Here is a 56,962-nt window from a genome sequence, read left to right as displayed (position 1 = left end):
TTTAGGCGATGAAGTTAAAATTCAGGTTGCTGGTGTCAATCTGGAAGAACGTAAAATTGACTTTCAGCTCATTAAGCAAGTTACCCATGCAGGCCGAGTAGTTCGTAGCCGTGCGCCGCGTACGACTAAAACTACTACGCAGGCGACTGAAGAAGTTTTCAGTAAACCAACTGTCAGTAGTGATGGTGAGCGACCTGTTCACAAAAAGAAAGAAAAAAGTAAGCCAAGTTCTTACACCAAAAAATCTGGTAAGAAAACCTCAGCAAAAGCCGAGACTAAATCAGAAAAGGTGAAGAAAAAATCAAAGCCTAAAAAGAAAAAGTCGAATGCAAAATCAAAGGCTGAATAGTGAGTAAATAATTATCACACTTCAGAAATAAGTCTCCAATAGGAGGCTTATTTCTTTTTAAAAAGGGTTATTTTACACATTAAGCTTGATTTCCAGCCTGAGAGGACCTACATCTAATACCATGTTTAAAAAATAATGTGGCTATTAGCAATGACTTTACAGCAAGCGACTTTACCAACTCCGCGTTTTGACCAAATTGAATTAGAAAATTTAAAACAAGACATCCAGCAAGCGATCCAAGCAGGTCAGGAATTTTTAAATACTCTTACGGCTGCACCTACAGATGTAACTCAGCAACTTGCCGTACTTGAGCAAGTCGATACACTTGAAAATAATCTAAGTGAATCATGGGGCGTTTTATCGCATTTAAACGCGGTAATGAGCAATGCAGAAACGAGAGAAGTCTATCAATCTTTATTACCAGCATTAAGTGAATATTACACTCAGCTTGGTCAACACACGGCGCTTTATCAAACCTATCAACACATCCATGATGGTCAAGGTTATACCTCTCTTAGCCCTGCACAGCAAAGTGCTATCCGTCTAGCTTTACGTGACTTTAAACTTTCAGGTGTAGCCTTAGAGGGTGAAGAGAAAAAACGTTATGCAGAGATTTCTGCGCGTCTTTCACAGCTTTCTTCTGATTTTTCAAACCATGTACTTGATGCAACACAAGCTTACTTTAAACCACTTATCGAAGATCAGCTAAAAGGTCTTCCAGAAAGTAATATTGAGTTATTAAAACAGTACGGCAAACAACGTGAACTTGACCAAGCTGTAGCAACCCTAGATTTCCCAGCATATTTTGCAATCATGACTTATGCAGATGACCGTGTATTACGTGAAGAGCTTTATAGAGCTTATGTGACTCGTGCATCTGATCAGTCTGAACAAACTGAGTTTGATAACAGCAAAATTATGGAAGAAATTTTGAGTCTTCGTCAGGAAATGGCGAAACTACTTGGTTTCAATAACTATGCTGAATATTCTCTGGCAAGTAAAATGGCACCAGACGTAAAAACAGTACATGAGTTTTTGGTTGACCTAGCAGAGCATGCGCGTGCTCCTGCGCTTCAAGAAGTTGCCGAACTTCAAGATATTGCTAAACAAGATGGTGTTGATGAGCTTAAACCTTGGGATACAACTTACTATTCTGAAAAGCTGAAACAGCAACAATTCAACCTATCTCAAGAAGCTTTAAAACCTTATTTCCCTGCACCTAAAGTTGTTCAGGGATTATTCCAGATTGTGCAGCGTCTATACGGCATTAACATTATTGAAAGACAAGCACCTGTCTGGCATCCAGATGCACGTTATTTTGAATTAGAAGACCAAGGTCAAGTGATTGGTGGCTTCTTCTTTGACATCTATGCACGTACAGGCAAACGTGGTGGCGCATGGATGAACGGCTTCCGCTCGCGCATGCAAACACTTCATGGCTTACAAAAACCAATTTGCTATATGGTGTGTAACTTTACTCCTCCAGTAGGTGACCAACCTGCTTTATTGACTCATGACGAAGTGATTACTTTGTTCCATGAGTTCGGACATGGTTTACATCATATGTTGACCGAAGTAGATAATATCTCGGTTGCAGGAACTCATGGTGTTGCTTGGGATGCAGTAGAATTACCAAGCCAGTTTATGGAATTCTGGTCATGGGATAAAGAAAGCCTAGATGTATTAAGTGAACACATCGATAGTAAACAGACTTTGCCACAAGAATTACTAGATGCTTTATTAAATGCTCGATTCTTCCAATCTGGTATGCAAACTTTACGTCAGCTTGAATTTGCATTATTTGACTTGACCATTCACACCAAAACGCCAGCCCTTAACAGTGAGCAAATTCAGCAAACCTTAGACGATATTCGTAAGCAATATGCGGTCGTTCCTACTGTCGACTACAACCGTTTCCAAAATAGTTTTAGTCATATTTTTGCTGGCGGTTATGCCGCAGGTTATTACTCTTACAAATGGGCAGAAGTCTTAGCGAGCGATGCATTTGATCGTTTTGAAAATGAAGGCATTTTTAACACTCAAACGGGTAAAGAATTCCGTCAGGCAATTCTAGCTGTGGGTGGAAAAGACACTGCGCTTGAGGCATTTGTGAATTTCCGTGGACGCGAGCCTAAAATTGACGCATTGTTACGTCATCAAGGTTGGACGAATGACAACAAAACCGCTTAAACTATGGGCCTAAATTGATCGTGTGGTTAGGGTAATAAAGATGAAAAAACGTTTCATTGCTGGGGCAAAATGTCCAAAATGTGAAGCCATGGATCGGATTATCATGCTAACCACCGCAGAAGACGAATGGATTGAATGTATCGAATGCGGTTATAGCGAAAATCGTCCGACTCATGTTGATGAGCCTGAAACACCTGCTGAACCGGATGAAATTGGGGTAATACAGTTCAAGCCACGTCGTCCCGACTAAAGGTCTTAAACATGCCACTACAAAGAAAACAAAACTCAAAATTATTATGGATTTTAATTGGGGGCTTAAGCATTCTCGTAGTGCTTTTTTTTGCAGCGCAATGGTTTTTTAAAAAAACCGAGTCGTCAGCACCACTGGTTGATCCACAACCTGTCTCGACTCCTGCTCCTGCTAAACCGAAACCAGCTGAGCCATTACCAAGTTCTGAACCCTTAGCTGAAAATGCAAGCTCTCAGCAACTTGTCAGTGAAAATGTGCTTAAAGAGCCTGTCCCAGCACAAGAGTCTTTAGCAAAAGAAGAAGTATCTAAACTTGAAGATATTCATCGCCAGCTAAAAGATCAGGAAGCCACCTTAAAAGCTCAGCATGCAGATGCGGATCAACTAACTAAACTCAAAGAAGAACAAGTTAAATTGCTTGAAGCTCAGCTTAAACAGCAATAGTTTTTCAATGAACTCTTAAAAAAAGCTAAAGCTGTACATCTTTAGCTTTTTTAGCCGGATTTAAATAATTCTAATCATCTTTTTTTAAATTTACTTAGTCCACTGATTAAAAAAGCCCTCCATTTAGGAAGGCTTTTTTGTATAACCAATACTTTGATTTAAGTTATTTATACCAATCGAATAACTTAAATACATATGGCACATAAGTCACTAATACCAATGATGAGAACAAGACAATAATTGGTAGCAACCAGCGCTCATAACGGAAGTAGAAGCTTGTATATTTCTCTTTCGCTTCAGCATCAGCAGCATTCACTTCATCATCTCCGACGGACAACCGCGTAAGTAGATGGTTCAAGGCAACTGGTGGTGTTACGTAACCAAATTCGAATGCAACCAACACAATCATCCAGAAATGAATTGGATGGATACCATTTTCGTATGCTACAGGTGCAATAGTTGCAGCAACTAAAATTACAGCACCAAATGGATCTGTACACATACCAATAATGGCAAGTAATAGCGCAATACATGCAAGTGAAATGTAAATACTGCCCAAATGAGTCGGTAATAATTCGACCACTTCAGAGCGTTCAATTAAACCACCTACACTTGCAGACAATGCCATCAAGATAATTAAAGCACCGATATGACCTACAGTTTCTGAGGTCGCAAATCGAAGTGCTCCACCAAAACCAAGACGGTATTGAGAGCTATGCGGATCATGTGCACGCAAGAATGGTGATTTTTGTTCGTGTTCACGAACAATCGCTTCATGAATATTGATTGCAGGCGCTTCTTTGGTCGCAACCAATTTGTCGTACAAGATCATTGCGATCAGAACTAATGGCAAAATTACTGGTGCAGTAAACTCGTTCATTCCTGTATCTAATGCATATTTATAGATCGCAAGAACAACAGCAGTGATCAGAATGTATGGAATTACAGGTACAAAGGCACGCATCATGCCCGGAATCGCAACTTTTGGTGAATTCACACGGAATTTTTCTTCAGCTAAAAGTAGTGAAACACCCAAGAAAATAAATGCAGTTAACCAAAATACATAAATACCATGCCCAAATAGCTCATCCGACGTAACATGACGGCTATCAAGCATTGCAATTAAAACGACTAATAGACATGGACGTACAACTACCCCTAAAGAACCTGACATTGCAGACACAGCCAAAGCATATTGACGGCGAGCACCCGCATTCCAGACTTCTTTATAAATAATTGCACCTGCTGCGATAACGAAAATACCTGATGCACCTGTATAGGCTGTGGGTACAGCAGCAGCAATTAGAATTAACCAAGTTAAGGTTTCTGGCGCCAAGTTCCATGGACGAAGCACATTAAGGAACAAGTCCATAACGCGTGTTTGAGTTAAAAGCATACCTGCCCAAATAAACAAGGCAAGGTTTAAGAAAATACCCGAGAACTCAACCAATAAACCAAGGTAAATACCTTGCCCCATTGGGTAATCCATAAAGAATGTAAATACAATGCCTGTAATTAGGGCCATGTAAGCGTATAAAGGCACCGATAATAAGGCTAAGCCTATATTCCCACCTTCACGCTTTGGTAGAGGTGAAACAAATAATTGATAAAGACTAATTAAAGTCAGAACAACAAATAGAATCATCCAGATCCAGTAAATCGTTACTGTTTCATAGGTAGGTGTTACCCCAGAATTTATGACTGAACGATACTGACTAATGACAGAACAGCTAAGTAGTGCATTACCAATCAACATAAACAGAGAATACACTTTGTAATCTATTTTTGTTGCCGGATTACGCAAACCAATATGGTGATATTTCAACGATGCAGTAATCGCAGAAATCAGAACCATAAAGACTAGTAAAATGGCACGGTTTTCTGTACCAAATTTAAAAATACCAAAGAAACCTGTCTCGATAGCACGGTAAGTACGTACCCCTGGGTTAGCTTCGATATATTTAATAGTTTTATCATACGCCTGATATTTTTCATCACATTGTTGCTGCGCTGCGAGTAGTGATGCACGGACATCACTTTCCGATGCTGCACCAAAGAAACTCGCGAAATCATCAGACGCGTTCGCTTTCATTTGTTCTTTTACTTGAGCCTCGATATTTGGATGTCGATCACAAGTTGGCTTTTCAGGCTCAGCACGCAAAAAAGAATATTGCATACCTGTAGCAGGGTCGCCATATAGACGTTCCCCGATACGTAATAATTGTCCGTGGATCATTTCCCCGGTACCAATAATTAGCGTCATTAATAGCAGAATGAGGATGACGAATGTTGAGATCCATTCGTTCCAGATATAACCCAGCAGACCTAATCCAGATCTTTTTTCTTGATGTTCTTGCATAAATATTCCAATTTTGTTCTCTCAAGTCCCTAAAAATTAAAGAATTGAGTCATGCAATTTTTCTTGGTCAGGGGTTAAATCCATCCCCCTTCTACCAATCCCTTTATTCAACGATCAAATTTGCATCAAACTTTGTTAATAAAGAATGACTAAAATCTCTTTTTTAACAGTTTGTATTGTCAATGTTTCTTTTTTAATCTTTGAAAAAACCAATAGCATCCTCCAAAGATTGCGCCACCAATTGCTCCATATAGGTGAGCTTCAGTTAAAACTGGACTCCCTATTAACTGAGCGGTCCCTGTTTGCCCAAAAGTGTTTTCCCATATAAGTTTGGCAATAATTAACCCTAAAACCAGCAAAGCGAAATTTCGCTCTTTACGATATTGCAGATAGACCAAAGCAACCGCTGTATATAGCCCATGTAAGACACCAGATAGGCCCGCATAAGCTTCGATATAAGGTAAATAAAAGTAGAACACCAAACTAATAAAAGGTGGCAATAGCAAAAGTAGACTTAGAAGATGCCATGCTTTTGTATGCGGAAAGATAAAGGGTAAACAGGCAAATGCCATCATATTTAAAAGGAAATGAACCCATCCAACGTGTACCCAATGTGCAGTCCATAAACGCCAGAATTCGCCAAGTAAACTTTCGCGCCAATAAATAAAAGTATCGGGAAACACCTGTAGACAAGCAGATATGGAAATGCACACTGCGACCAAAAGCACTTTACTATTCAGTACATGATCCTTCATGGCACACTCCTTGAAATTAAACTTCTTACGATTATTGTAGAACTTAACAATAGACTCGCAAGAAGTTAGGCTTTCAAATATTCTTTACTGCGCTGCTGGTGGAGCAGATGAATCAGCAGGAACTTCAGAAGCGGCTCCCCCATCAAACAACTCATCTAGCTCTGCTGCACCTTCATTCTTATCATCCCAGAAATGAGACATACCATCATCTCCGGTACGTACACCAGTATGTTCAGTCCAGTAACGGTCAGAGATACCACGTACAATAAGGCCAGCCATACTATCGATTAACTTAAAGTTAGGATTAACAGGTTTGTCATCAGCTTGAGACGCAGCATAAGATCTTAATGCATCACGGATTTTTGCATCATCACCGCTTGCTTGCGCAGCTACGGCATATAAGGCATGAGATAGGCGAACACCTTTTTTCTCACCAATCTGAATTGACTGTTTTAAAGTTTGGTATGGATCAGGCTTCCCTTCATCAGCACCTGGCAATAAAGTCCAGATAACGGCACGCGTTGCGTTAGGTGCGCCCCAGAATTTTTCATTATCTAGACAAACCATGCCACGCTCTACAATAGCAGCGATATCTTTAGGAACATTGACTGCGCCGCCTGAGTTAATATCGTTGGTCACAGCCTGAAGACCACTGATCATGCCAAGTAAATAAACGGTTTGATCAGTATCATTACGCATTGTTGGGCAAGAGTCACCTAAGTGATATTTATATTTAGATTCCCAACGATCAGCAAATAATTTATAGCCTGTATACTGACGTTCAGCTGCAATTGCTGCCCAACGCTTCTGTGCAATACGTGCATCTTGGGCTTCTGTCACTTGACCTGCTTTTGAAGCACGTAAATAACGCAGTTCTTGTTCTAAAGCTTGATTTTCCGCACATACACCTGATGCTGCATACATTAATACTGCAACACGTGTCGGATCTGCACCCATCCCTTTAGTAGACATGATTGCAGGTGTTAACGCACTACCGGTATTACATACCATTTCAGCATCTTGCATTGCCAAAATAGGTGGAACGACGTGCTTTTCCGTAAAACCTAGAGCAACATTTGCTCCGGTTTTCACAACGTATGAACAACCTGATAAAACTGAAGCTGCAAGAAAACTCACCGCCAAACCTTGGCTTATTTTTTGGACTTTAGACATCTTCCTGTCCTCTATGTAATTTGTTTTTTCCTTTTCAGATGTACATTAGCAGATGCATATCTTGAATAAAAGAGTAATTACTCTAATTGTAGCGCTTATACTTTGACACACTTCACAGCAGATAAAATTGACAGTTTTTCGAGGAAACAGAAATTTTAGGCAAAAAAAAGTAGCATTGCGACGGTTCAGCACATGCTACTTATTAACTGGGATAAGCTTTTAACGGCTTATATTATTTTTGTTCTATATAATCCTTAAGTAAAGTTCCTGCTCTTCCTACTACTACAGCCATAACGACTGCAATTAACAGAAACATCCACATTGAAATCTCCATGAGAGACCTCCTTACTACAATCGCACCCAGTTATAAACTGGACACTTGATGAAATTAATCGATTAACCAATTTTAATAATTGACTGATCGACGACCTTGCATCCTCTGTCTCTTAACCTTGTTAAAACTAACTTTGTTAAGATGTTCCCTGAGTAAAGTTCCTGCTCTTCCTATCACCACTGCCAGAATTATGGCAATGACCAAGAACGACCATGTTGGCATCTCCATTTTGAGACCTCCGACACACTTTACGTTGGTGTTTGTACTTTAACCGATCAAATAGTTACCCATAGGTGAAATTGTCAGACAATTGTCTTTCCTTGGCTTTTTTCTATATTTTAATTAGACAATCCGAAGTTTAATGAAGAAAATAATTATTAAACTTTTGTTTTTTATAATTTTTAAATAAATATACAATTGTAGAATTGTCTAACAATTAATAAAGCTTTTCTAAAACTTTTAATCTTTTCCACTGCTGAATAGGAAGCTGATCGAACCAAACAATAGCTATGTTCGTAGGAGTTTTTTCAAGATAAATAACTACAAATAACTGATAATCAATTATTTTAGTAATTTCCGCGCGGTAAATTTCTTTTTCCGAAAAATATGCAACCGACCATAATTTTTGATCTAAATATTCAATTTGAGATATTTGTGCTTGCTTTAAAAAGAAAATAGAACCAATAAATAGAAGAACGGCAGCATATAGCCACCATATCGGTGTTAATAACTGATAAAGCAGGATGGCTAAACCCAAACCAACAAAAAGCTGAAATATTACCGAGACACGGCTATATTTCAGCTCAAAATTTAATTCTTTTATCAAAACAGTTTAGCCATGCACATACTGTTTTAGTTTATAAATAAATTCACGTAACTCAGTACGTGGAGGTTCAGAAACTTCCATGAACCAATCTAATAAATCCGGATCTTCTTGATCGACTAACTCTGCAAATAATGCTTTTTCTGCTGGATCAGCTTTTAAATAATAGTTTTTTACATACGGGTCAAAATAGACGTCAATTTCTTTTAAGCCGCGGCGTGCTCGATAAATTACTTTACGTTCTTCCAAGGTCATTTCGTCAGACATTTACGTCCCCATCTGTGTTGATAGTGCGCCTAGTTTACCTGATCACATCCTAAAGATCGCTAAAAATATCAAATTGACCAAATTTATCATCTTATCCGCATAATTGAGCATTCATCACATTGTTAGGCATGAAATGCTTACGTATGTTTAGGGCATAACATCACACCTGAACCAAGGAAGAAATACAAATGCAATCTGGTGCCATCCGTCCTATTCCAAATATGTTACCAAGACAATTATTCAATGAAGAACACGAAGCCTTCCGTGAGACAGTGCGTAAATTCTATGAAAAGGAAGTCGTTCCCAATATAGAGAAATATGAAAAACAGCAACATGTTGACCGAGATCTTTGGAATAAAGCTGGAGAACTAGGTCTTCTTTGCACCACAATGCCAGAGGAATATGGTGGCTCTGGGGTAGATCGCCTATACAGTATGATTCTTATTGAAGAACAAGCGTATGCGATGGACTCAAGTACAGGTTTTTCTCTACATTCCGATATTGTTGCTAATTACGTTAATAATTTTGGTAATGAAGAGCAAAAACAAAAATGGTTACCCAAAATGGCAACTGGAGAAGTTGTTACTGCTATTGCAATGACGGAACCAGGCACTGGCTCAGATTTACAAGCGGTAAGAACCACCGCCGTACTTGATGGTGATGAATATGTCATTAATGGTTCTAAAATTTTTATTACAAATGGCTACTTATGCGACATGGCCGTAGTTGTTTGTAAGACTGGTAATAGTGAGAAAGGTTCGGCGAACTTATCCTTAATTATTGTAGAAGCAGACAGAGCTGGTTTTAGTAAAGGTAAACCACTAAACAAAATTGGTATGAAAGGCCAAGATACCTGCGAATTATTCTTTGATAACGTTCGCGTTCCTAAAGAAAACCTTTTAGGCATGGAAGGTATGGGCTTTATCATGCTCATGAAAGAATTAGCATGGGAACGAATGTTAGTTGCTATTATTTGTCAGGCAGGTGCTGAAGCAGCATTTGCACATACCGTCCAATATACAAAAGATCGTAAGGCATTTGGTAAACCTATTGGTGCATTTCAAAATACGCGCTTTAAACTTGCTGAACTCAGAACTGAAATCGATTTCTGCCGTACTTATTTAGATCGTTGTATGGAATTACAACTTGAAGAAAAATTGAGTGTCGAAGCTGCAGCTGCTGCTAAATATAGAATTTCTGATATGTTCTCGAAGATTGTAGATGAATGTCTTCAGTTACATGGTGGTTATGGCTATATGCTTGAATATCCAATTGCACGTGCATACATTGATCATCGAGCAAATCGAATTTATGCAGGTACAAATGAAATCATGAAAGAATTAATTTCAAGAACACTTTAATACCTTCACAAGAAAAGGGGCATTACGCCCCTTTTTTTATTTAACAGGACTTAAGATACTAATTTTGGTTTACGCTCATTCGCTTCAGAACGCTTATGAAAATGAAGAATGCCATCTTCAAATTTTGCATTTTTCAAAGACTTTCTATCTTCTAAATAGTTATTAGTCACCTGCCATGGAGCACGTTTACCTTGTTTAGGAAGTTCATGTGCTGCACGATTAATATAACCTGAAGATAGTTTACCCATTACGGTGTCTTCTTCCATCACAGTCTTATCACCCGATGGAATCACTTCATCATAACTATTTTTGTCCATATAGTTTAATAAGCGACAAATATATTCGGCAGCGATATCTACTTTGAGTGTCCATGAGGCATTCACATAGCCAATAATCATCGCCATATTCGGCACATCACTTAGCATTATGCCGTTATAAAGCATATGTTCAGATGAGTTGATTGGTTTCCCATCAAGAGTAGCCTGAACTCCACCCATAATCTGAACCTGTAATCCTGTTGCAGAAACAACGATATCAGCATCAAGATGTTTGCCAGATTTAAGTAAAATACCTTTTTCAGTAAATTTCTCGATCTGATCAGTTTCTACACTCGCTTTGCCTTCACGTAAAATCTTAAATAAGTCCCCATCTGGCACTACACATAAACGCTGATCCCAAGGATTGTATGAAGGTGTAAAATGCTTCATATCAACCTTACCTTTAAGCTGCACTTCAATTGCTTTTAAAAGTAAACGACGTACAGTTTTAGGATGTTTCTGAGACAGCGCATAAATAGCGCGCTGCATACCAATGTTGCGAGCGCGAGTAAATTTATAAGCTGCCTCTTCAGACATAAATTTACGTGTTTTTTCATAGATAAAATCGATAGAAGGAACGCTAGCAATATACGTTGGTGAACGCTGCAACATGGTCACATGACCTGCCCCACCTTTAGCCATTGCTGGTACTAAAGTAATCGCTGTTGCACCACTGCCAATAATAACCACCTTTTTACCTGCATAATCTAAGTTTTCAGGCCAATGCTGTGGGTGAATGAGTTGCCCTTTAAATGCTTCTTGATTTGAGAAAGAAGGCGCATAGCCCTGATCATAATTATAGTAACCTGTACAACCTACAACAAAGTTGGCAATCCAAGTCTGCTGTTTTTTATTGCTATCTTCGACTACAACCTGCCATTTTTTTGAAGCCGAATCATAATTAGCAGAAAGTACACGATGACCAAAATGAATTTTTTCTTTTAATTTAAATTCATTAATTACTTCACCTAAATATCCTTTAATAGAAGCACCATCAGCTAATACATTCGCTTTACACCAAGGTTTAAAGTTAAAACCAAAGGTAGACATATCTGAATCTGAACGGATACCAGGATAACGGAAAAGATCCCATGTTCCACCAAAAGACTCACGACGTTCTAAAATCTCGAATTGTCGTTGTGGTGAATTTTTTGACAAATGGGCAGCGATTCCGATTCCTGAAATACCTGCGCCAATGATTAAAATATCAACTTGCTTTTCCATTTTATTTTTATACCCATTGTTGAGAATATAAGTTTATTAAAACACAATTTTGACAATACACAATGTCAAGTTTGACCGTTTATCTACTTTTTTATGTCACTTGAGGACATTTTTATAATTTATTTTGTGGCTAGGAATAAAAAAGACCGGTATAAAACCGGTCTTTTTTGAATAAAATCAATTATTCAGCTGAAGTGTTTACTTCACGATCTACAAGCTCAACGTAAGCCATCGGTGCTGCATCACCAGCACGGAAGCCCGCTTTAAGAACACGTAGATAACCGCCGTTACGTTCTTTGTAACGAGGGCCGAGTACGGTAAATAATTTACCAACAGTTGCAGCATTACGAGTACGAGCAAATGCTAAACGACGATTTGCTACAGTATCGTTTTTTGCTAGAGTGATTAAAGGCTCAGCAACACGACGTAATTCTTTAGCTTTAGGCACAGTTGTTTTGATCAACTCGTGTTCAAATAAAGAATTAGCCAAGTTTTGGAACATCGCTTTACGATGGCTGCTTGTACGGCCTAATTTCACACCACTATTACGATGACGCATGGTGATAGTCCTACTTAATTAACGGCTACGATAGGCAAAACGGTCGTCCATACGAAGACTAGCTGGTGGCCAGTTTTCAAGACGCATACCGAGTTGTAAGCCTTTCGATGCCAAAACATCTTTGATCTCTGTTAACGATTTTTTACCAAGGTTAGGAGTTTTTAATAACTCAACTTCAGTACGTTGAACAAGATCACCAATGTAGTAAATATTTTCTGCTTTCAAACAGTTAGCAGAACGAACAGTAAGCTCTAGATCATCTACTGGGCGAAGCAAGATTGGGTCAACTTCTTCACGAGGCTCTTGAGCAACTGGAGTTTGGTCTTTCTGAAGATCAACAAAAATTGCAATTTGTTGTTGCAAGATTGTTGCCGCTTTGCGGATTGCTTCTTCAGGATCAACCGTTCCATTTGTTTCAAGGTCGATTACCAGTTTATCTAAATCGGTACGTTGTTCTACACGCGCATTTTCAACGGTGTAAGAAACACGCTTAATCGGGCTATAAGAAGCATCTAATTGCAAACGGCCAACAGGACGTGTTTCACCTTCAGGGAAACGAGAATCAGATGTTTCATAACCACGACCTTGAGCAACTTTCAAGCGCATTTTTAATGAGCCTGAAGCACTTAAAGTACCGATTAAATGTTCTGGGTTAACCACTTCAACATTATGAGGTAAACGAAGATCAGCAGCAGTAATATCGCCAGGACCTTGTTTCTCTAATGTTAAATATGCTTCATTTTGATCGAACAGCTTAATAGACAATCCTTTTAGGTTCAGCAAGAGCTCGACGATGTCCTGCTGCAAGCCTTCTAAAGTACTGTACTCGTGCTCGACACCTTCTATTTCTACTTCAACCACAGCAGCGCCAGGTAAAGAAGACAATAGAATGCGACGTAAAGCATTACCTAGAGTGTGGCCAAAACCACGCTCTAAAGGTTCTAGAATCACTTTTGCCGAGGTCCCGCTTACCGCTTCGACCTTGATCGCTTGCGGAGTTAGAAACTCGTTTGCAGTACGCGTCATTATTGCTACCTCAAGGATTATTTAGAATACAATTCTACAATCAAGCTTTCGTTGATTTCAGCAGGTAAATCAGAACGATCTGGTGCAGCTTTAAACGTACCTTCAAGCTTAGAATGATCAACTTCGATCCAAGCTGGAATACCACGTTGTGCAGCTAACTCAATCGCGTTTTTAATACGCAATTGTTGTTTAGCACCTTCGTGAACCGCAATTACATCACCAGCTTTAACTTGAATAGATGCGATGTTTACACGACGACCATTCAAAGTAATGCTACGGTGACTTACTAACTGACGAGCTTCTGCACGTGTAGAACCAAAACCCATGCGATAAACAACGTTATCAAGACGGCTTTCAAGCAATTTCAACAAGTTCTCACCTGTTGCGCCTTTAACACGAGCTGCTTCTTTATAGTAGTTACTAAATTGACGTTCTAACACACCGTAAATACGACGGACTTTTTGTTTTTCACGTAATTGTAGTGAATACTCAGATTGCTTACCACCGCGTGCCTGACCATGTTGACCAGGTGCTTTGTTAGCTTTTTTAGTTTTGACGTCAAATGGTTTAACGCCAGATTTAAGTTGCAGGTCTGTCCCTTCGCGGCGAGAGAGTTTGCATTTTGGACCAATATAACGAGCCATGAATGTTTCTCCTTACACGCGACGTTTTTTAGGTGGACGGCAACCGTTGTGAGGAATTGGAGTCACATCGGTAATGCTGTTAATCTTATAACCCACTGCGCCTAATGCACGAACCGCAGACTCACGACCTGGACCAGGACCTTTTACAAGGACATCCAGATTTTTCAAACCATAATCTAAAGCTGCTTTACCAGCAACTTCAGCAGCTACCTGAGCAGCAAACGGAGTTGATTTACGTGAACCACGGAAGCCTTGTCCACCTGAGGTGGCCCAAGCCAATGCATTACCTTGACGATCAGTAATCGTAACAATGGTGTTATTAAAAGACGCGTGAATGTGTGCAACACCTTCAGAGACGGTACGAGTGACCTTCTTGCGTGTGCGAGTATCTTTAGCCATCTTTTAGCTTCCAGAAATCTTACTTTTTAATCGGTTTGCGCGGACCTTTACGGGTACGTGCGTTAGTTTTGGTGCGTTGACCACGGACAGGCAAGCTGCGACGATGGCGAAGGCCGCGGTAGCAACCCAAATCCATTAAACGTTTAATGTTCATGGAAATTTCGCGACGTAAGTCACCTTCGGTAGGAACCTTAGCAACTTCTGCACGAATCGCATCAAGCTGAGCATCGTCCAACTCACGGATCTTAGTAGTTTCAGTAATACCAACTGCAGCTAAGATATTCTTAGCAGTGTGGCGACCGATACCAAAGATGTAAGTGAGGGAGATAACAGCATGCTTGTTATCCGGAATGTTTACACCGGCAATACGAGCCATTCACTTTCTCCAAAAAGGCAGTAGAGATAATCAACCGCCCCACAAAAATCTTGAGGGGCGGATATTAACCCAATTCGCCTACTGAAATCAACAGGTCTTGATTAGATTAACCTTGACGCTGCTTATGACGAGGTTCTGCGCTACAAATTACGCGAATAACCCCATTACGACGGATAACTTTACAGCTACCACAAATTTTCTTTACAGAAGCTTGTACTTTCATGATGAAACCTCTAAGTGCGCTTATCCCTTAGGATGAGCAGTCGTTTTTCTCATTAATGTTTGATTATCATATTGATGAGATGTTAAATGCGCTTGTAGCTGAGCCATAAAGTCCATAACCACGACAACTACGATCAATAATGAGGTACCACCCAAATAGAATGGAATCCCAAAAGAGCTTTGTAGAATCATTGGCATTAAACAAATGACCGTAATATAAATCGCACCAATAAACGTCAAACGATTAAGAATATGATCTAAGTAACGAGCAGTTTGCTCACCTGGGCGAATACCAGGCACATAAGCTCCGCTGCGTTTTAGATTTTCTGATACTTCCTTAGGGCTAAATACTAAAGCCGTATAAAAGTAACAGAAAAAGATAATTAACGCACCAAAGAGCACCAAATACAAAGGCTGTCCAGGCGACAATACTAAAGCTAAATCTTGTAAGCTGCTTTTAATAAAACCAGCATTTGGATCTGCACTTCCCACCCATTGACCAAGACTTGCTGGGAACAAGAGTAAAGAACTTGCAAAAATCGCAGGAATAACACCAGCCATATTAATTTTTAATGGCAAATGCGTCTGCTGTGCTGTAAATATACGACGCCCTTGTTGCTTTTGCGCATAGTTTACTGGAATGCGACGTTGTGCTTTTTCAATAAACACAATAGCTGCCAATACACCTAAAGACAAAAGACCAAAAATTACAAGACCAATTAAACTTGTCTGACCATTATCTACAGAAGAAACTGATTGCATAATTAGTTTAGGCAAACCAGCAACAATACCTGCAAAAATAATCATTGAGATACCGTTACCAATACCTCTTTCAGTGATTTGCTCACCTAGCCACATTAAGAACATAGTTCCAGCGACAAGTGAAGTTACTGCTGGGATATAAAACGCAAGACCAACTGACAGAGTAATACCCTGACCAATCAAACCTGCGCACATACCAACTGCTTGAACCACTGCAAGCAACAATGTGCCCTGACGCGTATACTGATTAATTTTACGCTTACCTTGCTCACCTTCCTTTTTCAAGGCTTCAAGTGATGGAATTACAGTAGACATTAACTGCACAATAATTGACGCAGAAATGTACGGCATAATCCCTAAAGCAAGAATAGACATTCGCTCTAAAGCACCGCCAGAAAACATATTGAATAGCCCAAGAATAGTTCCTTGGTTCGCATGAAATAAATTTTCTAACGCAGCATTATTAATGCCTGGTACTGGAATATGCGCTCCTAGTCGAAAGACCAGCAATGCACCGATTAGAAAACTCATCCGGCGAATAATTTCACGGTATTTCACATGAAATGGCTGACCTTTCATCATGTTGACATGACCTGAAGAACTAGGAGACATAGACACTCGAGATTACTCCTCGACTTTACCGCCAGCTGCTTCAATCGCAGCTTTAGCGCCTTTAGTCAATGCAACACCTTGAACAGTGAATGCACGAGTGATTTCACCAGAAAGTACGATACGAGCACGAATTTGGTCACGACGAACAACATTCGCAGCTTTCAAAGTTTCTAGGCTAACGATGTCGCCTTCAACTTTACTTAACTCAGATAAACGTACTTCAGCAGTTTTTAAAGCGATTTGGCTAGTGAAACCGAATTTAGGTAAACGACGATAAATCGCAGTTTGACCGCCTTCAAAGCCTGGACGAACGCCACCACTTTTACGTGATTTTTGACCTTTGACACCACGGCCACCAGTCTTACCAACGCCAGAACCGATACCACGGCCTAAACGACGGTGTTCACGTTTTGCACCTTCTGCAGGCGCAAGTTCATTTAAACGCAGAGTCATGGCTTATTCCTCTACACTAACCATATAGTAGACTTTGTTGATCATACCGCGGTTAGAAGGCGTATCTTGCACTTCTACAGTATGACCAATACGACGCAGACCTAAACCTTGTAAGCAAAGCTTGTGATTTTTCAAGCGATGTGAAGAAGATTTAGTCTGGGTAACTTTAATCGTTTTCATGATTGATTACCCTTGAATTTCTTCTACTGATTTACCACGTTTCGCAGCGACTTTCTCAGGAGAAGTCATATCACGCAAACCTTTGAAAGTTGCGTTTACTACGTTTGCAGCATTAGTAGAACCATAACATTTAGCAAGTACGTTATGTACACCTGCAGCTTCTAGAACGGCACGCATAGCGCCACCAGCAATTACGCCAGTACCTTCAGAAGCAGGTTGCATATATACACGGCTTGCACCATGACGAGCATTCACAGGGTGTTGTAAAGTAGTACCTGCAAGGTCTACAGTAATCATGTTGCGACGTGCAGCTTCAAGTGCTTTAGAAATAGCAGCTGGAACTTCACGAGCTTTACCACGACCAAAACCAACACGACCATTACCATCACCCACAACAGTTAATGCTGTGAAAGAGAAGATACGACCACCCTTAACAACTTTGGCTACACGATCAACGGCAACCAGCTTTTCAACAAGACCTTCGTTTTGTTCAACTTTAGCCATGATTAGAACTCCAAGCCGTTTTCACGAGCAGCATCAGCCAAGGCTTTGATACGACCATGATATTTAAAACCAGAACGGTCAAATGCAACTTTAGTTACACCAGCTGCTTTCGCACGCTCTGCGATTAAAGCGCCTACTTTAGTAGCCGCGTCTACATTACCTGTAGTACCGCTACGTAAAGATGCATCCAAAGTTGAAGCTTGTGCTAAAACTTTGCCACCATCTGCTGAAATAACTTGAGCATAGATGTGACGCGGAGTGCGGTTTACACACAAACGAGTCGCACCCAATGCACGAATGTGCAAGCGTGTGCTTTTCGCACGACGCAAACGGGATTGTTTCTTTTCGTTCATAAGAACCTCGCGCCTTATTTCTTCTTAGCTTCTTTACGAAGAATGACTTCATCCGAATAACGAACACCTTTACCTTTATATGGTTCAGGAGAACGATATGCACGGATTTCTGCCGCTACTTGACCTAACAACTGCTTGTTTGCTGATTTCAAAATGATTTCAGTAGCAGTTGGAGTTTCCGCTGTTACACCTTCAGGTAAAGCGTAGTCAATTGGGTGTGAAAAACCAAGGTTAAGGTTTACAACAGTACCTTTAACCGCAGCTTTATAACCAACACCAACTAGCTGCAACTTACGTTCGAAGCCTTCACTAACCCCTTTTACAAGGTTATTCAATACAGCGCGAGCAGTACCAGCTTGCATCCAAGCATCTTTCGATTCTTTAACTGGAGCAAGTTGAAGTTTACCTTCTTCCTGTTTTAGCTCGACCAGCGCATGCAGGTTGAAAGACAATGTACCTTTGCTGCCTTTCACTTCGACCTGCCGGCCGTTCTGAGTAACTGCTACACCATTAGGTACAGTTACTGGGGCTTTAGCCACACGAGACATGAGGAATCACCTATTAAGAAACAAAAGCAATAACTTCACCACCAACGCCCGCAGCACGTGCAGCGCGATCAGTCATGATGCCTTTGCTTGTAGAAACAATTGCAATACCTAAACCTTGCTTAACGCTTGGAAGTTTATCTTTACCACGGTATTGGCGAAGACCTGGACGGCTTACGCGTTTAACCATTTCGATAACTGGTTTGCCTTCGAAATATTTTAAAGTAATTGTCAAAGTAGATTTTGTCTCTTCTTGAGCAACTTCTACATTTGAAATATAACCTTCTTGTTGAAGTACGTTTGCAATTGCAACTTTCAACTTAGAAGAAGGCATAGAAACAGTTTGTTTCTTAGCCATTTGTGCGTTACGAACACGCGTTAGCATGTCGGCAACGGTATCTTGCATACTCATTTAGTCGCTCCTTACCAGCTTGCCTTAACAACGCCTGGTACATCACCCTGCATTACTGTGTCACGTAATTTGTTACGGCTTAAACCGAACTTACGGAAGTAACCATGAGGACGACCAGTTAAACCACAACGGTTACGAAGACGTACCGGAGATGCATTACGTGGCAATGCTTGTAACTTTAACATCGCTTCGAAACGCTCTTCTTCACTTGCATTTACGTTTGCAATCGTAGCTTTTAATTCAGCACGTTTTGCAGCGTATTTAGCAACTGTTTTTTCGCGTTTCAATTCGCGATTAATCATACCTTTCTTAGCCATATCGACCTCTTATTTGAACGGGAAGCCGAATGCACGCATAAGCGCACGGCCTTCGTCATCGGTGCGAGCAGTCGTAGTAATAGTAATATCCATACCACGAATACGATCAATCTTATCGAAATCGATTTCAGGGAAAACGATTTGCTCTTTCAAACCCATTGAGTAGTTACCACGACCATCAAATGATTTCGAAGAGAAACCACGGAAGTCACGGATACGAGGGATTGCGATTGAGATCAAACGGTCCAAGAATTCGTACATTTGGTCGCCACGTAAAGTAACTTTACAACCAATCGGCCAACCATCACGGATTTTGAAACCAGCGATAGATTTACGAGCAAGTGTAATTACTGGTTTTTGACCAGCAATTAATTGCATGTCGACTACAGCGCCATCTAATAATTTCTTATCAGTTGCAGCTGCGCCTACACCCATGTTTAGGGTAATTTTTGTGATGCGTGGAATTTCCATCACGTTCTTAATGCTAAGTTCTTCTTGTAACTTCGCTTTAAGTTCTTCGTTGTAACGTGCTTTAAGTCTGGCCATTGCCTTTTCAACCTATTACTTCGCTACCGCCACTGATTCACCATTTGATTTATAAACGCGAGTTTTCACGCCATCAATCACTTGGTAACCAACACGGTCAGCCTTCTGGGTTGTAGCATTTAAAATTGCCACGTTTGAAATATGAAGCGAAGCTTCTTGAGTAACGATACCGCCTTCAGCGCCAGTTACACGATTCGGCTTTTGGTGCTTCTTCACTAAGTTAAGGCCTTCAACCTTAACGCGGTCTTCAGAAACAGACAATACAGTACCCTGTTTGCCTTTTTCTTTACCTGCGATCACGATAACTTGATCGCCTTTTTTAATCTTAGCCATGATTGCCTCTTATAGAACTTCAGGAGCCAATGAAATGATTTTCATGAACTGTTCAGTACGAAGTTCACGAGTCACTGGTCCGAAGATACGAGTAGCAATCGGAGCTTTGTTGTTGTTCAGGATAACTGCAGCATTATCATCAAAACGGATCACAGAACCATCTGGACGACGAATGCCGAATTTAGTACGAACTACAACCGCATTCATCACGTCACCTTTTTTAACACGTGCGCGTGGGATTGCTTCTTTTACAGTAACTTTAATAATGTCGCCAACAGAAGCATAACGACGATGTGAACCACCAAGTACTTTAATACATTGTACGCGGCGAGCACCACTGTTGTCTGCTACGTCGAGCATAGTTTCGGTTTGAATCATTGCCCTACTCCAAAACCGAGCATCACCGGTCACAATTTCGAAAGGCTCAAAGAGTACTCGAAATTGACCGATGATGCAACAAGAACGTCGAATTACTCAGCAGCTGCTTCAACTACTTCCACTAAAGTCCAAGCTTTAGTTTTAGAAATTGGGCGGCTTTCTTTAATGGTCACAACATCGCCAAGTTTAGCAACATTGTTCTCATCATGAGCGTGTAACTTAGTTGAACGGCGAATTGATTTGCCATACAACGGGTGTTGAACGCGGCGTTCGATAAGAACAACAATAGACTTGTCCATTTTGTCGCTTACTACTTTGCCGGTTAACGTGCGGACTGTTTTTTCACTCATTGTCCGTTCCCCTGTTTTTCGGTAAGGAGTGTCTTAATACGAGCAATTGTCTTACGAGCAACTTGCACTTCATGCGATTTACCCAACTGACCAGTTGCTTTCGCCATACGAAGACGGAATTGATTAAGCTGTTGCTCATCAAGCAAAGCTTTCAACTCTTCTACCGATTTTTCACGTAGATCTTTAGTTTTCATTACATTACCGTCCGAGTCACGATAGTGGTTTTAAACGGAAGTTTAGCAGCAGCTAAAGCAAATGCTTCACGCGCTAATTCTTCGTTCACACCTTCAATTTCGTACAGGATCTTACCTGGTTGGATCTGGCAAACCCAGTACTCCACGCTACCCTTACCTTTACCCATACGCACTTCAAGAGGCTTTTGAGTAATTGGTTTATCCGGGAATACGCGAATAAAGATTTTACCACCACGCTTAATACGGCGGCTAATAGTACGACGTGCAGCTTCAATCTGACGAGCAGTCATACGACCACGTTCAGTTGCTTTGATTGCAATCGAACCAAATGATACTGTACTACCACGATGCGCTAGACCAGTATTACGGCCTTTGTGCACCTTACGGAATTTGGTACGTTTAGGTTGCAACATGGATTATTCTCCCTTGTCAGCAGCACGGTCACCGCGACGACCACGACGCTCTTGACCTTCACCACGACCACGACCACGTTTAGCTGGACGATCTTCAGCAGGAGCAGGGTTCATGACTTGTTTCATGCCACCTAAAATCTCGCCACGGAAAATCCAAACTTTAACACCAATCGTACCGTAAGTTGTTTCTGCACGCATAGTTGCATAGTCAATGTCTGCACGTAACGTATGTAAAGGTACACGACCTTCACGATACCATTCTGTACGAGCAATCTCTGCACCACCTAAACGGCCAGACACTTCAACTTTGATACCTTTAGCACCAGCACGCATAGTGTTTTGAACCGCACGCTTCATAGCACGACGGAACATTACACGCTTTTCTAATTGAGAAGCGATTGCTTCAGCAACTAAACGCGCATCTAAGTCTGGGCGATCAATTTCGTTGATACTTACTTGCGCTGGAACACCCATAATGCTGGTAAGTTCGCGCTGTAATTTCTCAATATCTTCGCCTTTTTTACCGATTACGATACCAGGACGAGCTGTGCTAATAGTTACTTTAGCAGCGCCTGATGGACGTTCGATAAGAATGTTGCTTACCATCGCATTCTTAAGTTTTTTAGTTAAAAACTCACGAACTTGAAGATCTTTAAGCAAGTATTCAGCGTATTGTTTCGGATTCGCATACCAGTTAGCGTTATGACGTTTCACAACACCTAGGCGGATACCGATTGGATGAACCTTCTGACCCATATCAAACCCCTACCTTAACGGTGATGTGACAAGTACGCTTAGTAATACGATCTGCACGGCCTTTAGCACGTGGCATAATACGTTTAAGGCTCATGCCTTCGTCAACGTAAATCGTAGATACTTTAAGATCGTCAACATCTAAACTGTTATTGTGTTCAGCGTTTGCAATCGCAGATTCCAATGCTTTTTTTACTAAAACAGCAGCTTTTTTATTGCTGAAGTTTAAGATATTTAAAGCATGCGCAACAGATTTGCCGCGAATAAGATCTGCAACCAAACGTGCTTTCTGTGCCGAGATAGCGGCACCGCGTAATTTAGCAGTTACTTCCATCATGACACCTATTAACGTTTAGATTTCTTGTCAACACCGTGACCACGATAGGTACGAGTTGGCGCGAATTCACCGAGTTTATGACCAACCATATGCTCAGTAACAATTACTGGAACGTGGTTACGACCATTATGAACAGAAATTGTTAAACCAACAAAATCTGGAAGGATCATCGAACGACGAGACCAAGTTTTAATCGGCTTGCGAGAGTTACTAGCAACAGCCGCTTCAACCTTAGCGAACAAGTGCGCATCGACGAATGGGCCTTTTTTCAGAGAACGAGGCATTAGTCAGATTCCTTTACTTGACGCGACGGTCGCGAATAATCATCTTAGTCGTACGCTTATTGGTACGTGTCTTGTACCCTTTAGCTTTTTGACCCCATGGGCTTACAGGTTGAATACCTTTGTTACGCCCTTCACCACCACCGTGCGGGTGATCAATCGGGTTCATCGCCATACCACGTACGGTAGGACGAACACCACGCCAGCGCGAAGCACCAGCTTTACCCAATGAACGAAGGTTGTTTTCTTGGTTAGAAACTTCACCAATTACAGCGCGGCATTCAACGTGTACTTTACGCATTTCGCCTGAACGAAGACGAATAATTGCGTAAGAACCATCACGACCCAACAACTGAACAGAAGCACCAGCAGAACGCGCTAATTGCGCACCCTTACCAATTTTAAGTTCAACGTTATGAAGTGTAGAACCGATCGGCATATTACGAAGTGGCAAGCAGTTACCTGGACGAATTGGAGCATCGTTACCAGATTGTACTTTATCGCCAGCACGTAAGCCTTTAGGTGCGATGATATAACGACGCTCACCATCAGCATATTTCAACAAAGCAATATGTGCTGTACGGTTTGGATCGTATTCAATACGCTCTACAACAGCTGGGATGCTGTCTTTGTTACGTTTGAAGTCAACGATACGATAGTGTTGTTTATGACCACCACCAACGTGACGAGTAGTAATGTGACCGTTGTTATTACGACCACCAGTACGTTTTTTAGCTTCAACCAACGGTGCGTAAGGAGCGCCTTTGTGAAGATGGTCATGAACCACTTTCTCTACAAAGCGACGTCCTGGAGACGTTGGCTTACATTTTTGAATCGGCATAATTTTCGTCCTTATTCCGCTGCGCTTTCAGCGGTATCGCCCAAGTCAGCCATTTCAACATCTTGGCCAGCTTTCAGGGTGACGTATGCTTTTTTAACATCAGAACGGCGTCCCAATGTACGACCAAAGCGCTTAGTCTTACCTTTAGTAATAGTTGTGTTAACTTTAACAACTTCTACACCAAAAAGTTTTTCAACTGCTTTTTTGATTTCAAGCTTAGTAGCATTGATGTCTACTTTAAATACTTGAACACCAACAGTATCACCTAATACTTGTGCCTTTTCTGAGAAGACTGGTCCTTTTAGGACTTGATAGATACGTTCGTTGTTCATCCGAGTTCTACCTCAATTTTCTTAGCAGCAGCTACAGACATCACAACTTTATCAAACGCGATCAAGCTTACAGGATCGATTGCAGTTGCATCCACCACATCTACATGCGGAAGGTTGCGTGCTGCAAGATATAAGTTCTCATCTACAGCGTCAGTAACGATTAATGCACGAGCAGCATTTAAGTCGTTAAGCTTAGCAAGCAATTCTTTAGTTTTTGGAGCTGCAACTGCAAACTCTTCAACTAATACAAGACGATCTTGGCGAACAAGTTCAGCTAAGATACATTGCATTGCACCGCGGTACATCTTACGGTTTACTTTTTGAGACCAATCTTGTGGACGAGCAGCAAAAGTTTTACCACCGCCAACCCAGATAGGACTACGAATAGAACCCGCACGAGCACGACCAGTACCTTTTTGACGGAATGGCTTTTTACCACCGCCAGAAACGTCTGCACGTGATTTCTGAGCACGAGTACCTTGACGACCACCTGCTAAGTAAGCAGTAACAACTTGGTGTACAAGAGCTTCGTTAAATTCACGTCCGAAAGCAACTTCAGACAATTCAACAGCAGAGCCGGAAACAGTTTTCAAATTCACGGTATTTCCCCTCAGGCCTTGATGGTAGGACGTACAATCACGTCACCGCCAGTTGCACCAGGAATTGCACCTTTAACAACTAAAACAGAACGTTCAGCGTCAATAGATACGATTTCAAGACCTTGTACTGTTACGCGTTCGTCACCTAAGTGACCAGCCATTTTCTTGCCTTTGAACACGCGTCCAGGAGTCTGGTTTTGACCTGTAGAACCTAATACACGGTGAGAAACTGAGTTACCGTGAGTAGCGTCTTGAGTACGGAAGTTCCAACGTTTAACACCACCTTGGAAACCTTTACCTTTTGATTGACCAGTTACGTCAACAATTTGACCAACTGCGAACAAATCAACGCCAATAGTACCGCCAACTTCACGGCCTTCAAGCTCAGCTTCAGTAACACGGAACTCTTTAACTAAACGACCAGCAGCAACACCAGCTTTCGCGAAGTGACCTTTCTGAGCGTTAGTTACGCGAGATTCGCGACGTTCACCAGTAGTTACTTGAACAGCTTGATAACCATCAGTTTCAAGTGTTTTGATTTGCGTAATGCGGTTTGGATCGACTTCGATGACTGTAACAGGTACAGAAACACCTGCATCTGTAAAGATGCGAGTCATACCACATTTGCGACCGACTAAACCAATAGCCATGTGCATAAACCTCTAAAAAAGCGGCCTAATTAACTTAGAAGTTAATCAACCGAAAGCCTTAACCCAAAGCGATCTGAACATCAACACCAGCCGCAAGATCTAATTTCATCAATGCATCAACAGTTTTATCTGTAGGTTGAACGATGTCGATCAAACGTTTATAGGTGCGGATTTCGTACTGGTCACGCGCATCTTTGTTAACGTGCGGTGAAGTAAGAACGTTGAAGCGTTCGATGCGAGTAGGCATCGGAATTGGACCACAAACTTGTGCGCCAGTACGCTTAGCGGTTTCTACGATCTCTTGAGCAGATTGATCAATCAGACGATGATCAAAAGACTTCAAACGGATACGAATTCTCTGGTTAGACATACCAGTAAACTCCAAGCCAAACATATAAAGAATCACCCTTGACGCATCTCACCCATTGGTAAGTGTCAAAGGCAGTGAAAATCACTAAGGTCATGATCGATGCCACGACTGTAATGCACATTTACTACTTTCTTCGCAGTAAATGCCCCTCCTTTTGAGGGTCGCCCATTATAACGATTGTTTAAGTCTTATGCAATTCTCTTTTTCTATTTTTTGTTCAAAACGCACTTTAACCTAGTATTCTCAACTCATTCTAGGCATTCATAACAAATTCAATCGCTTTATTTAAGAGTTGATTACCTTGTTCAAATTTTTGTGCTTCTGAATATTGCAGTTCACTCACAGGCTGAACATATTCCCCATTAAAGATAGATAGCTCTTCTTCATTTTCAAGCAAGAGTTCTAACGTTGCCGGTGTCATTTCTGGATGAAATTGAAAACCCAGCACATTTTTTCCAATTTGATACATCTGATTACGACAAGCTATATTCTCGGCTAAGTGTATAGCACCTTTGGGTATTTCAAATGTTTCACTATGCCACTGCATCACCTTTATCTTTTCAGGCAAAGGAAAGCTGTCTTGAGGTAAATTTGCTACTCTTTGAACTGTCGACCAGCCAAGTTCCTGATAGCGGTTTCGACTGACTGCGGCCCCAAGTGCATTAGCAATTAGCTGCCCACCCAAACAGAGACCTATAGCAGGCTTTCCTGCTGCTAAGTAACGACGCAACCATCTTTTCTCTATCTTAAGCCATGGATAATTCGCTTCATCATTTACACTCATGGTGCCACCCATGACTAATAATAAGTCAACCTCATCAATTTGTGGTAAAGCTTCTATTTCAAGTGACCGATCAACCGGAAGTGCAAAAAACTCCGTAGAACTAATAGTCGCGTGGTGGGCTTTTAAAAATGAATAACAACTCCCAAAACCCTCACCCGCGATATGTTGAAAATAATGAACTCTTAAATGCGACTTCATGCGCTTAAACCTATTGTTGTTAGAATGTTGTAGTGGTCTTTGCAAAAATAAAGCCAAGTTTTTGTTTTATAGGTCTACTGTAACGAAACGTCTTACAAAACTTTATAAATCTAGCGAAGAATTTAAATTTCTCTTAATCTAACTTTATCATTTAAAACATAACGCACTATGAAAAAGCATAACGATTTCCAGACTCGTCTCATTCATGCCCCAAGAAAGGCTCCGCAATTCATTGAAACAGTGCAACCTCCCTTATTTCGCGCATCAACTATTATTTTCAAATCAACTTCGCACCTTTTTGATCGTCACTGGACGGATAAGTATGACTATAGCTATGGAACACATGGCACCCCTACTACATTCACCTTAGGCGACAATATTGCGCAAATTGAAGGTGGTTTGCATTGTTTGCTTGCACCGAGTGGCCTATCCGCAATTAATATTGTGAACTCAGCATTTTTAAGCACTAATGATGAAGTATGGGTTCCAGACAATATTTACGGGCCAAATCTAGAACATTTAACTTATCTACAAAGTCAATATGGCATTATTGTTAAAGTATATAACCCCATTGACGCTGCAAGTTTTCAACCCACCGAAAGAAGTAAACTATTATGGTTAGAAGCTGCAGGTTCGGTTACTTTAGAGTTTCCTGACCTTAAAAATCTAGTCAAAAAAGCTAAAAAACATGGTGTATTGACTGCTCTAGATAATACTTGGGGGGCTGGGCTTGCGTTTAATGCTTTTAATTTTTCTAATGAACAGCTATCAGTCGATTTAACCGTTCACGCATTAACAAAATATCCAAGTGGTGGTGGTGACATTTTAATGGGCAGCATTGTAACTCGTGATGAGAAACTTCATCACCGCCTATTCCGCACACATGCCATTTTAGGCATCGCAATCTCTGGAGATGATGCGGCTCAAGTTCAACGTAGCCTTGCCCATATGTCTTTACGCTATGAACAACAGTCAGCCAATGCTCACACTCTACTTAAATGGCTAAAGAACCAGCCTCAATTTGCACAAGTTCTACACCCAAGTGATGAATCCTCACCAGGCCATCAATATTGGCAAGAAATCTGCATAGACGGTCAAAGTGCCGGCTTAGTGAGTGTTATTTTTAAACCTGAATATGACATTACAGCAGTACGTCGTTTCTGCGATGCATTAGAGTTATTTAAGCTCGGCTTTAGCTGGGGTGGACCTGTTAGCCTGACTATGCTTTATGATTTAAAAATGATGAGAAAACTTGAGAATACACATTTACAACAAGGATTATTGGTTCGATTCTGTATAGGACTAGAAGATCCGCAAGATTTGATACAAGATATCGAAAATGCACTGAAACAACTGTAAAACGACAAGATTATAGTGACTCAAACCATAGGATAAAAATATATGGGTACACCGATTGTTATTGCTAAAAATATTAAGGACACATCAAAAGAAATTGTTTTACTTCCCCAGTTTGCTAACCGTCATGGACTTATTGCAGGCGCGACAGGTACAGGTAAAACAGTTACGTTAAAAGTTCTAGCAGAGAGTTTCTCTCGAATCGGTGTGCCGGTATTTCTTGCCGATGCTAAAGGCGATGTTTCGAGTCTTGCAAAAGCTGGTGAAGCTTCCGATAAATTTAATGAACGCTTAAAACTTTTACAAATTGATAGTGTTCCATTCGCAGCGAACCCAGTTGTTTTTTGGGATTTATTTGGTCAGCAAGGTCATCCTATCCGAACCACCATTTCTGAAATTGGGCCAATTTTATTAGCACGCATACTAAACTTAAATGATACCCAAGAAGGTGTTTTATCTGCTGTATTCCGTATTGCAGATGACCAAGGTTTACTTTTAGTCGACTTTAAAGATTTAAAAGCCATGATCACTTTTGTGAGTGAACATGCAGCTGAATTTAAAGCCGAGTATGGCAATTTATCTCCAGCCAGCCTAGGTGCCATTCAGCGCAACTTACTCGCTCTTGCCGACCAAGGTGGAGAACAGTTCTTTGGGGAACCAGCTTTAAATATTCTGGATTTTATCCAAACCGATGCAAACGGACACGGTTATATCAATATTCTTGCTGCTGACAAGCTCATGAATACGCCTAAGTTATACGCCACTTTCCTCTTATGGATGCTTTCAGAGTTATTTGAACAGCTACCAGAAGTGGGTGATATGGATAAGCCTAAACTCGTATTTTTCTTTGATGAAGCTCACTTGTTATTTGATAATGCCAGCCAAGCTCTACAAGACAAAATTGAACAAGTGGTACGTTTAATCCGCTCCAAAGGGGTGGGTATCTACTTTATTACTCAAAACCCACTCGATTTACCCGAAAGCGTTCTGGGTCAACTTGGTAATCGCGTTCAACATGCATTACGTGCATTCACCCCTAAAGATCAAAAAGCTGTAAAAACCGCAGCAGACACTTTCCGTGCTAATCCCGATTTTAAAGTTGATGAAGCTATTACCCAACTTGGTGTTGGTGAGGCACTCATTAGCTGTCTAGATGAACAAGGTACACCACAGATTGTAGAACGTGGTTGGGTTATGCCTCCGTACTCTGCATTTACACCGATCACTCCAGAAGAGCGTCAGACTTTAATCTCGCAAAGTATTATTGCTGGCGTTTATGAACAAGCTGTAGATCGTGATAGTGCCTATGAAATGCTACAGAATAAAGTTGCTGAGCGCGAACAACAGCAGCAAGACGCCGAACTTGCAAAACAACAAGCTAAAGAACAAGAAACTTTAGCAAAACAGCAAGCTAAAGAGCAGGAGCGCTTGGCACGTGAGCAACTAAAAGAGGAAGAAAGAGCAGCCCGTGAACGAGCTAAACTCACACAAGACATTGTTGGAACTTTTGCCAAAAGTGCTGCACGTAGCTTAGGAGGAAGTACGGGACAAAAACTCGTAAGAGGCTTGCTCGGCTCTTTATTTGGTAAATAAAAATATTAAAAAAAATGCGTTAATTTTAGGGGATTTTATATCCCCTAATTTTTTTATGGTTTTTTATAAAAAAGTTATTGCCATTAATTTTTTAAAGATGTATTTTAAATACATCTTATATAGCCAGATAAATAAGGTCTAGCCATGACTCCACAACAAATTGAACTTGTTAAATCTACTGTACCGGTTTTACGTGAACACGGCGTTACGCTGACTACATACTTTTATAAGCGCATGCTTAATAACAATCCCGAATTAAAAAATGTTTTTAATTTAGATGACCAAACCAGCTTACGTCAGCCACGTGCTCTTGCAGCTGCTGTACTTGCTTATGCAGAAAATATTGAGAACCCTACCGTGCTCGCTAAAGCGGTAGAACGCATCACCACTAAACACGTGAGCTTAGATATTCAACCAGACCAATATGCAATTGTTGGGGACAACTTGCTTCATTCAATTAGTGAAGTACTCAACGTGCCATTCGAATCAGAGCTTATTGAAGCGTGGAAACAAGCATACTTACAGTTGGCTGATATCTTGATTGGTGTTGAAAAACAAAAATATGAACAACTTGAAAGCTTAAAAGGTGGATGGGCTGGCTGGCGTTCATTTGAAATTACTCAAATTGATCCTTTGGAATCTGGCAAACGCTTCACTTTAAAAGCAACTGACCATGAAGACGTACTGACTAGCCCAGCAAATGCCTTTATTTCAGTTAAAGTACAAGTTCCCGAGCAACAACTTGAACAACCGAAAGCTTTTAAATTTACTGAAGCTCAAGAAGATAACTCGTATCACTTTGAAGTGCAGCCTGAAGAAAATCATACTGAGTTTTCAGTTGCTAATATTCTACTTGAGCATTATAGAGTTGGTGATCAAGTACAGGTTTCAGCCCCTTTAACACTGTAATGTAAAAACCTCTTGCCTGAAAGTTTTCTTATTTAGACTTTCAGGCTAAGATGATCATCCTTTTAATCTCTTCCATTTTTGGTGATCATGCAGCTTAATAAATTTACCGATTATGCATTACGACTCTTAATGTATGTTGCACGCCCAAGTGATGCACCCTACACGATTGCAGAAATCGCGAAAGATTTGCATGTTTCACAAAACCATCTAGTTAAAGTTGTTCATTTCATGGGCAAGCAGGAATGGATTATTACCATTCGTGGAAAAGGCGGAGGAATTCGCTTAAATCCAGATGCACTTAACTCAAATTTAGGTTCAATTGTTCGAATATTACAGGGCGACAATCAAATCGTTGAATGTAATACGCCACCTTGCGTATTACGTAGTCACTGTGGTTTAAAAGGTATTTTAGATCAGGCTTTAGAAAGCTTTTATCAAAGCCTAGATCAATACACACTCGGAGAAGTTTTGCAGCAATCAAAATCTGCTCCTGCCAACTCCCCTATTGCATTTTTACAAATCTAAGTTCTACTGATTTTAATAAGTCGACTTATTGAAAATTAGCAAGAATACCCAAGCTCCTTTATACTAGGCGCGAGCCCTCTCATTTAAAAAGTTATTTTTTATGCGTCGTAGTGAAAAATCGAAAGACACCAAAGCCAGACTCGCACCCAAGCAAAAGATCAGCTATGAAAAGAAACCAGATCCAGCGATCACGGCATATGCTGTGCAATCACTCAACTGGTTACGTCAAGCTGAGTTTCTAATGAGTGCACCTAAATTGGCACTTTGTGTTGAAGATAGTGGCTACGAGATCGCTTTTGCAGGACGTTCAAATGCCGGTAAGTCTAGTGCTATCAATGCATTAACCAACAAAAAACAGTTAGCACGCGCCTCTAAAAAACCTGGCCGTACTCAGATGATTAACTTCTTTAGTTTAGGCAACCCTGATCAACGTTTAGTCGATCTTCCTGGCTATGGTTATGCAGCCGTACCTGAAGATATGAAACGAGTATGGCAAAAAGAATTAGAGAACTATTTAATCCATCGTAAAAGCTTACAAGGCTTAGTATTACTGATGGATATTCGCCATCCTCTACAGCATTTCGACATGATGATGCTAGAGTGGGCTTATTCACGTCATCTCTTTGTTCATATTCTCCTAACAAAAGCAGACAAACTTAATCGTGGCCCTGCAAACAAAGTGCTATTAGAAGTTAAGCAACAACTGAAAAAAATGAAGCTTGATTTCTCGATTCAACTTTTCTCATCACTTAATAAATTAGGTTTAGAAGAGCTAGCAAGTGTTATGGCTGGACGCCTGCATTTTACCCTTGATCAAGAGCCGGAATTTGACGTTGACGCGATCCCTGAAGCATCAGATGAGGATACTGAAGAGTAAATCGTCAAAACAGATACAATTTCTTTATTAAATTTATTTTCAAATTGGCCCCTATTGCTAAACACAAATGTAGGGGCTTTTTTTATACTCGTTATAACTTCATCGAGTTAAAAATCAGGACTAAATGATGAAATTGTTATCTTTTTTGAAGAACAAGGCTTTAGGTTCTTCTATTGACTATAAAATTCTTCCACGTAAAGTAAAATTTGACTGGAAAGATACCCCTGTTGACTGGATTCCAAATCAGCCTTTCGCAAGTTATTTTATTAATGAAATTAATAACATCTTACCTGCCGGAGAATTTTGGTTTTGCCGTTTGTACAATAAAGTTTTACCGCAAATTAAAGATGAAAAACTTAAACAGGATGTACAAGCATTTATCCGCCAAGAAGCTATGCATGCCAATGCGCATACTTCTGCCAATAAAGAATATTTAAGTGCGCGTAATATTGATATCCAGCGAAATCTGGACATTATGAATTATCTATTTACAACCGCCTTAGCAGATAAACCTTTCGACAAAGAAGTTCCTCAATTTCTCCAAGGGCAATGGGACCTTTTCCGTTTAGGCGTTATTGCAACCGTCGAACATATGACCTGTGTATTAGGGAAATATGCACTATATAACAAGCGTTGGGAAGAATTAGGCGCTGATCCTGAAATGGTCGATCTAGTTAAATGGCATGGTTCAGAAGAAATTGAACACCGTACCGTTGCTTTTGATTTATATCGCCATTTGGGTGGTGGATATATTCCACGCTACTATTTAAGCCTTGCAGTGATTCTACTGGTGCTTGGATTATGGATAGATGGCGCTGCACATATTATGAAACAAGATCCACGTTTTGCTGATGCTGCTAAATCTAGATTTTTCCCAGTATGGGTTGCTGTAGAGTGGTATAAAATTAGCAGAAAAGATAATCAGGTTTTACCAAACCCAATCTGGCTGATTGCCCAACAAATTGATTACCTCATGCCTTGGTATGATCCAGTTAAAGAAGGCAGCACTGAAGATGCGGTAAGTTATTTATCGCAATCTCCAGCAGCAAAAAGAGCCGAGTTACAAGCGGCTTAAAAATAAAAAAGCAGGATTTAAAATCCTGCTTTTTTATTTAGGAGATTAGACACTGATATCTTTATCTTTTGTATAACGATCGACAACCACACTAATCATCATATCACCCTGCACATTTACCACTGTTCTTACCGTATCCAATAGACGGTCAATCGGAAGTAAAATTGCAATTGCTTCAGCCGGTAAACCTACAGACTGTAAAACCATAATCATGGTAACCATACCAGCACTTGGAATTCCAGGGGCCCCTAGTGATGCAATCATTGCTGTTAAACACACAATAATTTGTTGTGTCAGGTTTAAGTCTAGCCCCACCAAATTTGCGACAAATAATGCAGCGGCTGCTTCATATAGTGCAGTGCCATCCATATTAAGCTGTGTACCTAAAGGAATTACAAAACCAGCTGTTTGCGGACGAACACCTAAGTTTTCCTGTGCGCATTTCATACTAAGGGGCATTGTGGCAGAACTAGAGCTGGTTGCAAATGCTGTAATTAGCGCTGTACGTGTTCCTTTGAAAAAAGTCCAAGGACTCATGCGGCCAAAAATCCAAAGTAGCAACGGTAAAACAACAGCACCATGAAAAATGGTAGTCCCTGTCACTACAACAGCAAACTCAGCCAAACGACTGAGTACCGAAATATCTTCCGTTGCCATTAACTTTGCTAATAAGGCAAAAATACCCAAAGGTGCTAGCTTCATTACCCAGCCGACTAGCATCATCATCATTTCAAAAAATTGATGACTTAATACGCGAATACTTTTAAAACGCTCACCGCCATGGACTAAAGCAACACCAACAAATAGCGCAAACACCACAACCGCTAAAACGTTACCGTCGCTAAACGCTTTAAATGGGTTGATTAATGTATTTTGAATAAAATTAGTGAAAAAACTTGCAGGATTTAAACTATCTGGTGCCTGATAGTTTTGCATAGACGTTTGGAAAATAGAGATATCTATACCACGTCCTACTTCAAATAGATGAGCACAACTTATACCTAAAATTAAAGCCAATGTTGTTGTAGTCAAACAGCATAAAAAGGTAATTTTCCAGACTGGACCTAACTGTCCTCCCGCCTGCAAATTAGAGACACCCACAACAATCGAGCTAAAAATCAAAGGCACCAACAACATTTTAAGCAGCCCAATAAAGACACTACTTAATATTCCTAACCCATATAAACTATGTTTTACAAACGCAGTATCAGGATACAACGTTAATATAAAACCAAAGGCTAAGCCTAAAATGGCCGCAATAAGAATTTGTGTGTTTAAGTTCATATCAGCATTATTTTTTTCAGTTGGCAATCCTTTTGCAAATATGACATGAGCTTGCTTTTCATACGAGCAATTTTTTGTCACATCGTTTCAATTAAAAATAAAAAAGCCATCTCATGAGATGGCTTTATAAATAAGCTTATTGTGTTTCAATTTCCCGCAAACGGATTAAACCCTCTTGCACGGTACTGCATACAAGTTGGCCATTTTGCCACATACGTCCAAAGTTCAAGCCGCGAGAAGCTGCGCTGACTGTTGCTTCCATATCGTAAAGCATCCATTCATCAGCGCGCAGCGGACGATGAAAATAGATGGCATGATCAATACTTGCACACTGCAAACTTGGAGAAATATAGCTAAGCCCATGCGGTCTCAAAGCAGTTGTCATTAAGGTAAAGTCTGAATAAAACGCAACAATCGCTTGATGGAGGGCAATATCATCTAATTGTTTTGGAATACGGTCATGTGTGCGGATATAGTGCGCATTATAAGGAGCTTCAGGTTGAGGCTGAAACGGATTTACCGGATCAATTGGGCGAATTTCTACATGGCGCTCACGCATGAAACTAGCACGAACATTTTCAGGTACGAAATTTAAAATACCTTCTTTGAGCTCATTTTCAGATTTAAGAGTCTCTGGCGCGGGATACTCTGGCTCTTGATGTTGATAGTTCAAGCCTTCTTCGGGGTTAGCAAAAGAAACCATCGCCGAAAATATAACTCGTCCGTGTTGAATGGCACGAACCTGACGGCTTACGAAACTCTTCCCATCACGTAAACGGTCTACTTCATAGATAATTGGGGCATTAATATCGCCACCATATAAAAAATATGCATGCAAAGAATGCGCTGGGCGATCGGTTGTATAAGATGCCGCACGTAAAGCCTGACCCAAAACCTGCCCACCAAAGACACGTTTACCGACAAGATTACGGCTTATGCCACGGTAAATATTTTCTTCTAGCTTCTCTAAAGTAAGAAGATCAACAAGTTCTTGGGTTAACGCATTCATGAGAGATACCTTCATATTTCAGGTAAAAAATCGTATTAAAGTACAGATGTGTAGAATCTATTGTGCCATAAAAAACTATTTGAACATGGAACAATCAGTCAACTTCTGACGAAGATTGCTCATATAACAGCTAAAAATACGATTTTTAACGATAAAATATGCCAAAAGCATTATAATTTATAAGAAAGTAGCATATTGTTTTTTTTAATAAATGCCGCAAAATAATTACCCTCTGCATTTGGTGCTGGGATTTGTCTTTAAGAAGTAGGAGTTCTTATGTCCAAGAGTGGGTTTGGTCAAATGTATCGTCGGCTTTCGAGTAAACTACTTGACCTCGTGGTAACACCACATGTTCTTGGGGAAGTTCCTACTGAACCAGTATCAGAAACAACAGAAACAGAAGCAAAAACTGACCGCCAAAAAGTGGTTTGTTACGTCTTACAAAACCACTCTCGAAGCAATGCTCTGGTGGTTGATGGAGAAACGCGTCGTTTAAATTTAAAACCTGCGTTAGACCCACTCATTGTGGGTACTCATCAGGAAAAAGCATCAGTTTTATTTTTACAGCACAATGATGAAAATAATTTACTGAATCCGCCTCCTCATGCTTTTCCACCGCGTTTAATAAAACTGATTGAAGTTTTACAAGAAAACCCTGAACTTGATATAGAGCTTGTTCCGGTTACAGTTTTATGGGGCCGTTCGCCAGATAAAGAAGATTCTTGGTTTAAATTATTATTTTCCGACACATGGGCAACGCCAAGCACAGTTAAGCAGTTGGTAAATATTGGTTTGCATGGTCGTCAGTCTTATTTAGAGTTTCATGAACCGCAATCGCTACGTGAATTGGTTGAATATGCACAGCAGCATTATCCAAATCTTTCACCAGCAACTTATATTGTGAGTACGTTAAATGATTATTTAGACCGTCAGCGTGAAGTCGTGTTAGGCCCCGATTTGTCGGATCGCCGCAATGTCATGCAATCGGTTGTTAAATCTCGTGATGTGCAAGAAGCAATCCGCCGTGAAAGTATTCGCGGAAAAGTGAGCATGCTTGAAGCGGAACGCCGTGCAATCGGCTATGTGAATGAAATCGTATCGGATTATTCGCACTCAGCAGTGCGCTTTGCTGACCTTGCCTTAACGCGCTTATGGACTCAGCTTTATGACGGCGTAGAAGTACATAACTTTAGTACAGTTCGTGAACTAGCGAAAGATTATGAAGTTGTCTACACACCTTGCCACCGCAGTCACATTGACTATTTACTATTGTCATATGTCATCTATAAACGTGGCTTAATGGTTCCGTATATTGCTGCGGGCGATAACTTAAACTTACCTTTTGTTGGACAGCTTCTACGTGGTGGCGGTGCATTCTTCATTCGCCGCTCTTTCCGTGGAAATGGACTCTACACTACTGTATTTAAAGAATATCTATATAGTATTTTGTCACGCAATACGCCTCTTGAATACTTTATTGAAGGTGGACGTTCACGTACTGGACGTTTATTGCCGCCTAAAACCGGTATGCTTGCCATGACAGTTCACAGCCATTTACGTGGCCGTGCTAAACCTATCGTTTTCTTACCAACTTATATTGGTTATGAACGACTTATGGAAGGCTCAACTTACGTAGGCGAAATGCAAGGTAAGCCAAAAGAAGCCGAATCTATTTTTGGTATTGTGAAAACCTTACGAAAAATTGAACGTATATTTGGTAAAGTCCACGTCAATTTTGGTGAACCTGTTTTCCTTGATGATCTGCTTAAGCAACATAATGCAGAAAACGTTTATATCGAGAAAAATGACGACCCAATTCCTCAAGCTGTTTCAGATGCAGTAAATAGCTCTGCACATGCAATTTTAGAAAATATTAACCGAGCTGTGGTGATTAACCCTGTTTCTTTACTTTCTATTATTCTGCTTGCAACTCCAAAGCATACACTTGATGAAGAAATTTGTATTAAGCAACTTGAAGCTTACCGCAACTTGGCATCAAACTTCCCATATGACCAACGTATGGAAGTAACGCCACTTTCTGGTAAAGAAATTATTGCGTATGGTTTAAAGCTTAAACTCATTAAACGCGTTCAGCATGCACTTGGCGATATTATTGCGATTGAAGATAACCAAGCTGTTCTTCTGACTTACTTCCGTAATAACATCTTGCACGCCTTTGTTTTACCTTCTCTAGTAGCATCGCTTGTTGAGCATAATGGAAAAATCAGTCGTTCAGATTTAACCAATGTCATCTATACGCTCTATCCATTCTTGAAAGCTGAGTTATTCCTTAAATGGAAGAGTAGCGAGCTTAAGGCACAAGTTGAGCAATATGCAGATGCCCTAGTTCAATCTAACCTTATTCAACAAGACGATGAAGGTAACTTGATTAGCTCTGCGCCAAATACTGAAGAGCATAATCAGCTTGTTGTTTTAGCGACACCAGTTAAGCAAAGTCTTGAGCGTTACTACATGACACTTGCGCTCATTACTCAACGTGGTTCTGGTAATATTTCTGCTAAACAAGTTGAAGAATTAAGTCATTTATTAGGGCAACGTTTATCAGTTCTCTATGAATTTAATTCGCCAGAGTTCTTCGATAAAGCTTTATTCCAAAGCTTCTTAAAAGTACTTACACAACAAAATTACATTCGTACCAACGACCAAGGCCAAATTGAGTTTGATGATAATTTCCGTCAAATGGCTGCTGGCGCACAGTTGGTGCTTGATGAAGTAACCTTACAAATGTTACAGCACATCACCACCTTTACTGACGAAGAATTGAAAGATGCTCTTGAAGCAATGGCATCTCAACAAGCTAAACGCCGTTTAAAACGCAAAAAAGCTTAAAGTCTTCAGTCAAAATAAAAGGCAACTTCGGTTGCCTTTTATTTTATTAGCGAATTGGACATTCAAAATAACGTGGATCGTCCATACAACGTAAGCGCTTCATAAGCTGAACGAAATAAGCATCGTAATAACCTGAAAGAACGTACTGATTACGTATTTTGGCAACCATTACGTCATAACTTTGCTTCTCATAAAAAGAGACATCTACCCAATAATAAGCAGGTAAATGATTTTCCCATTGTGTCGCACGATTCGTCAGCAATTGGCTATTTTGAACAAACCATCCTCGAATTTTCCGGCCAAAATTAGCAGGATAAGCTTGCGGCTTAATAATTAAATTGACACCGAAATATGCCAAAGGAAAATTAATGACTTGAGTATTTGGTCCAAATTCTTTTTGTAAGTTATACGGCAATAATCCATATACTGGGGCAGCAATAATATCGATTTTATTTTGCTTAAACTGCGCAATCGCGTTAGATAAATCGACATAAACTGGCTGAGCACCTACACTTCGTACCAGTGCTTGTTGTGGTGGATTGTTGGGTAACACCCCAATACGATGATTTCTTAATTGAGCGACTCTAGAGAGGTTCTTATTTTTTAGAACCATGTAAGCAGTTCCAATTGGAATCATTCCTATAGCTTCATAATTCTTAGAAACCAGCCTTTTCTCAATTGTAGGGTGATTTAAAAGCTGCAAAAAGCTTTTGGCCGTACGATTATTAGGAATAAGCCCTATACCCGCGGTACTTCCCATAAACTGGTTATAACGATAAGTATTGAAATTGGATGCAGCTAAACCTGAACATTTCCCATCATCAAAAGCTTGTATGGCTTGCTGTTCTTTTTGATAGGTAACAACTTTAAATTTGACTTGATATTGCTGGGCATATAGCCGAATGTCATTTAAACGGCGAGCAATATCCCCTTGGGACCCGATAGGATCATATGCACACCACACCTGATCCTCGGCCCAACTCGCAGCAGCTGTTCCACTCAAAATAAGAGCTAAACAAATTTTTTTCATTTTCAAACTTTTTATCTTTATCGGCAATTTGACTGCCTCATCAGGTATTTATGTTCTTATTTAAAGTTTAATCAAAATTTTATTTAGCGCTATGAACATTTAAACATAATAAATAGTCATTAAAGCAAATTGGATGTTCTAACTGAAAACCTATTGTACATAAATGTTTTGCATAAATTCTTTTACCTGAAAATTGGTTTGATTCTAAAGTTAATTCTGGCAATCCCAATTGTTTTTGAAACCATGCGATAACTTCATGCAAAGGTAGTGGTTGATTATTAGTCACGATATAGCTTGCTTGATGACTTTCATAATCAGCCATAAAAGCCAAAAATCTTGCTAAATCATCAATATGTATTCGATTGCTATAATGTATATTTGGATAACTTTGATGATTTTCAGCCATTTTCTTTAAACGGGCAATAGAAGTTCCATAAATACCTGTAGGGCGAACAATTACAGATTCAGTTGGATAATATTTTTGCCAGAGTAGTTCCATATTGCGCAATATATGGCCTTGTGCATCATTTGGATGAATTTCACTAAAATCATCAATAATCTCTCCTGCATTTTCACCATATACCCGCGTAGAGGAGACAACGATTATTTTTTTCACTGGATGTATTTTTAATGCTTCTCGAATCGGTTCAATACTATCAACATAAGTTTGCTGATAGCCCTCAACCGTACTCTCATTTGGAGAAAGTAAAATATATACGACATCTACAGGTTCAATTTTACTTAAATCAAGTTTAAAGATATCTTGAACAAGATGTGTTGCGTAACTATCCGTTTTTACACTACGGCTGATTGTGGTAATTTGATGTTCTTTCTCAAATAGTTGTTTAGCAACACGCTGAGATGTTTTACCATAACCGATAAATAATATATGCATAGAAAACTCGTTGAGGGGACATGACTTCAGTCCATCAGTTACAAGGCGTTGGATCGGCTTCAGCAGCCCTGCTCGAAAAACTAAATATTTTTACCACAGATGATTTACTGTTTCATCTGCCACGTGATTATGAAGACCGCAGTACGATTATTCCAATGAATCAACTTGTGGTTGGGCGGAGCTATTTACTCGAAGGAGAAGTCAAATCAATTGATTTCCCCCCGGGAAAAAGAAAATCTATGGCAGCCTTGGTGCAAGATGAATTCGGTAAAGTCACCTTACGCTTTTATCATATTTATAAAAACCTGACTGATAAAATAAAACCCGGTCATCGCTTACGCATTTTTGGTGAAGTCCGTGTAGGTGCTCGTGGCCTTGAGATGTATCATCCTGAAATTCAGCTCATTCATGAACATACACCTCTACCAAAAACTCAGCTTACAGCAATTTATCCAAGTACGGATGGGTTAACTCAACCTAAATTACGCGAATACGTTAAACAAGCTTTAAAGCATCATAGTGACGCCTTACCAGAGCTACTCCCAAAACAATATACCAATGGCTATGCGCTTAAAGAGGCTTTGTATTACATTCATGAGCCTCCCGTGGATGCCAACATGCTGCAATTGGCTCAAGGCTCGCACCCTGCACAGCAAAGGCTTATTTTTGAAGAGCTAGTTGCACACCAAATTAGTTTACTTAATCGACGTGCTTATATTCGTCAAATTGCGTCACCTGCATTTTCAAGCAGTAAAGTATTAGCTAAAAAACTATTAGAAGCTTTACCATTTCAAATGACCAATGCACAAAAACGTGTATCTAAAGAAATTTTAAATGACTTAAAACAACACCAACCTATGCTACGCCTAGTACAAGGTGACGTTGGTGCTGGAAAGACCTTGGTTGCCGCTGTAGCCGCTTGCCATGCTTTAGAAGCAGATTGGCAGGTTGCATTAATGGCTCCGACTGAAATTCTTGCAGAACAGCATTATTTAAACTTTAAACGTTGGTTTGAACCATTAGGTGTAACCGTGGCATGGTTATCTGGCAAACAAAAAGGTAAAGCGCGTGCTCAAGCAGAGCAGCAAATTAAAGAAGGCCATGCGGAACTTATTGTTGGTACACATGCCCTATTTCAAGATAACGTCGGGTTTGCCAAATTAGGATTAGTGATTATTGATGAACAACATCGTTTTGGTGTAGATCAACGTTTAGCTTTACGTAATAAAGGTGCTGAGCAATTCACCCCACATCAACTCGTGATGACAGCTACTCCGATTCCGAGAACACTGGCAATGAGTGCGTATGGCGATTTAGACACATCCATAATTGATGAGTTGCCACCGGGCCGTACACCCATTCAAACCGTTACGATTCCACTTGATCGTCGTGAGGAAGTACTGCAACGAATTGCTTCGAATTGTAGAGATGGGAAACAGGCCTATTGGGTATGCACATTGGTTGAGCAGTCTGAGACTTTAGATGCTCAAGCAGCAGAAGCAACTTACCAAGAGATGAAAGAACGTTTTCCTGAACTCAATATTGGTTTGGTGCATGGCAAAATGAAAGCCGATGAAAAGCAAGCCGTCATGCAAGCATTTAAAAATAATGAATTACAGCTTCTTATCGCAACAACAGTGATTGAAGTTGGAGTAGACGTTCCTAACTCTTCCATTATGGTGATTGAAAATGCCGAGCGTTTAGGGCTTTCTCAGCTACACCAATTACGTGGCCGCGTAGGTCGAGGTGCTCAAGCCAGTTTTTGCGTACTTTTATATAAAACGCCTCTCTCTCAAAATGGACAAGAAAGACTTTCTATTTTAAGAGAAAGTAATGATGGCTTTGTAATTGCGGAAAAAGATCTGGAATTACGTGGACCAGGTGAATTACTAGGGACTAAACAAACTGGGGATATGGGATTTAGAGTGGCTCGATTAGAGCGAGATGATCACCTACTGAGTCAGGCTCACTATGTAGCACAGCAAGTTTTAAAAGATTATCCAGAACAGGCAGATGCTCTTTTAAAACGTTGGCTTCCTGAGGCGCCTCGCTACGCGTATGTTTAATTTTTTAAACTTTCAACCTCTTATTCAGTTATTTTCACCTTGCTCATTGTGCGAGTTAGGCATGCGAGAAAAATCATCGCTCTGTAAAGACTGTTGGGAACAGCTACCTTGGCTTAAACAAACGATTCAACGTAATAATCAATCTGTTCTTGTGGCCTGTAATTATGCTTATCCGGTTAACCGGATCATTCAGCAGTTTAAATATGAACAAAAATTACATTATCAGATCTTATTAGGTGAAATTTTAAAACAATTAAAATTTCCCAAGGTACAAGCGATCGTACCCATGCCTATTTCCAATCAACGTTTAATTGAACGTGGTTTCAATCAGTCTTTGCTACTTGCCAATATCTTAAGCAAACACTTAAAAATACCTGTTTGGCAACCAATTCAACGCTTAAATGAACACGCTCAAAAAGGACTTTCTCGACTAGAACGCTTTGAAAATATCGAACAACAATTTTTACCCCATCATCAAGAGAAACGACGTTATCGCCGTGTTCTCATTATTGATGACGTGATAACCACGGGAAGCTCTGTAAATGCGCTCAGTCAAGCACTTAAACAATTAGGCTGCACATCCATTCATACGGCGTGCCTAGCAGCAACGCCGAAGAGTTAAGCTATTGCAGTGTAGATAAATACTCTTCACACCAAGGAATGACAATTTCTCTGGTCAATGGTGCAAGTTGAGTTTCAGAATCATTTAAATCTATCCACTTCATTTCTGCAATTTCGGCTGCAATTTTAGGAGCCTGATCGAGCTGAACAAGATATAAATGACTCATCAAAATATGATCTGGCTCATTGGCAGCGGCTGTTTCGAAATGACCAATAAATTGCTCAATCACACAAGAGCTACCGACTTCTTCCAAAATTTCTCGCTGCATGGTGATCTCTGGTGCCTCATTAGGTTCAAGCTTGCCACCCACTTGCATAAAAGCATGTGTATTATGTTTTCTTACAAGCAACAACTGATTTTGCTCATTTAAGATCACTGCGGCAGCGACCGTAATTGTTTTCACCTATTTAACCTCGTTTATGGTTGAACATCTGCATTTGTCCATTTTGGAGCAGGAGCCTGATATTGCTCAAACTGTTGAAGAATATCTTCAATTTTGTCTGAGGCGATCAATTTATCAACGAACCGTGCTTGGCTGAATCCATTATCCACCGTGCCTTGAATCATTTTAAGTAAATCTTCATAAAAGCCCGCTACATTTAAGAAAGCACATGGCTTTTGATGAATACCTAATTGCGCCCACGTCCATTGTTCAAAGATTTCTTCCAATGTACCAGCGCCACCAGGCAAAGCAATAAAGCCATCTGAAAGATCCGCCATCTTGGTTTTACGCTCATGCATATTTTCAACCACATATAATCTGGTTAAACCTGGATGAGCTAACTCACGATCAACTAAAGCACGAGGGATCACGCCAATGACTTGTCCACCTGCTTGTAAGGCGCTATCGGCAACTACACCCATTAGGCCTGAGCGACCACCACCATAAACTAAGGTTTTACCTTGTTTTGCAATAGCCTCGCCTGTAGCTTGGGCAATTTTTTGGAAAATTGGGTCTGAACCAAGAGATGAACCACAGAAAATACAAATTGATTTCATAGTGTAAAAAACCGTTTTATTGAACTGTCATGCTGACAAACTAAACTATCGATAGAGTTTTTTTTTGCAAAATAGCGTATTGGCAAGTGTTTTTCAGCAAATCCTTGTCTAAAATACACCCATCCATTTCCATCAGACTGCGTGAGGAAAAAAGACACATGCTTGAAGCCTTTTATGCCACAGAACGCGGAAGTCTGGAAGATGCCACCATCAATGGTGGATTTGATCTACATCCCGAATTAGTCTGGGTTGATCTTATTGCACCCTCGCAAGAAGAGCAACAATGGGTATTAGATGCCTATGACCAAAATTTACCAACACTAAAGTCGCTTGAAGACATTTCATCTTCTGCACGATTTTACCGTGATGATGACGGTATTTTGCACATCAGTACTTATTTTTTAACGAAAAATAAAAATTATCAGGTGGACGGTGATGCAGAAGACTCATCACATATTTTAGCAATGGTGCAAACGGTCGCTTTCATTTTGCATAAAGACCGCCTCTTTACGATGCGCGGAGAAAAATTAGTTGCCTTTCGTGCCTTTCGGGCACGCGCTCGTCGAAATGACTATGACATGGACTATAAAGATCCAACGTGGATTTTATTAGGCCTTCTTGAAGCAAAACTCGATGAGCTTGCGGATATCTTAGAAGATATCCACAAAGATTTAGAAAAATACTCCACAGAGGTTCTTAATAACCACCAACGTGAAAAAATTCTAGATCTCGATGACATGATTACGCGCCTAGCTCAACAAGAAGATATGCTAGGAAAAGCACAGCTCTGTCTGATTGATTTACGACGAGTACTTACTTTTTTATCGCGTCCGCGAGCATTAGGCAGTCATATCTATGATGCTGACATTCGAGAGCTCAGTGAAGATGTGCGTTCACTGGTAGAACATGATGCGTTCTTATTCCAAAAAGTACGATTCTTACTTGATACGACGTCCGGATTCATTAACACCGAACAGAATGACACGATTCGTCGATTCTCGATCTTACCAAGCATGTTAGCTCCTCCGATGCTTATCGCCAGTATTTACGGCATGAACACTGATGTATTACCTTTTGCACATGGTACGACCAGTTTCTTCGTTGTTTTACTCATTATTATGGGTTTCTTTATTGGGCCGATCATTTATTTCCGCTGGAAAAAATGGATCTAAGCTTTGTAATAAAATGCTAATTTCGAGCATAAAAAAGCACCTAAATATAGGTGCTTTTTTACATCTAAAACATCAGATCATTTGCAGGTCGTCCTGCAAATGACAGGCTTGAATGATCTTCAGCATTTTTTCAGGGACATTTTTAAAATGCAAACCAGTATTTTTGGGAGTCTCTCGTAACCATTGAACTAAAACAGCCAAGGCCAAGGTACTACCATGCTCAAGCTCAGTTAAATCCACCACAAGTGGGAAGCTTTGCTGCTTCTTTATGATAGCCAAACCTGCTTGATACTGTTGTTCCGCATTTTCAAAATCAATTTTTCCCGAAACAACCAATTGTTGGTTGAGATACTGAACCACACGTCACCTACTTATTTCTTTTTGTTTTGATTAACAGCCGCGTCTGCATCAGGTTGGAAAGTTGCAATTGCTTTATTTAAATCACCGCCATTGCGTTTCACTGTTGCAGCAAACTGATTACGGAACTGTAATCCTAGATCAATACCAGAGACATTGATATTACGGATTTTCCATTGAGTACCTTTGTCAGCTAACTGGAAAGAAACAGGAATTTTTTCACCATTATGATTAAAGTCCAATGTCACTACAGGGTTTTTACCCGCAGTTGCCTTGTAAGGACGCATGGTATAGCTTTGATTTGTATATTTAGCAAATGCGCTGCCGTAATTTTCAATTAATGTATTACGAAAGTTTGTTTCAAACTGAGCACGCTGTGCAGCTGTACTATACTGATTCGTCGCATAAGTACCCATCACAATACGAGTGAACGCTTGTGAATCAACATATGGGTCTAAGTTCTGACGTACAATTGATTTTACTAAAGCAGGATTGTTCTGCAACTTAGCATGATCTGCTTTTAAACGAGCGATCAAGCCATCAGCAACACGCTTGATAAAATCAGGTGGTGCTTCTGAAGGTGCAGCAAAAGCTGTACCTGCAATCATAGTAGACAAAAGACTTGCTGTCAGGGTTTGTTTAAACAACGTATTCACCTGGAACCACTCCTTCAAATAAACTCTTACTCAACAAATGACGGCTGTGCACTGCTGTCGGTACTTGCAGGAGCTTTTTCTTCTGCTGAGGATGAACCAGCGGCAACTTTACCTGCGCCACCACCAGTAATAAATTTACTAATTAAATCTTCTAGATCCATGGTTCCTTGGGTATTTGAAATTGTATCGCCACGTTTAAGATAGTTTAAACCACCACCCGGAACGACTTTCAAATATTTCTCACCCAACAAACCATTGGTTGCAACCATTATATAAGCATCTTCATCAATACTGGTGATGGAGGACATGTTACTGATCAGTTGCTGTTCCATTGCTTTTTGTTGCTCTGGAGAAGCCTGCGTATAATCAGAACTATAACGTAGTTCATCTAAAGCATTTTTTTGAACTTCTTTTAGCTGCTCAGCATTAAAACTTGTCAATTTTCCATCTAAACCAAAGGTTACCGTAGCCAAACGCGTAACTGGATCAAGGGTAATTGAATCAACACGACCAATTGTGACACCGCTCATCGTTACTTTAGCACGAGGCTTTAAGCCATTGACGTTATCAAACTGAGCCTTCATGGTATAACTATCATTTAAATTAGTACCAACAAGGCCACTAACTTTCATGGCTAAAAAGAACAAGGCAATACCGAAGATAATAACAAAGATACCTACGGCCAGCTCACTACTACGTGATTTCATTAAATCCCTCCGAACATGACCGCAGTCAACACGAAATCAAAACCTAAAACACATAATGAAGAATATACAACTGTTCTCGTCATTGCAGTTGCGATTCCTTCTGGAGTCGGATCACACGCATATCCTTGATATACCGCAATCCATGTACATAACAAAGCAAACACAATACTTTTGATAATGCCATTTACGACATCATGCCCAAATTGCACATTGTTTTGCATTCCGCTCCAGAATGAGCCTTCATCGACGCCAAGAAAATCGACACCTACCATTTTACCGCCCACAATACCAATCGCAGCAAAAATGACAGTTAGCATCGGTAAACTGACCACTCCCGCCCAAAGACGCGGTGATACGATTTGTTTTAATGGGTCAACGCCGATCATTTCCATGCTGGCAAGTTGTTCACTTTGCTTCATTGAACCAATTTCTGCTGTTAATGCAGAACCTGCTCGGCCAGCAAATAATAAGGCAGCAACCACAGGTGCCAATTCACGCAGCAATGTTAAAGACACCATTGTGCCTAGCATTGATTCACTGCCGACGTTCACTAAAATTGAGTATCCTTGTAAACCCAGTACCAAACCAATAAATAGGCCCGACACAGTGATAATTAACAAAGACATCACCCCTACCCGATGCATTTGGTAAATAAATCGTCCAAAACCACCAGATGAAGGAAAAGAAAAAACAATTTGTAAGAGCATTAGTGCCGCAACACCAATCCCTCGAATCCGCTCAATAACGAGTCTACCTAACCAGGCAATCGTATTCATGGACGAACCTCGTTATCTAAATAGGCTTGATGACTAAATTGGTATTCAACTGGTCCTTCTGCCGAACCTGTTAAGAATTGGCGCACAAATGGAGAAGCATATGCCTGTAATTCTTCTGGTGTTCCTTCCCCCTGAATTTTTCCTTCTGCTACAACATAAATGTAGTCAGCAATAGAAAGGGTTTCGGGAACGTCATGCGAAACAATAATTGTGGTTAAATCTAAAGCTTCTCGCAATGAACGGATTAAACGTGTCAAAACACCTTTTACAATAGGGTCTTGCCCTGCAAACGGTTCATCGTACATGATTAAATCGGGGTCAAGCGCGATCGCACGTGCCAAAGCGACACGACGGTTCATACCACCTGAGAGTTCTGTAGGCATTAATTGTTCAGAACCACGTAAGCCTACTGATTCAAGTTTTAATGCAACCAGTTCAGCAATTAGATTTTCAGGAAGTTTGGTATGTGCTCGAATTGGGAATGCTACATTTTCATAGACAGACATATCCGTAAATAAAGCACCGCTCTGAAATAACATTCCCATACGTGCACGGGCTGAAAAAAGTTCCTGACGAGACATTTTTGCAATATCTTTACCGTCGAGCAAAACTTCGCCCTGATCAGGAACTAACTGTCCACCGATCAGACGTAATAATGTTGTTTTACCTGTACCAGAAGGTCCCATAATAGCCGTAATCTGGCCACGACGTATATTTAAACTAATATTGTCATAAATGACGCGTTCCCCTCGATTAAAACTCAAATTTTTCACTTCAATAAGTGGTTGAGTCGAGAGAGGAGTTTTATTATTCATAATGGCAATCGTTCCTGCACTTTTATGCACGCATACTATAACACTGAAAATTGGCAAACTTGTTGTTATTTTGACAAAAGCAAAGCTAACTTAGTTGGTAGAAATAGAAGAGGTATGTTCGTAAAAAGAGGTTAATTCAGAAATTTGAAACTGCTCAATAGAATTTCCAGTTATAAAAGCATAGGCAAAATAAACCCCATTACACAAAACAAGTGCAATAAAAAGATAAGGCAAGCCGTGCTGAACTAATAAGTTCTTCAACTGTGCCATTATTGTTTGTTTTCGTTTACTTCTACTCATTATTTAATAAAAAATTGAACCAATTCACACTTTGTTATTTTATAACAAAACTGAAAAATAAGAAAGGCCAGTATTTCTACTGGCCTTTCTTTAAACAAACTATTGATTAACGGTCGAATTTACGACGCGGTTTGTCATCAAAACTACGACGCGGACGATCTTCACCACCGAAGCTACGCTTTGGACGATCTTCGCCACCAAACGCTGGACGCTCACCACGTGATTTATCATCAAAGCTACGACGCGGTTTATCGTTGAAACCACCTTCGCGGCGTGGACGATCTGAGTTGAACTCACGACGTGGACGATCTTCGCCACCAAATGATGGACGTTCACCACGTGGTTTGTCATCAAAGCTACGACGCGGACGATCGTCACCACCGAAAGTACGTTTTGGACGGTCACCAAAACCATTTTCACGACGTGGTTTGTAATCTACACGGTTACCACGGTTGTCATCATTTGAGTCAAAACGCGGTTTATCGTTGAAACCACCTTCGCGACGCGGACGATCTGAGTTGAACTCACGACGTGGACGATCTTCAAAACCACCTTCACGGCGTGGGCGATCTGAATTGAACTCGCGACGTGGACGATCTTCGCCACCAAATGATGGACGTTCACCACGTGGTTTGTCATCAAAGCTACGACGTGGACGGTCATCACGACCACCTTCACGGCGTTTGAAGTTGCTTTCGCCTTCAAAACGACGACCACCGCCAAAACCGCCACCACGACGACCATCACGACCACCGTTGCCGCCACGACCACGACCACCGCCATCACGACCTGAACGAGCAGGAGGTGGAGATGGCTCTAAGCCTTCAATTTCAGAAACACTTAAACGTGCATCTAAATAGTCTTCAAGCGCACGGATTTTACCGCGTTCACGATAAGTCGCTAAAGTAATTGCTTGACCTGTACGACCAGCACGACCTGTACGACCAATACGGTGTACATAGTCTTCATGTTTCATTGGTAAACCGAAGTTAATTACGTGAGAAATTGTCGGTACATCAAGACCACGTGCAGCAACATCTGTCGCTACCAAGATTTTTGCACGGCCTTCACGAATACTACGTAAACGACGGTTACGAACTGTTTGTGGCATTGCACCGTGAAGTGCAACTACAGAATGACCTGCTTCTGCAAGTTCTTCAGCCAACATATCTGTATCTTCTTGAGTGCTCGCGAATACAACCGCTTGATCAAGAGTTTCATCAGCCAACCAGTGAGTCAGAAGTTTCTTCTTGTGTTCGAAACCATCTGTCCAGTGTAAAGTTTGGGTGATGTCAGTGTTTGTACTGTGACCTGTTTCAATAGCAATACGCTCAGGTTCATTCATCATGCGCTCAGCAAGACGAATAATACGGTCAGCGAAAGTTGCAGAGAACATTAATGTTTGACGACGGTTACCAGCTAAATCGCTGATTGCTTCTAAATCTTCAGAGAAGCCGAGGTCTAACATACGGTCAGCTTCGTCAACGATTAAAGCTTCAACTTTATCTAACTTTAATTGACGACGGTTTACTAAATCTAATAAACGACCTGGAGTCGCAACAATAACTTGCGCGCCTTTAAGTTGTTGGATTTGCTTACCAAAAGGCATACCACCCATGATTGCAGCAATACGAACACCTTTCATGTGACGTACGAAAGCAATCGCATCTTGGCTAACTTGTTGAGCCAATTCACGTGTTGGGCATAAAACTAAAATATTAGGTTGGGTCACAGCTTTCATACGTTCTTTGAACGGAACAAAAGTTTCTTGACCAGCTAAATTATGTAATGTCGGTAATAAAAATGCCGCAGTTTTACCAGAACCAGTCTGGCTAGATACTAGAAGGTCTTTTCCTTCTAAAGCTGCAGGAATAGATTGTTCTTGCACAGGAGTCGGGGTAGTAAAACCTAAACCTTCAAGCGCTTGTTGTAAGGTTTCATGCAAAGAAAATTCGGCAAAAGTTTTGCTCATAGAGAGTTTCACCCTAGTGGGTGCTCCATTTTTAATAAATACAAAATAGACATCGGCACAAAGCGGCAAAGCAAAGTTAGCTGAAACGTTTTTTTCAGCAGCAATCCGAGTAACGACGATGTGGACTAAACGCACGCTTGATTACGGCCGAACCTGAAGAATCGCTGAGCGATCGGGGCGCAAGAAATGGTCCTCTCTATGGACAGCGTGCGCTTACAATGAATAGAACAGAATGTTCAGGTAATGAACGGAAATTTAAGTGCGTGGGCGGATTATAGCAGAAAGAAATTAAAAGTCATGTGTTTTAATCAACTTTCTTCATATTTATTGAACTAATTAAAATTTACCAATTACTTAAAAAATAAAACCCTCTGATAATAGAGGGTTTTATTTATAAATAATTAAATTATTTTGCAGCTTGACCCCAAGCTGGAACTACAGTTTGCATTAAAGGTTTTAGCATTTTGAGTGAACTTGCAAGCACTTGACCGTTTTCAAGAGACTCATTACCACCACGTGCGTCAACCACTACACCGCCCGCTTCTTTAATAATAAGCTCACCAGCAGCGATATCCCATGGTTTTAAACCAAGTTCAAAGAAACCATCAAAACGACCAGCAGCAACATATGCTAAATCTAGAGCAGCTGAACCACCACGACGAATTTGTGCGCCAGCTTGAGTAACAGCTAATAACGAAGCAAAGTGTTGTTCTGCGTAAGATACAATCTCACCAGCACGTTTAGCACGGTAAGGATGGCCTACTGCCAAGAATGTATTTTCTAAAGTATCTTTTACATTTACACGGATACGGCGTTGGTTCATCACCGCACCACGACCGCGACTTGCAGAGAATAATTCGTCACGTACTGGGTCGTAGATTACGCCGTGTTGAGTAACGCCTTTATGCTGAACTGCAATAGAAATACAGAAATGAGGGAAACCATTAATAAAGTTTTGCGTGCCATCAAGCGGGTCGATTACCCAGCACCAGTCTGCATCATGGCCTTTGCCTTCTTGCAAACCGAACTCTTCACCTAAGAAGCTATGGTTTTTATAACTTTTACGTAATGTATCAATCGTCAATTGTTCCAAATAACGATCTACACGTGTTACTGGGCCATCAATGCCTTTCTCTTCAACTTGCAAATCGAGTTTATGACGATTTTGATGCGCTTTTAAAAGCTCTTGACCAACTGTTTGAGCCGCACGCGCAGCCATAACCACCATAGGTTCCATTGAACACCCACTACAATACAAATTTGAAGATTTTGACAAAGAATAATGCATAAAAGCGCATACATTTTAGCAAATGAATGCGCTTTATGGGAAAAAATGTTTCAAAAATTTTATTAAAGGCTTAAACCACCTGATTTAGCTTAAGCCAAGCTCGTTCAATTGAGCTCAAAATACCTTTAGCATCTAGCCCACAATCTTGTAGCATTTGACCATGTGACGCTTGCTGCAAGAACAAATCTGGCAGACCTAAATTAATGATAGGTTTAACAATTTGTTCTTGTGCCATGAACTCATTTACTGCACTGCCTGCACCACCCATAATTGCGTGTTCTTCAACAGTTACAAATAATTGTGTATGTTCAGCCAAATCACGAATAATTTTTTCATCAAGTGGTTTCACAAAACGCATATTTACAACACGCACACCAACATCATGTTTTTGTGCAAACTGCTCAGCAGCTTCTATGGCAACCATAACGCGACTACCAAACGCTAAAATCGTAATCTGCTCATCACAAACAGGTTTAATTTCAGCGACTACTTCTGCCTTACCTAACTCAATAGCAGTTAGCTCTTGCTGAATTTCAACGCCTACCCCCGCACCACGTGGATAACGTACTGCTGCTGGCCCATTATAAGCATAGGCTGTATGTAGCATTTGACGGCATTCATTTTCATCTTTTGGTGCCATGATGACCATGTTCGGAACTGTACGCATATATGCATAGTCATATGCACCAGCATGAGTTGGACCATCTTCACCAACCAAGCCTGCACGGTCAATTCCAAAAGTCACATCAAGATTTTGTAATGCGACATCATGAATAAGCTGGTCGTAACCACGCTGCAAGAATGTTGAATAGATCGCAACAACAGGTTTCAAGCCTTCACATGCCATACCCGCTGCAAGTGTTACTGCATGCTGTTCGGCAATTGCAACATCGAAGAAGCGCTTTGGAAATTCTTTAGCAAACTTAACCATGCCCGAGCCTTCGCACATAGCTGGAGTAATCGCTAATAAACGTTCATCTTGTGCAGCTTCGTCACACAACCATTGACCAAATACATCAGAATATTTAGGTGGCGTTTTACCTGCAGAAGTTGCATTAATTTTGCCAATTGCATGATAGGTAATTGGGTCAGCTTCTGCCGGAGTAAAACCTTTACCTTTTTTAGTATAGACGTGGACTAAGCGTGGACCTTTACGTTTTTTCAAAGCATTAAATACTTGAACGAGTTGATTTACATCATGTCCATCGAAAGGACCGAAGTAATCAAAACCAATCGCTTTAAATAAATTATCGGCCGCATCTGTTGCCGATTGATGTAAACGAGAGTTGTACGTCCATTTCGGATGTGGCTGTACATAAGCCTCGCCATGTTCATCGACATTAACTAAATGACCTTTTTCCCAAATTGCAGCTAAATGTTTAGCAAAACCACCTGTACTGCAAGAAATCGACATGTCATTGTCATTAAGTACAACAATTAAATCGGCATCGTGTGCCACAGCATCGTTCATGGCTTCAAATGCCATACCTGCTGTCATTGCGCCATCACCCACAATACAAACGACTTCACATGGGTCATTTTGATAGCGACGTGCTAAAGACATTCCCAAACCTGCCGAAATTGCAGTTGATGAATGCCCTACACCAAAAGTATCAAAAACTGATTCTTCTCTAGCTGGAAATGCTGCCAAACCGTTTTTAGCACGGATTGTTGTCATTTGCTCACGGCGACCAGTCAAGACTTTGTGTGGATACGCCTGATGTCCTACATCCCAAACTAAACGGTCATTTGGAGTATTAAAGCAATAATGCAGCGCAACCGTCAGCTCAACCACGCCGAGGTTAGCACCGAAATGGCCACCACTCTGGCCTGCTGCATATAAAATATATTGACGCAACTCATCAGCCACTTGAAACAATTGGCTATGCTCGAGCTGACGTAATTGTTGAGGATGATCAATTGCATCTAACAATGGCGTAACAGGGCGTTGAGTTGGAATTTCGGTATACAACATATGTGGCAAAGCCTTTATAAGCCTGGCAAATCCTAAGCTGGGTCAAAATGGGTCGATCATACAATCGAATGAAGTCACCTTCAATCAGCCACATTTGCGAACGAGGTCATGCAAAGCAGTCTCTCATACAGTATGGGTATGGTTGGCAGATTATCCTGAATAATCTGACTATTTATCAACTATTATCGTCTTCTTTATACAAAAAAGAAAACCTTAGTGTTCAAAATGATTATGACAATTCGACCAATCTCCCAGCATTACGCTATACTTTAAACCGTTTTCGGTTAAAAGATGAGTTAATCTGTGCCTATAGAGTTCATTGCAACATCAAAACTCCCGACCGCTTTTGGTGAATTCAATATTTCTGTGTTTCAAGATCCAGTATCAGGTGAAGAACATGTGGCACTTTCTAAAGGGTTAGAAAATCCACCCACAGGCCCTGTTTTAGTACGTGTTCACTCAGAATGCTTAACAGGTGATGCTTTTGCGTCATTAAAATGTGACTGCGGCCCTCAATTACAGGCAACTCAAAAGCTCATTAACGAAGCAGGTCAAGGCGTTATTTTATATTTACGTCAAGAAGGACGTGGTATTGGGCTTACAAATAAAATTCGTGCGTATGCCTTACAAGATCAAGGTCATGACACGGTAGATGCAAATTTACTTTTAAATTTGCCAGCTGATGCACGCCGTTATGACATGTGTAGCATTATGCTTGATCATTTAAAAGTAAAAGAAGTTAAGTTAATTACTAACAATCCTTTGAAAATTCAGGCACTTAAGGATCAAGGTATTAATGTGGTTGGTCGTGTTCCGTTAACGGTTGGACGTAACCCTTTTAATGAACAATATTTGAAAACTAAACGGGAACGTATGGATCACCTTTATCAAAAAGATGATTTCTAGAACAAAATTATAAATTTAAAAATAATTGGAAGGGATTTTTAAGACATTTCTTAAAAATCCCTTACTTTTTTTATGGTTTTGTGTTTTGATGTATCTATCTCCTAACTCAATCATCTTTGAGGGTCACTATGCAGCATCCGACTTCAACAGATATTCAACGTGTCCGCGAATTTCTCCTCGATTTACAAGCTCGTATTTGTGCTGGTTTAGAACAACAAGAAAAAGCTGGTGGTGGTACGGGTGAATTCATTATTGATGATTGGGAACGTCCAGAAGGTGGTGGCGGTCGTTCACGAGTTTTACAAAATGGCACCGTGATTGAAAAAGGTGGTGTGATGTTTTCTCACATCAATATTAGTAAACTGCCCGCTTCTGCTACAGAAAGACATCCTCAAATTGCTGGTGCTAAAGCACAAGCGCTTGGTGTGTCATTAGTGATTCACCCTAAAAACCCGAATATTCCAACCTCCCATGCAAATGTACGTTTATTTGTTGCAGAGCCTGAAGGACAAGATCCGATTTGGTGGTTTGGTGGCGGTTTTGACTTAACACCGTTCTATCCAGATGAACAGGATGTTATCAATTGGCATCAAGCCGCACATGACCTATGCCAGCCTTTTGGTGACAATGTCTATGCTGAACATAAAAAATGGTGTGATGATTACTTCTATCTAAAACATCGAGATGAACAGCGTGGTGTCGGTGGTTTATTCTTTGATGATTTAAATTGCTGGGATTTCGAAACCTGCTTTAAATATATTCAAGCTGTAGGTAATGGTTATTTAAATGCCATTTTGCCAATTTTTGAAAAACATCGTGAACAGCCTTATACCGAAGCTCAACGAGAGTTCCAGCTTTACCGTCGTGGTCGCTATGTCGAATATAATTTAGTCTATGACCGCGGAACATTGTTTGGCTTACAAACAGGTGGACGGATCGAATCTATTTTAGTCAGCCTGCCTAATCTTGCAGCTTGGTCATATCGTCCAGAATGGGATGAAGACTCACCAGAGAAACGTTTAACCGACTATTACTTAAAACCACGTGATTGGTTAAACCTAAAAGAAAAAGTTGCTTAATTTTTTGCTTTTTGGAGATTCTTTGGCTTCCACCCTAAAGAATCTCCTTTTTTATTTCCAATTTTCTGAGTTTCATTCAAATATTTTTTCTTATTAAAATTTGGCTTATAGTGAGCCTGCTGAAAATTCAGTACAGACCTTATTTGCCTCATGCCATTTTAAAATTTTGGATATAAGAATGACCAAACAGTTTGCAGTAATTGGCAACCCCATCGAACAATCACGCTCTCCTGAATTGCATCATGCTTTCGCTCAAAAAACAGGTGTTGACCTAGACTACCAAAAACGTCTTGCCCCTCTTGATGGTTTTGAGCCGAGTATGCGTAGTTTCTTTGAAAATGGCGGGAGTGGCATGAACGTTACCGTGCCGTTTAAAGAACAGGCATTTGCTTTGTGTGATGTGCTGACTGAACGTGCTCAAATTGCCAAAGCTGTAAATACACTTTGGATGGAAGATGGCAAATTGCATGGTGACAATACAGATGGCCAAGGCTTAGTTGCCGCAATTCAAGCTTTAGATTGGAACTTAAAAAATACAGCTATTTTAATTTTAGGGGCTGGTGGTGCAACTCGTGGTGTTATTTACCCGCTTGTACAAGCTGGTGCTAAAAAGATTGTGATTGCAAACCGAACTCTTGCTCGTGCTGAACAACTTGTAGATGACCTAAAAGCAGCAGTTCCTCAAGCTCAATTGCAAGCAGTTTCTCTAAATGAGTTAGAAGGGAAATTTGATATTGTAATTAATGCAACTTCTGCAAGCTTGTCTGGTGATGCATTACAACTACCAGAAAGTCTAGAGTTCAAATATGCCTATGAGATGGCCTATGGCAAGCCATCTAGCTTCCTTGATCAAGCAAAACAACGCAATGTACCTTATGCCGAAGGTTTTGGCATGCTAGTTGGCCAAGCCATTGAAGCCTTCTATATCTGGAATGGCGTAAAGCCAGAATTAAAAGATTTTCTATAAGTCAAAAAAAGAACCTACACGAAGTAGGTTCTTTTTTATTTCATCTATTATTTTTTAGCTGTAACCATTTGCTTATAAACATCTCGGAAAATCTCATAATCAATAAATTCATTATGTTCAGGTTTTAAATTCTGAATTGTTTTTTCCGTAAGTTGCTGTTTGCGAGCAGCGACATAGGCTTTACCTAAAATATCAGCTGTTTCTGACAATAAGTGTTTTTCTTCATCAGAAGTACCATTTTGTTTTTCAAACTCTAATTGATACTGTTTTGAGAAAAGCTGTTCAGGTTGCTTATATTGTTTCTGTAGTTTTTGCCATGCTTCACGCCCAGCTT

69 protein-coding genes and 1 pseudogene (2 of these 70 running past the window's edge) are annotated in these 56,962 nt (G+C 40.4%); 19 read left to right on the top strand and 51 right to left on the bottom strand.

All coding sequences use genetic code 11. The features are described 5' to 3' along the window. The 4 genes from rnr to AAC388_RS02250 all read left to right on the top strand — a co-directional run. A protein-coding gene (gene rnr / locus AAC388_RS02265) for a ribonuclease R (RefSeq protein WP_005078314.1) crosses the window boundary here: on the top strand, positions 1-349 show its end. The gene continues 2,069 nt to the left of window position 1, outside the view; 349 of the gene's 2,418 nt are visible here — the last part of the coding sequence; its start codon lies off the left edge, out of view; it ends in the stop codon at positions 347-349. Positions 350-484: 135 nt separating this feature from the next. Then, complete coding sequence (locus AAC388_RS02260) at positions 485-2,539, top strand: M3 family metallopeptidase (RefSeq protein ID WP_342371135.1); 2,055 nt, start codon at positions 485-487, stop codon at positions 2,537-2,539. A 40-nt stretch (positions 2,540-2,579) separates the two neighbouring features. After that, positions 2,580-2,789, top strand: a complete 210-nt coding sequence (locus AAC388_RS02255) for a YheV family putative zinc ribbon protein (RefSeq protein ID WP_002117042.1) — start codon at positions 2,580-2,582, stop codon at positions 2,787-2,789. A gap of 11 nt (positions 2,790-2,800) precedes the next feature. Next, positions 2,801-3,232, top strand: coding sequence for a hypothetical protein (locus tag AAC388_RS02250; protein WP_005067294.1), 432 nt, complete (start codon positions 2,801-2,803; stop codon positions 3,230-3,232). Between the two features lie 163 nt (positions 3,233-3,395). Here the strand turns inward: AAC388_RS02250 and AAC388_RS02245 are convergent, their stop codons facing one another. From AAC388_RS02245 to AAC388_RS02225, 5 genes are all read right to left on the bottom strand, one after another. After that, positions 3,396-5,591, bottom strand: a complete 2,196-nt coding sequence (locus tag AAC388_RS02245; RefSeq protein WP_342371134.1) for a TRAP transporter large permease subunit — start codon at positions 5,589-5,591, stop codon at positions 3,396-3,398. Positions 5,592-5,770: 179 nt separating this feature from the next. Beyond that, positions 5,771-6,346: a rhombosortase gene (rrtA, locus tag AAC388_RS02240; protein ID WP_270906973.1), complete on the bottom strand. Its 576-nt coding sequence runs from the start codon at positions 6,344-6,346 to the stop codon at positions 5,771-5,773. 84 nt (positions 6,347-6,430) lie between these two features. Further along, entirely contained in the window at positions 6,431-7,519 is a 1,089-nt protein-coding gene (locus AAC388_RS02235; RefSeq protein ID WP_014207738.1) for a hypothetical protein, read from the bottom strand. Positions 7,520-8,289: 770 nt separating this feature from the next. After that, complete coding sequence (locus AAC388_RS02230; RefSeq protein ID WP_342371133.1) at positions 8,290-8,679, bottom strand: hypothetical protein; 390 nt, start codon at positions 8,677-8,679, stop codon at positions 8,290-8,292. Positions 8,680-8,685: 6 nt separating this feature from the next. After that, a complete protein-coding gene (locus AAC388_RS02225) occupies positions 8,686-8,943 on the bottom strand; it encodes a succinate dehydrogenase assembly factor 2 (RefSeq protein ID WP_002117064.1) in 258 nt (85 codons plus the stop codon). Positions 8,944-9,131: 188 nt separating this feature from the next. Between AAC388_RS02225 and AAC388_RS02220 the strand changes: the two genes are divergently transcribed. Next, positions 9,132-10,304, top strand: a complete 1,173-nt coding sequence (locus AAC388_RS02220) for an acyl-CoA dehydrogenase family protein (RefSeq protein WP_342371132.1) — start codon at positions 9,132-9,134, stop codon at positions 10,302-10,304. Between the two features lie 50 nt (positions 10,305-10,354). Here AAC388_RS02220 and AAC388_RS02215 read toward each other — a convergent pair whose 3' ends face one another. The 30 genes and pseudogenes from AAC388_RS02215 to AAC388_RS02070 form a co-directional block, all read right to left on the bottom strand. Further along, the gene (locus AAC388_RS02215; RefSeq protein ID WP_202724341.1) at positions 10,355-11,845 is read right to left on the bottom strand and encodes an NAD(P)/FAD-dependent oxidoreductase; all 1,491 of its coding nucleotides are present in this window, start codon (positions 11,843-11,845) and stop codon (positions 10,355-10,357) included. A gap of 181 nt (positions 11,846-12,026) precedes the next feature. Next, positions 12,027-12,404: a 50S ribosomal protein L17 gene (gene rplQ, locus AAC388_RS02210; RefSeq protein WP_002049717.1), complete on the bottom strand. Its 378-nt coding sequence runs from the start codon at positions 12,402-12,404 to the stop codon at positions 12,027-12,029. An 18-nt stretch (positions 12,405-12,422) separates the two neighbouring features. Then, on the bottom strand, positions 12,423-13,430 hold the full coding sequence (rpoA, locus tag AAC388_RS02205) for a DNA-directed RNA polymerase subunit alpha (protein ID WP_002116730.1): 1,008 nt from the start codon (positions 13,428-13,430) through the stop codon (positions 12,423-12,425). A 17-nt stretch (positions 13,431-13,447) separates the two neighbouring features. Continuing rightward, positions 13,448-14,074, bottom strand: a complete 627-nt coding sequence (gene rpsD, locus AAC388_RS02200; RefSeq protein ID WP_000135204.1) for a 30S ribosomal protein S4 — start codon at positions 14,072-14,074, stop codon at positions 13,448-13,450. 12 nt (positions 14,075-14,086) lie between these two features. After that, positions 14,087-14,473, bottom strand: coding sequence for a 30S ribosomal protein S11 (gene rpsK / locus AAC388_RS02195; RefSeq protein WP_001040166.1), 387 nt, complete (start codon positions 14,471-14,473; stop codon positions 14,087-14,089). Positions 14,474-14,492: 19 nt separating this feature from the next. Further along, positions 14,493-14,849, bottom strand: coding sequence for a 30S ribosomal protein S13 (rpsM, locus tag AAC388_RS02190; RefSeq protein WP_000090815.1), 357 nt, complete (start codon positions 14,847-14,849; stop codon positions 14,493-14,495). 106 nt (positions 14,850-14,955) lie between these two features. Beyond that, positions 14,956-15,072 (bottom strand): 50S ribosomal protein L36, encoded by a 117-nt coding sequence (gene rpmJ / locus AAC388_RS02185; protein ID WP_000867907.1) that lies wholly within the window; start codon positions 15,070-15,072, stop codon positions 14,956-14,958. A gap of 20 nt (positions 15,073-15,092) precedes the next feature. Continuing rightward, entirely contained in the window at positions 15,093-16,412 is a 1,320-nt protein-coding gene (gene secY, locus AAC388_RS02180) for a preprotein translocase subunit SecY (protein WP_014207743.1), read from the bottom strand. A gap of 45 nt (positions 16,413-16,457) precedes the next feature. Then, positions 16,458-16,898, bottom strand: coding sequence for a 50S ribosomal protein L15 (gene rplO / locus AAC388_RS02175; RefSeq protein ID WP_002116985.1), 441 nt, complete (start codon positions 16,896-16,898; stop codon positions 16,458-16,460). Positions 16,899-16,901: 3 nt separating this feature from the next. Next, a complete protein-coding gene (gene rpmD / locus AAC388_RS02170) occupies positions 16,902-17,078 on the bottom strand; it encodes a 50S ribosomal protein L30 (RefSeq protein WP_000849088.1) in 177 nt (58 codons plus the stop codon). Positions 17,079-17,084: 6 nt separating this feature from the next. Beyond that, complete coding sequence (rpsE, locus tag AAC388_RS02165) at positions 17,085-17,582, bottom strand: 30S ribosomal protein S5 (RefSeq protein ID WP_001141025.1); 498 nt, start codon at positions 17,580-17,582, stop codon at positions 17,085-17,087. Positions 17,583-17,584: 2 nt separating this feature from the next. Then, on the bottom strand, positions 17,585-17,935 hold the full coding sequence (rplR, locus tag AAC388_RS02160; protein ID WP_002049741.1) for a 50S ribosomal protein L18: 351 nt from the start codon (positions 17,933-17,935) through the stop codon (positions 17,585-17,587). Between the two features lie 14 nt (positions 17,936-17,949). After that, positions 17,950-18,483, bottom strand: a complete 534-nt coding sequence (gene rplF, locus AAC388_RS02155; RefSeq protein ID WP_002116801.1) for a 50S ribosomal protein L6 — start codon at positions 18,481-18,483, stop codon at positions 17,950-17,952. Positions 18,484-18,496: 13 nt separating this feature from the next. Further along, positions 18,497-18,892, bottom strand: coding sequence for a 30S ribosomal protein S8 (rpsH, locus tag AAC388_RS02150; RefSeq protein WP_002049732.1), 396 nt, complete (start codon positions 18,890-18,892; stop codon positions 18,497-18,499). An 11-nt stretch (positions 18,893-18,903) separates the two neighbouring features. Beyond that, positions 18,904-19,209, bottom strand: a complete 306-nt coding sequence (gene rpsN / locus AAC388_RS02145) for a 30S ribosomal protein S14 (protein WP_002049689.1) — start codon at positions 19,207-19,209, stop codon at positions 18,904-18,906. Between the two features lie 9 nt (positions 19,210-19,218). Continuing rightward, complete coding sequence (rplE, locus tag AAC388_RS02140; protein WP_002116961.1) at positions 19,219-19,755, bottom strand: 50S ribosomal protein L5; 537 nt, start codon at positions 19,753-19,755, stop codon at positions 19,219-19,221. 15 nt (positions 19,756-19,770) lie between these two features. Further along, a complete protein-coding gene (gene rplX / locus AAC388_RS02135; RefSeq protein ID WP_002116820.1) occupies positions 19,771-20,088 on the bottom strand; it encodes a 50S ribosomal protein L24 in 318 nt (105 codons plus the stop codon). Between the two features lie 9 nt (positions 20,089-20,097). Further along, positions 20,098-20,466, bottom strand: a complete 369-nt coding sequence (gene rplN, locus AAC388_RS02130) for a 50S ribosomal protein L14 (RefSeq protein WP_001982634.1) — start codon at positions 20,464-20,466, stop codon at positions 20,098-20,100. 92 nt (positions 20,467-20,558) lie between these two features. Further along, entirely contained in the window at positions 20,559-20,816 is a 258-nt protein-coding gene (gene rpsQ / locus AAC388_RS02125; protein WP_002116661.1) for a 30S ribosomal protein S17, read from the bottom strand. Continuing rightward, positions 20,813-21,010 carry a 50S ribosomal protein L29 gene (rpmC, locus tag AAC388_RS02120; RefSeq protein WP_000849928.1) on the bottom strand — a complete coding sequence of 66 codons (198 nt, stop codon included), beginning with the start codon at positions 21,008-21,010 and terminating at the stop codon, positions 20,813-20,815. The genes rpsQ and rpmC overlap by 4 nt, the downstream gene beginning before the upstream one ends. Next, positions 21,010-21,423, bottom strand: a complete 414-nt coding sequence (rplP, locus tag AAC388_RS02115; protein WP_002049688.1) for a 50S ribosomal protein L16 — start codon at positions 21,421-21,423, stop codon at positions 21,010-21,012. Before rplP ends, rpmC begins: the two co-directional genes overlap by 1 nt. Next, positions 21,363-22,179 (bottom strand): annotated as a pseudogene (gene rpsC / locus AAC388_RS02110) (30S ribosomal protein S3). Before rpsC ends, rplP begins: the two are co-directional and overlap by 61 nt. A gap of 1 nt (position 22,180) precedes the next feature. Next, entirely contained in the window at positions 22,181-22,510 is a 330-nt protein-coding gene (gene rplV, locus AAC388_RS02105; RefSeq protein WP_001982638.1) for a 50S ribosomal protein L22, read from the bottom strand. 11 nt (positions 22,511-22,521) lie between these two features. Continuing rightward, complete coding sequence (gene rpsS, locus AAC388_RS02100; RefSeq protein WP_001138119.1) at positions 22,522-22,797, bottom strand: 30S ribosomal protein S19; 276 nt, start codon at positions 22,795-22,797, stop codon at positions 22,522-22,524. Between the two features lie 13 nt (positions 22,798-22,810). After that, positions 22,811-23,635 carry a 50S ribosomal protein L2 gene (gene rplB / locus AAC388_RS02095; protein ID WP_002049686.1) on the bottom strand — a complete coding sequence of 275 codons (825 nt, stop codon included), beginning with the start codon at positions 23,633-23,635 and terminating at the stop codon, positions 22,811-22,813. Positions 23,636-23,646: 11 nt separating this feature from the next. Then, the gene (gene rplW / locus AAC388_RS02090) at positions 23,647-23,967 is read right to left on the bottom strand and encodes a 50S ribosomal protein L23 (protein ID WP_002049693.1); all 321 of its coding nucleotides are present in this window, start codon (positions 23,965-23,967) and stop codon (positions 23,647-23,649) included. Continuing rightward, positions 23,964-24,566, bottom strand: coding sequence for a 50S ribosomal protein L4 (gene rplD / locus AAC388_RS02085; RefSeq protein ID WP_002049755.1), 603 nt, complete (start codon positions 24,564-24,566; stop codon positions 23,964-23,966). The genes rplW and rplD overlap by 4 nt, the downstream gene beginning before the upstream one ends. An 11-nt stretch (positions 24,567-24,577) precedes the next feature. Beyond that, positions 24,578-25,216, bottom strand: coding sequence for a 50S ribosomal protein L3 (gene rplC / locus AAC388_RS02080; protein ID WP_014207747.1), 639 nt, complete (start codon positions 25,214-25,216; stop codon positions 24,578-24,580). Between the two features lie 58 nt (positions 25,217-25,274). After that, positions 25,275-25,586: a 30S ribosomal protein S10 gene (rpsJ, locus tag AAC388_RS02075; protein WP_000070912.1), complete on the bottom strand. Its 312-nt coding sequence runs from the start codon at positions 25,584-25,586 to the stop codon at positions 25,275-25,277. Positions 25,587-25,839: 253 nt separating this feature from the next. After that, positions 25,840-26,568: a type 1 glutamine amidotransferase gene (locus tag AAC388_RS02070; protein ID WP_104075308.1), complete on the bottom strand. Its 729-nt coding sequence runs from the start codon at positions 26,566-26,568 to the stop codon at positions 25,840-25,842. Between the two features lie 168 nt (positions 26,569-26,736). Between AAC388_RS02070 and AAC388_RS02065 the strand changes: the two genes are divergently transcribed. The 7 genes from AAC388_RS02065 (at position 26,737) to AAC388_RS02035 (ending at position 32,903) form a co-directional block, all read left to right on the top strand. Next, positions 26,737-27,927: a PLP-dependent transferase gene (locus tag AAC388_RS02065; RefSeq protein ID WP_329760193.1), complete on the top strand. Its 1,191-nt coding sequence runs from the start codon at positions 26,737-26,739 to the stop codon at positions 27,925-27,927. Positions 27,928-27,969: 42 nt separating this feature from the next. Then, entirely contained in the window at positions 27,970-29,517 is a 1,548-nt protein-coding gene (locus tag AAC388_RS02060; RefSeq protein WP_064786473.1) for a helicase HerA-like domain-containing protein, read from the top strand. Next, on the top strand, positions 29,507-29,659 hold the full coding sequence (locus AAC388_RS02055; RefSeq protein ID WP_161282742.1) for a hypothetical protein: 153 nt from the start codon (positions 29,507-29,509) through the stop codon (positions 29,657-29,659). Before AAC388_RS02060 ends, AAC388_RS02055 begins: the two co-directional genes overlap by 11 nt. Positions 29,660-29,661: 2 nt before the next feature. Beyond that, positions 29,662-30,426, top strand: coding sequence for a globin domain-containing protein (locus AAC388_RS02050; protein WP_014207751.1), 765 nt, complete (start codon positions 29,662-29,664; stop codon positions 30,424-30,426). An 87-nt stretch (positions 30,427-30,513) separates the two neighbouring features. Then, on the top strand, positions 30,514-30,951 hold the full coding sequence (locus AAC388_RS02045; RefSeq protein ID WP_002116968.1) for an Rrf2 family transcriptional regulator: 438 nt from the start codon (positions 30,514-30,516) through the stop codon (positions 30,949-30,951). Between the two features lie 100 nt (positions 30,952-31,051). Next, positions 31,052-31,828: a ribosome biogenesis GTP-binding protein YihA/YsxC gene (gene yihA / locus AAC388_RS02040; RefSeq protein WP_002116788.1), complete on the top strand. Its 777-nt coding sequence runs from the start codon at positions 31,052-31,054 to the stop codon at positions 31,826-31,828. Positions 31,829-31,952: 124 nt separating this feature from the next. Continuing rightward, positions 31,953-32,903, top strand: coding sequence for a metal-dependent hydrolase (locus tag AAC388_RS02035; protein WP_199985539.1), 951 nt, complete (start codon positions 31,953-31,955; stop codon positions 32,901-32,903). 45 nt (positions 32,904-32,948) lie between these two features. Here the strand turns inward: AAC388_RS02035 and AAC388_RS02030 are convergent, their stop codons facing one another. Next, entirely contained in the window at positions 32,949-34,214 is a 1,266-nt protein-coding gene (locus AAC388_RS02030) for a dicarboxylate/amino acid:cation symporter (RefSeq protein WP_031945274.1), read from the bottom strand. Positions 34,215-34,323: 109 nt separating this feature from the next. Continuing rightward, a complete protein-coding gene (locus tag AAC388_RS02025; protein ID WP_002116924.1) occupies positions 34,324-35,196 on the bottom strand; it encodes an acyl-CoA thioesterase II in 873 nt (290 codons plus the stop codon). A 276-nt stretch (positions 35,197-35,472) separates the two neighbouring features. Here AAC388_RS02025 and plsB point away from each other — a divergent pair, with 276 nt between their 5' ends. Beyond that, entirely contained in the window at positions 35,473-38,046 is a 2,574-nt protein-coding gene (gene plsB, locus AAC388_RS02020; RefSeq protein WP_005067259.1) for a glycerol-3-phosphate 1-O-acyltransferase PlsB, read from the top strand. A gap of 46 nt (positions 38,047-38,092) precedes the next feature. Here plsB and AAC388_RS02015 read toward each other — a convergent pair whose 3' ends face one another. Further along, a complete protein-coding gene (locus tag AAC388_RS02015; protein ID WP_342371131.1) occupies positions 38,093-39,076 on the bottom strand; it encodes a putative solute-binding protein in 984 nt (327 codons plus the stop codon). A gap of 79 nt (positions 39,077-39,155) precedes the next feature. Continuing rightward, complete coding sequence (locus AAC388_RS02010; RefSeq protein WP_342371130.1) at positions 39,156-39,971, bottom strand: NAD(P)H-binding protein; 816 nt, start codon at positions 39,969-39,971, stop codon at positions 39,156-39,158. Positions 39,972-39,991: 20 nt separating this feature from the next. On the opposite strand from AAC388_RS02010, the gene recG reads away from it, so the two are divergent. Together recG and AAC388_RS02000 are read left to right on the top strand one after the other, a co-directional pair. Continuing rightward, positions 39,992-42,037: an ATP-dependent DNA helicase RecG gene (gene recG, locus AAC388_RS02005; protein ID WP_046811835.1), complete on the top strand. Its 2,046-nt coding sequence runs from the start codon at positions 39,992-39,994 to the stop codon at positions 42,035-42,037. Beyond that, on the top strand, positions 42,030-42,659 hold the full coding sequence (locus AAC388_RS02000; RefSeq protein ID WP_336237554.1) for a phosphoribosyltransferase family protein: 630 nt from the start codon (positions 42,030-42,032) through the stop codon (positions 42,657-42,659). The genes recG and AAC388_RS02000 overlap by 8 nt, the downstream gene beginning before the upstream one ends. Position 42,660: 1 nt before the next feature. On the opposite strand, the gene AAC388_RS01995 is transcribed toward AAC388_RS02000, so the two are convergent. Then, positions 42,661-43,062 carry an NUDIX domain-containing protein gene (locus AAC388_RS01995; RefSeq protein WP_068563866.1) on the bottom strand — a complete coding sequence of 134 codons (402 nt, stop codon included), beginning with the start codon at positions 43,060-43,062 and terminating at the stop codon, positions 42,661-42,663. A gap of 14 nt (positions 43,063-43,076) precedes the next feature. Next, a complete protein-coding gene (locus AAC388_RS01990) occupies positions 43,077-43,658 on the bottom strand; it encodes a TIGR00730 family Rossman fold protein (RefSeq protein ID WP_068563868.1) in 582 nt (193 codons plus the stop codon). Between the two features lie 158 nt (positions 43,659-43,816). On the opposite strand from AAC388_RS01990, the gene AAC388_RS01985 reads away from it, so the two are divergent. Beyond that, positions 43,817-44,830 (top strand): magnesium and cobalt transport protein CorA, encoded by a 1,014-nt coding sequence (locus tag AAC388_RS01985; RefSeq protein WP_068563869.1) that lies wholly within the window; start codon positions 43,817-43,819, stop codon positions 44,828-44,830. Between the two features lie 72 nt (positions 44,831-44,902). On the opposite strand, the gene AAC388_RS01980 is transcribed toward AAC388_RS01985, so the two are convergent. From AAC388_RS01980 to dxs, 9 genes are all read right to left on the bottom strand, one after another. Next, complete coding sequence (locus AAC388_RS01980) at positions 44,903-45,190, bottom strand: STAS domain-containing protein (protein ID WP_005078357.1); 288 nt, start codon at positions 45,188-45,190, stop codon at positions 44,903-44,905. An 11-nt stretch (positions 45,191-45,201) separates the two neighbouring features. Beyond that, positions 45,202-45,843 (bottom strand): ABC transporter substrate-binding protein, encoded by a 642-nt coding sequence (locus AAC388_RS01975; protein WP_002116826.1) that lies wholly within the window; start codon positions 45,841-45,843, stop codon positions 45,202-45,204. A 26-nt stretch (positions 45,844-45,869) separates the two neighbouring features. Further along, complete coding sequence (locus AAC388_RS01970) at positions 45,870-46,550, bottom strand: outer membrane lipid asymmetry maintenance protein MlaD (RefSeq protein WP_005067241.1); 681 nt, start codon at positions 46,548-46,550, stop codon at positions 45,870-45,872. Further along, entirely contained in the window at positions 46,550-47,326 is a 777-nt protein-coding gene (gene mlaE, locus AAC388_RS01965; RefSeq protein WP_002117010.1) for a lipid asymmetry maintenance ABC transporter permease subunit MlaE, read from the bottom strand. The genes AAC388_RS01970 and mlaE overlap by 1 nt, the downstream gene beginning before the upstream one ends. Next, a complete protein-coding gene (locus AAC388_RS01960) occupies positions 47,323-48,141 on the bottom strand; it encodes an ABC transporter ATP-binding protein (RefSeq protein WP_002116999.1) in 819 nt (272 codons plus the stop codon). The genes mlaE and AAC388_RS01960 overlap by 4 nt, the downstream gene beginning before the upstream one ends. 90 nt (positions 48,142-48,231) lie before the next feature. After that, a complete protein-coding gene (locus AAC388_RS01955) occupies positions 48,232-48,441 on the bottom strand; it encodes a hypothetical protein (RefSeq protein WP_342371129.1) in 210 nt (69 codons plus the stop codon). Between the two features lie 106 nt (positions 48,442-48,547). After that, a complete protein-coding gene (locus AAC388_RS01950) occupies positions 48,548-50,413 on the bottom strand; it encodes a DEAD/DEAH box helicase (protein ID WP_342371128.1) in 1,866 nt (621 codons plus the stop codon). Positions 50,414-50,819: 406 nt separating this feature from the next. After that, a complete protein-coding gene (locus AAC388_RS01945; protein WP_002117045.1) occupies positions 50,820-51,650 on the bottom strand; it encodes an inositol monophosphatase family protein in 831 nt (276 codons plus the stop codon). A gap of 121 nt (positions 51,651-51,771) precedes the next feature. After that, positions 51,772-53,676 carry a 1-deoxy-D-xylulose-5-phosphate synthase gene (dxs, locus tag AAC388_RS01940; protein WP_068530086.1) on the bottom strand — a complete coding sequence of 635 codons (1,905 nt, stop codon included), beginning with the start codon at positions 53,674-53,676 and terminating at the stop codon, positions 51,772-51,774. 303 nt (positions 53,677-53,979) lie between these two features. Between dxs and ribA the strand changes: the two genes are divergently transcribed. The 3 genes from ribA to aroE all read left to right on the top strand — a co-directional run bounded on the left by ribA (position 53,980) and on the right by aroE (position 56,628). Continuing rightward, positions 53,980-54,582, top strand: coding sequence for a GTP cyclohydrolase II (gene ribA / locus AAC388_RS01935; protein ID WP_002116908.1), 603 nt, complete (start codon positions 53,980-53,982; stop codon positions 54,580-54,582). A 128-nt stretch (positions 54,583-54,710) separates the two neighbouring features. Beyond that, positions 54,711-55,661, top strand: a complete 951-nt coding sequence (gene hemF, locus AAC388_RS01930; RefSeq protein ID WP_005078368.1) for an oxygen-dependent coproporphyrinogen oxidase — start codon at positions 54,711-54,713, stop codon at positions 55,659-55,661. Positions 55,662-55,839: 178 nt separating this feature from the next. Then, positions 55,840-56,628 (top strand): shikimate dehydrogenase, encoded by a 789-nt coding sequence (aroE, locus tag AAC388_RS01925; protein ID WP_284090606.1) that lies wholly within the window; start codon positions 55,840-55,842, stop codon positions 56,626-56,628. A gap of 47 nt (positions 56,629-56,675) precedes the next feature. Here the strand turns inward: aroE and AAC388_RS01920 are convergent, their stop codons facing one another. Continuing rightward, a protein-coding gene (locus tag AAC388_RS01920) for a hypothetical protein (protein WP_206241595.1) crosses the window boundary here: on the bottom strand, positions 56,676-56,962 show its 3' portion. 2,053 nt of this gene lie beyond the right edge of the window; only the last 287 of its 2,340 coding nucleotides appear in the window; the start codon falls outside the window, past its right edge — the gene reads right to left on this strand; it ends in the stop codon at positions 56,676-56,678.

It is taken from the genome of Acinetobacter sp. D009 (genome assembly GCF_038562025.1).
Classification (GTDB): Bacteria; Pseudomonadota; Gammaproteobacteria; order Pseudomonadales; family Moraxellaceae; genus Acinetobacter; species Acinetobacter pittii.
The sequence above is the reverse complement of the archived record's forward strand: the minus strand, read 5'-3'. Positions and strand labels throughout refer to the sequence as shown.

Coding starts and splice junctions, on each gene's coding strand:
- AAC388_RS01960 (WP_002116999.1), bottom strand. CDS start 48,141: ATGAATAATAAAACTCCTCTCTCGACTCAACCACTTATTGAAGTGAAA.
- AAC388_RS02015 (WP_342371131.1), bottom strand. CDS start 39,076: ATGAAAAAAATTTGTTTAGCTCTTATTTTGAGTGGAACAGCTGCTGCG.
- rpmJ (WP_000867907.1), bottom strand. CDS start 15,072: ATGAAAGTACAAGCTTCTGTAAAGAAAATTTGTGGTAGCTGTAAAGTT.
- rplF (WP_002116801.1), bottom strand. CDS start 18,483: ATGTCTCGTGTGGCTAAAGCCCCAGTAACTGTACCTAATGGTGTAGCA.
- AAC388_RS01955 (WP_342371129.1), bottom strand. CDS start 48,441: ATGAGTAGAAGTAAACGAAAACAAACAATAATGGCACAGTTGAAGAAC.
- AAC388_RS02215 (WP_202724341.1), bottom strand. CDS start 11,845: ATGGAAAAGCAAGTTGATATTTTAATCATTGGCGCAGGTATTTCAGGA.
- plsB (WP_005067259.1), top strand. CDS start 35,473: ATGTCCAAGAGTGGGTTTGGTCAAATGTATCGTCGGCTTTCGAGTAAA.
- rpsM (WP_000090815.1), bottom strand. CDS start 14,849: ATGGCTCGTATTGCCGGTGTAAACATTCCGGATAACAAGCATGCTGTT.
- rpsS (WP_001138119.1), bottom strand. CDS start 22,797: ATGCCTCGTTCTCTGAAAAAAGGCCCATTCGTCGATGCGCACTTGTTC.
- AAC388_RS01950 (WP_342371128.1), bottom strand. CDS start 50,413: ATGAGCAAAACTTTTGCCGAATTTTCTTTGCATGAAACCTTACAACAA.
- rplV (WP_001982638.1), bottom strand. CDS start 22,510: ATGGAAGTAACTGCTAAATTACGCGGTGCCGCTATCTCGGCACAGAAA.
- AAC388_RS02225 (WP_002117064.1), bottom strand. CDS start 8,943: ATGTCTGACGAAATGACCTTGGAAGAACGTAAAGTAATTTATCGAGCA.
- AAC388_RS02260 (WP_342371135.1), top strand. CDS start 485: ATGTGGCTATTAGCAATGACTTTACAGCAAGCGACTTTACCAACTCCG.
- AAC388_RS02065 (WP_329760193.1), top strand. CDS start 26,737: ATGAAAAAGCATAACGATTTCCAGACTCGTCTCATTCATGCCCCAAGA.
- AAC388_RS01985 (WP_068563869.1), top strand. CDS start 43,817: ATGCTTGAAGCCTTTTATGCCACAGAACGCGGAAGTCTGGAAGATGCC.
- rpsJ (WP_000070912.1), bottom strand. CDS start 25,586: ATGTCTAACCAGAGAATTCGTATCCGTTTGAAGTCTTTTGATCATCGT.
- AAC388_RS02255 (WP_002117042.1), top strand. CDS start 2,580: ATGAAAAAACGTTTCATTGCTGGGGCAAAATGTCCAAAATGTGAAGCC.
- rpsQ (WP_002116661.1), bottom strand. CDS start 20,816: ATGAGTGAAAAAACAGTCCGCACGTTAACCGGCAAAGTAGTAAGCGAC.
- AAC388_RS01990 (WP_068563868.1), bottom strand. CDS start 43,658: ATGAAATCAATTTGTATTTTCTGTGGTTCATCTCTTGGTTCAGACCCA.
- AAC388_RS02250 (WP_005067294.1), top strand. CDS start 2,801: ATGCCACTACAAAGAAAACAAAACTCAAAATTATTATGGATTTTAATT.
- rplE (WP_002116961.1), bottom strand. CDS start 19,755: ATGGCCAGACTTAAAGCACGTTACAACGAAGAACTTAAAGCGAAGTTA.
- rpsE (WP_001141025.1), bottom strand. CDS start 17,582: ATGGCTAAAGTTGAACAAAACGAAGGTCTTGTTGAAAAGCTGGTTGCC.
- dxs (WP_068530086.1), bottom strand. CDS start 53,676: ATGTTGTATACCGAAATTCCAACTCAACGCCCTGTTACGCCATTGTTA.
- rpmC (WP_000849928.1), bottom strand. CDS start 21,010: ATGAAAACTAAAGATCTACGTGAAAAATCGGTAGAAGAGTTGAAAGCT.
- rplW (WP_002049693.1), bottom strand. CDS start 23,967: ATGAACAACGAACGTATCTATCAAGTCCTAAAAGGACCAGTCTTCTCA.
- AAC388_RS02220 (WP_342371132.1), top strand. CDS start 9,132: ATGCAATCTGGTGCCATCCGTCCTATTCCAAATATGTTACCAAGACAA.
- AAC388_RS02035 (WP_199985539.1), top strand. CDS start 31,953: ATGATGAAATTGTTATCTTTTTTGAAGAACAAGGCTTTAGGTTCTTCT.
- rplX (WP_002116820.1), bottom strand. CDS start 20,088: ATGGCTAAGATTAAAAAAGGCGATCAAGTTATCGTGATCGCAGGTAAA.
- recG (WP_046811835.1), top strand. CDS start 39,992: ATGACTTCAGTCCATCAGTTACAAGGCGTTGGATCGGCTTCAGCAGCC.
- rpsD (WP_000135204.1), bottom strand. CDS start 14,074: ATGGCTCGTTATATTGGTCCAAAATGCAAACTCTCTCGCCGCGAAGGG.
- hemF (WP_005078368.1), top strand. CDS start 54,711: ATGCAGCATCCGACTTCAACAGATATTCAACGTGTCCGCGAATTTCTC.
- yihA (WP_002116788.1), top strand. CDS start 31,052: ATGCGTCGTAGTGAAAAATCGAAAGACACCAAAGCCAGACTCGCACCC.
- AAC388_RS02010 (WP_342371130.1), bottom strand. CDS start 39,971: ATGCATATATTATTTATCGGTTATGGTAAAACATCTCAGCGTGTTGCT.
- AAC388_RS02070 (WP_104075308.1), bottom strand. CDS start 26,568: ATGAAGTCGCATTTAAGAGTTCATTATTTTCAACATATCGCGGGTGAG.
- rplO (WP_002116985.1), bottom strand. CDS start 16,898: ATGACTCTGCGTTTAAATGAACTTGCGCCTGCAGAAGGTGCAAAACGT.
- rpmD (WP_000849088.1), bottom strand. CDS start 17,078: ATGAAAACGATTAAAGTTACCCAGACTAAATCTTCTTCACATCGCTTG.
- rpsK (WP_001040166.1), bottom strand. CDS start 14,473: ATGGCTAAAGATACTCGCACACGCAAGAAGGTCACTCGTACCGTCTCT.
- aroE (WP_284090606.1), top strand. CDS start 55,840: ATGACCAAACAGTTTGCAGTAATTGGCAACCCCATCGAACAATCACGC.
- rplR (WP_002049741.1), bottom strand. CDS start 17,935: ATGAACGAAAAGAAACAATCCCGTTTGCGTCGTGCGAAAAGCACACGC.
- rplN (WP_001982634.1), bottom strand. CDS start 20,466: ATGATTCAAACCGAAACTATGCTCGACGTAGCAGACAACAGTGGTGCT.
- rplP (WP_002049688.1), bottom strand. CDS start 21,423: ATGTTGCAACCTAAACGTACCAAATTCCGTAAGGTGCACAAAGGCCGT.
- secY (WP_014207743.1), bottom strand. CDS start 16,412: ATGAAAGGTCAGCCATTTCATGTGAAATACCGTGAAATTATTCGCCGG.
- rplB (WP_002049686.1), bottom strand. CDS start 23,635: ATGCCGATTCAAAAATGTAAGCCAACGTCTCCAGGACGTCGCTTTGTA.
- AAC388_RS02245 (WP_342371134.1), bottom strand. CDS start 5,591: ATGCAAGAACATCAAGAAAAAAGATCTGGATTAGGTCTGCTGGGTTAT.
- rrtA (WP_270906973.1), bottom strand. CDS start 6,346: ATGAAGGATCATGTACTGAATAGTAAAGTGCTTTTGGTCGCAGTGTGC.
- AAC388_RS01945 (WP_002117045.1), bottom strand. CDS start 51,650: ATGGAACCTATGGTGGTTATGGCTGCGCGTGCGGCTCAAACAGTTGGT.
- AAC388_RS01970 (WP_005067241.1), bottom strand. CDS start 46,550: ATGAAATCACGTAGTAGTGAGCTGGCCGTAGGTATCTTTGTTATTATC.
- AAC388_RS02235 (WP_014207738.1), bottom strand. CDS start 7,519: ATGTCTAAAGTCCAAAAAATAAGCCAAGGTTTGGCGGTGAGTTTTCTT.
- AAC388_RS02025 (WP_002116924.1), bottom strand. CDS start 35,196: ATGAATGCGTTAACCCAAGAACTTGTTGATCTTCTTACTTTAGAGAAG.
- rplC (WP_014207747.1), bottom strand. CDS start 25,216: ATGGCTATTGGTTTAGTCGGTCGCAAATGTGGTATGACTCGCATCTTT.
- AAC388_RS02000 (WP_336237554.1), top strand. CDS start 42,030: ATGTTTAATTTTTTAAACTTTCAACCTCTTATTCAGTTATTTTCACCT.
- rpsN (WP_002049689.1), bottom strand. CDS start 19,209: ATGGCTAAGAAAGGTATGATTAATCGCGAATTGAAACGCGAAAAAACA.
- mlaE (WP_002117010.1), bottom strand. CDS start 47,326: ATGAATACGATTGCCTGGTTAGGTAGACTCGTTATTGAGCGGATTCGA.
- rpoA (WP_002116730.1), bottom strand. CDS start 13,430: ATGACGCGTACTGCAAACGAGTTTCTAACTCCGCAAGCGATCAAGGTC.
- AAC388_RS02050 (WP_014207751.1), top strand. CDS start 29,662: ATGACTCCACAACAAATTGAACTTGTTAAATCTACTGTACCGGTTTTA.
- rplQ (WP_002049717.1), bottom strand. CDS start 12,404: ATGCGTCATCGTAATAGTGGTGTGAAATTAGGCCGTACAAGCAGCCAT.
- rpsH (WP_002049732.1), bottom strand. CDS start 18,892: ATGAGTATGCAAGATACCGTTGCCGACATGCTAACGCGTGTTCGTAAC.
- AAC388_RS02060 (WP_064786473.1), top strand. CDS start 27,970: ATGGGTACACCGATTGTTATTGCTAAAAATATTAAGGACACATCAAAA.
- AAC388_RS02045 (WP_002116968.1), top strand. CDS start 30,514: ATGCAGCTTAATAAATTTACCGATTATGCATTACGACTCTTAATGTAT.